This is a genomic window from Caulobacter sp. FG121 (assembly GCF_057809815.1).
Genome location: NZ_JBMDKR010000011.1, coordinates 55,292 through 106,860, shown reverse-complemented (window position 1 = coordinate 106,860; position 51,569 = coordinate 55,292). Strand labels below are relative to the sequence as shown.

The window sequence follows — 51,569 nt, the reverse complement described above, 5'->3', positions numbered from 1 at the left end:
CCCCCCCCCCCACGACATGGACGTCAGTCACATCATTCGCGGCGACGATCACCTGAACAACGCCGCCCGCCAGTGCCTGATCTACCAGGCCATGGGCTGGGACGTGCCGCACTTCGCCCACATCCCGCTGATCCACGGCGAAGACGGGGCCAAGCTCAGCAAGCGCCACGGCGCGACGGCGGTGACGGACTTCGCCAGCCTCGGCTACCTGCCCGAAGCCATGCGCAACTACCTCGCCCGGCTCGGCTGGAGCCACGGCGACGACGAACTGTTCAGCGATGAAGAGGCCATCGCCTGGTTCGACATCGCCGACGCCAACAAGGGCGCCTCGCGGCTTGACTGGGACAAGCTGAACTTCGTCAACGCCCACTACATCCGGCTGGCCGATGACGCGCGGCTCACAGCCCTGGTGGCCGAGGTGTTCGCCACGCGCGGTGATCCGCTGGACGAGGCCCGCAAGCAGCACGCCCTGCGCGCCATCCCGCTGGTCAAGGAGCGGGCCAAGACGATCGTCGAGCTGGCCGACCAGCTGACTTTCCTGTTCCGCGCCCGACCGATCGTGCTCGACGAGAAGGCGCGTGGCCAGCTGACAGACGAGACCCGCGCACGGCTCGCGAGGCTGGCGACGCAACTGTCCGCCGCCAATGACTGGAGCGCCGAGGCGCTCGAAGCGATGCTCAAGGCCTTCGCCGAGTCGGAAGGCGTCGGCTTCGGCAAGTTTGCCCCCGCGCTGAGAGCGATTCTGACCGGCGGAGCGGCATCGCCCGACCTCGGGCGCACGCTTTCCGCCCTTGGCCGCGATGAGAGTCTGGCGCGGCTTGAAGACGCGCTTTCGCCTGCCACGTGAACCGGTATAAGCAGGTCAAACGCCCGTTCGGGCCTATGTGTGTTTTCAAGGGGACTCAGGCATGACCGACAAGGCGATCCTGACGATCGGCGACAAGACTTTCGACCTGCCGATCCTGAAGGGATCAACAGGCCCGGACGTGGTCGACGTTCGCAAGTGGTACGCGGATTCCGACACCTTCACCTTCGACCCCGGCTTCACCTCGACGGCATCCTGCGAAAGCAAGATCACCTACATCGATGGCGACGCCGGCATCCTGCTGCATCGCGGCTATCCGATCGACCAGCTGGCCGAGAAGTCGAGCTTCCTGGAGGTCAGCTATCTGCTGCTCCATGGCGAACTGCCCAAGGCGGCGGAGCGTGAGAAGTTCGAGACCACGATCACGCGGCACACGATGCTGCACGCCCAGTTCGATCGCTTCTTCGAAGGCTTCCGCCGTGACGCCCACCCGATGGCCGTCATGACCGGCGCGGTCGGCGCCCTGTCGGCCTTCTATGCCGACAGCATCAACGTCGATGACCCGGTCGAGCGGGAAATCTCGGCGCACCGCCTCATCGCCAAGATGCCGACCATCGCGGCGCGGGCGTTCAAGTACACGATCGGCCAGCCGTTCATCAGCCCGCGCAACGATCTGACCTATGCGGAAAACTTCCTGCGCATGTGCTTCGCCGTGCCGGCGGAGGACTACAAACCCAATCCGGTCCTGACCCGGGCGATGGACAGGATCTTCATCCTGCACGCCGACCACGAGCAGAACGCCTCGACCTCGACGGTTCGCCTGGCGGGCTCGTCAGGCGCGCACCCGTTCGCCTGTATCGCCGCCGGCATCGCCTGCCTCTGGGGCCCGTCGCATGGCGGCGCCAACCAGGAAGCGCTCGAAATGCTCGAGCAGATCGGCACGGTCGACAAGATCCCGGAGTTCATCCAGGGCGTGAAGGACCGCAAGTACAAGCTGATGGGCTTTGGCCACCGCGTGTACAAGAACTTCGACCCCCGGGCGAAGGTCATGCAGAAGACCTGCCACGAGGTTCTGAAGGAGCTGGGCGTCAACGACCCGCTGCTGGAAGTGGCCATGGAGCTGGAGAAGATCGCCCTCAGCGATCCCTACTTCATCGACCGCAAGCTCTATCCGAACATCGACTTCTATTCCGGCATCACCCTTCGGGCGATGGGCTTCCCGACCAACATGTTCACCGTGCTGTTCGCGCTTGCCCGCACCGTCGGCTGGATCAGTCAGTGGAAGGAAATGTTCGAGGACCCCGGCCGCAAGATCGGTCGTCCGCGCCAGCTCTACACGGGCGCGACCCAACGCGACTACATGCCGATCGACAAGCGCGGCTGACAACTGGGGGACATGTACCGAAGGTAGGTGTCCCCTAAACCAACCGCCGCTGCACCTCGATTAGGGGACACGTACCTGCGGTACATGTCCCCGTTACGGCAGCACCTCGCCGGGTCCTGCTACGGTTAATCCTCTCGCGCGCAATTGCTGAAGCACACCGTCTTCGGCCAGCAGGCGGCGCAGGCCGATCACCGCCACCGACTTGCCCGGTGTCATCAGCGCCGTTGTGATGGCCGTTACGTCGTCACGCGCCTGCCGCCGCCACAGCTCCGCGCCGCCGGAGAGCAGCAGCAGGCAGCGGTCGAAGTTGCGTGGCGCGGTCAGGGCCAGGGAGACATCGCCCCGCGCCCAGCCGGCGGCCGAGGCGCGCACCCGCGACTCGGGCGTCTCGATATCGTCCAGAGCGCGCTCGAGACACTGCTGGTGGATGGCCGGGGTCAGATCGGCGACGGCTTTCCTCGCCAGGGGTACGGCCTTGTACTGCGCCGCATAGACCACCTTCACCCTGCGTTTCTTCGCCGCCTGTGCGACCGCGCCGCGGGTGTAGGTCCAGCCCGTCTTGCGCGCCCGACTGTCGCCATAGACCAGGGCGCCGGCGACCAGGGGGGTCCAGCCCGCGTATCGGCTGGCCGGCTGGCCGAGCTTCTCCCGGGCGGCCACGAACCGCGCCCGCAACGGCGCCGGCAGACCTGCCTCGAGTGGGGTCTTCGACTTCAGCTGGGCCCTGATCTTCAGCAGCGCGGGCAGATCGCGCAGGCCGGCGGTCACCGACGAATCCATCAGCAACGCGTTGGCCCCGGTCAGGCGTCGCTCAACGACACTCCTGTCCCAGGTCACGCCCGGCGGCATCGGACTCTCCGGCGCACCGAGGATGTAGACGATGGAGTCACCGTCCTTGACCCGCCACCAGGCCGGTCCGGGCGCGGCGGCGCGAACAACCAGTTCCTCGACAAGGGTCGCCTCGGGGTCGTCGACCGGCCCCGGGGCGGCTCCGCCGCAAGCCAGGATCGCGGCGGCGGCCAGCGCGATCGTTCTGAAGCGATTCATGTCCACCTGCCCCGTCTGTGTCGGGGGATACTGAACGCGATTTTGGGGCTAAAGGGAGGCTCCATCCGGCGTGATCGGGAGCGATCCCGGCTTCCATTCGTTTGCAGGACCATGGCCAATCCCCTTACCGTCAGCATCCCCCACCAACTCGGTGTCGCCGAGGCCCGCAAGAGGCTCGAGTCAGGCTTCGCCGAGCTGACCGCCAAGCTTCCAGGCGGGGCTGCGAAGATCGATCAGCGCTGGGAGGGCGACCGACTGGTTTTCTCCGCTCTCGTGGCCGGTCAGGACATCCGGGGTACGCTCGACGTGCTGGCCGACGCCGTGCGGATGGAGGTCATTCTGCCAGGCCTGCTCGGCATGCTGGCGGGCAAGATCGGCGGCCGGCTGAAGGATGAAGGCCAGAAGCTGCTGAAGTGATGTCCTTCTCCCGGAAGGAGAAGGTGTCGGGTGGAACCCGACGGATGAGGGCTTACGGAATCGACGGGCGAACGCCGTAAGCCCTCACCCTCCCGCCGCTTCGCGCCGGGCCCCGCCCTCTCCCTGCGGGAGAGGGAATCAAGCCACCTGCCCGGCCGCCCAGCCGCTCGACCAGGCCCACTGGAAATTGTAGCCGCCGAGCCAGCCGGTGACGTCAACGCACTCGCCGATGAAGAACAGGCCAGGGACGGCGTTCGACGCCATCGTGCTTGAGTTGAGATCGCGCGTGTCGACCCCGCCCAGCGTTACCTCGGCCGTGCGGTAGCCTTCGGAGCCCACCGGCTTGACCCGCCAGCCATTCACGGCCGTGTCCAGCGCCCGCAGGACGGCGTCCGGGGTGTCGGCGAGGTTGCCGCGGGCGCCGGCGTCCTCGGCCAGCTTCTGGGCCAGCCTGGCCGGCACGAAGGCGCCCAGCGCGGTGTGGACGGCCTGACGCGGATTGGAGCCCTTGGCGGCCTTCAGGGCGGCGAAGATGTCGGCGCCGGGAGCCATCGAAACGGCGATCTCCTGCCCCTCGCGCCAGTAGGACGAGATCTGCAGGATCGACGGCCCGCTGAGGCCGCGATGGGTGAACAGCATGGCTTCGGCGAACTTCGTCCGGTCGCAGCCGACCACCGCGTCGACGGCGACGCCGGACAGGTCCTTCCAGCGCTCCAGCAGGCCGACCTCGAAGGTCAGCGGCACAAGGGCGGGGCGGGTGTCGATGATGTTCAGGCCGAACTGCCGGGCGATGTCGTAGGCCCAACCCGTCGCGCCCATCTTCGGGATCGACTTGCCGCCCGTGGCGACGACCAGCGAGGCGCAGCCGATCCGCGCGCCGTCGGACAGGGTCAGGGCGAAACCCTCCCCGTCCCGGTCGACCCGCTCGACGCCCGTGTTGAGCCGTAGCTCGACCCCGGCCTGGGCCATGTCGTCGGTCAGCATGGTCACGATCTGCATCGCCGAGCCGTCGCAGAACAGTTGGCCTAGCGCCTTCTCGTGCCAGGCGATGCCGCGCGCATCGACGGCTGCGATGAAGTCGCGCGCCGTGTATCGGCGCAGGGCCGACAGCGCGAAGCGCGGATTCTGCGACAGAAAGCTCCTGGGGTCGCTGTTGAGGTTGGTGAAGTTGCAGCGACCGCCGCCGGAGATACGGATCTTCTCGCCCGGTGCCTTCGCATGATCCACGACGAGCACCGAGCGGCCGCGACGGCCTGCCTCGACCGCGCACATCATGCCGGCCGCGCCGGCTCCGACGATGACGACGTCAAAGGCCTGCATGGTCAGTCGATACAGAGGGTGGCTTCAGCCTTCCCCCCGATGACTTCAGTGGCACAGCCGCAGCGGTCGCTGTCGGCCTCGCAATGGGCGACGACGGGCCCCTTGGCCTTTGGGCTGTAGCCGTCGTCGGCGACGCAGCGACCGTCACACTGGTCGCTGTCGGTGCAGGCCTTGCCGGCGTCCTTGTAGGCGATCACGCAGGCCGGCTTCTGCATCCGGCAGACCGGCTGGATCGCACCGCCGGCGGCCTTGCAGGCCGCGGGATCGGCGGCCAGGGCCACCGGCGTCGGCGACATCGGCGCGGGCGCTGGCGCTGGCGCTGGCGCTGGCGCTGGCGCTGGCGCACAGGCGGTCAGTACGAAGAGAAGAATGGCGATGCGCATGGGTCAGTTCTACGACGTCGCGGCTCGTTTCGCGAGCGCCACATCAAATGGCCCTTGGCTCAGTCGATGCAGATCCTGCGGGGTACACCGGCCTCAAGGCGGGTCTCACAACCGAAAGCACCCCTGTCGGGCGCACAAGCCCCGGCCGCCTCTTTCGGGTTGGGCTGATCCGACTGGGCCAGGCATCGACCAGCCTGACATTGTTGTCCGTCCGTGCAGGACTTTCCGGCGTCCACGAGTGGCGTGTAGCAACCCATGCCAAGACCCTTGCCGCGCACCACCAGGCGGCCACCCTTCGCATCGCAATACGCTCTTGCATATTCGCCATGCAACCCAGGGGCCGGGAGCGGCGCCCGCCGGGGGCCCGCACCTGGCGCGCAGGCCGACAAACAAACCAGTAACAGACAAAATACCCGCATAGGCCGCATTATGCGACCATCATACCCTAGCGGTCAAGAAGCTTGAGTACAGCGTCGGCGGCGGCTTCGGAGGGGTCAGGCCCGCCCTTGCCCATCTGCTCCAGCGCCGCGTTCTGGGCGGCGATCTGACGGGCGCGTAGGGCCGGGTCGTCGAGACGTTCGGCGATGGCCTTCTCGAGATTGGCCGGCGTGCAATCGGCCTGCAGGAATTCCGGAGCCACGAAGGCCTTGGCGGCGATGTTGAACATCGTCACCCAGGGCGATTTGAAGATCAGCTTCAGGATCGCGTAGCTGGCCCCCCCGATCTTGTAAGCCACCACCATCGGCGTGCCGGCCAGCGCCAGCTCGGTGGTCACCGTGCCGCTGCAGGCCAGCGCCACGGCGCCGGCGACAAAGGCGTCGTCCTTGAGCTGCTCGTCCTCGATGACATGGGCCCGGAACGGCCAGCCGGCGACCCTGGCGCGAACGGAGTCGACGACGGTGCCCGCCGCGGGGATGACCACGTGCAGGCCGGGGCGCTGGGCCTTGAGCCGCTTCACCGCCTCCTCGAACACCGGCATGACCAGCTTGATCTCGGCGGGCCGGCTGCCGGGCAGGACCAGCAGGATATCCTCGCCCTCCCCGGCCCCGATCGCCGCGCGCAGACGGGCCGGATCAGCGTGCGAGAAGTCCTTGGCCAGGGCCGGGTTGCCGACGAAGGTGGTTGTCAGACCCTCCTTCTCGAACCAGGGGGCGTCAAAGCTGTGGATCGACAGCAGATGATCGACACTGGCCGCGAGGGTCTTTGCGCGGCCGGGCCGCGTGGCCCAGACCTGCGGCCCCACGTACTTGATAAGCGGCATCGACGGAAAGCGTTTGCGCAGCGCCTGGGCGACCCGGAGCGTGAAGCCCCAGCTGTCGATCAGGATGGCGACGTCCGGCGTCTCGCGCTGCGCCAGGGCGGCGGTGTCGGCCACGCGTTGAACCACGGTCCTGTAGGCCGCCACGGCTTCGAAGATGCCGAGGATCGACAGGCTGGCGATGTCGAAGGGACTGTCGATGCCCTCGGCCGCCATACGACGACCACCCACGCCGACAAGGCGCACCTGATCGCCCAGCCGGGCATTCAGCGCGTGAGCCAGGCCGGCTCCCAGAGCGTCACCCGAGGCCTCCGCGGCCACCAGCATGACGGTCAGGGGCCGGCTCATTCGTCCTTCGCCTCAACGCCGAGGATGAACAGGCCGAGGTCGTCGGCCATGGCCAGGGTTTCTTCGCGGTCGACCACGAGCAGGCGTCCGGCCTCTCCAACGATGCCCGCCAGCCCTGCCTGGGCCGCACCGCGCACGGTGGCCACGCCGATGGTCGGCATATCGACGTCGGCGTGCTGGATCGGCTTGGGCGCCTTGGCCAGCACGCCTCGTGCGGCGCCCGGAACCCCACGGATGGCTTCCGGCAGTTCGCGCACCCGGCGCAGCATGGCGTCCGTGCCCTCCTGGGCCTCCACGGCCAGAACCAGGCCGTCGCAGACGACGGCGCCCTGGCCGATATCAAGCCGGCCGATCGCGCGCGCCGCAACCAGAGCCCTTTGAATGTCTTCGGTATGCCGTTCGCCGGGCGACACCGCGCCCAGACGGCCGAGCGGCAGGGTCATCGACTCGGCGGCCTCGTGGGCGCCTTCGATCGTGAAGCCCTCCTTGCTGAACTCGTCCAGCACCGCGCGCAGCAGCGCGTCGTCACCCTTGCGGGCGGCGGCGATGATCGACGGCAGGGCCGCCGCGCCGCGCAGGTCAGGCTTGAGCTTGCTGAAGTTGGGCCGGGCAACCGTACCGGCGAAGCAGACGGCGTCGCAATGCTCGGCGCGCAAAGCCTTGAACACCTTGCCGAGCTCGGCCAGGCCGATATCGGCCGACGGATGCTCCAGCGTCCCTTCGTCGGCAAACCCCTGCAGGCGGACAACGAAGTAGGGCCGACCCGAGCGCCGGCAGCGCTCGGCGATTTCGGCCGGCAGCCCCCCGCCCCCGGCGATGATCCCGAGCTTCATCACGCTCAGACCTCGCGTTCCGGCAGGCACAGCGGGCGATTTGCATCGTCCCGGATAAAGGCCACGATTTCCATGATCTCGGGCACGTCCGGATAGGTTTCGGTGACGTCCTCGAGCCGCTCCTGGAAGGTGCCTTCGTCGGCGAACAGCAGGCGATAGGCTGCGCGCAGCGTGGCGATCTGCTCGCGGGTGAAGTTGCGTCGTTTCAGGCCGATCAGGTTGAGGCCTTCGAGGTGGGCATGGTTGCCCCAGACCGAGCCGTAGGGAATAACGTCCTTGGTCACAATCCCGCCGCCGCCAACAAAGGCGTAGCGGCCGATGCGGGTGAACTGGTGAATCGCCGCCAGGCCGCCAAGGAAAACGAAGTCATTGACCGTCACGTGACCGCCGACAGCGACGCTTGGCGCCATGATCACCTTGTCGCCGATGATGCAGTCGTGGCCGACATGGACGCTGACCATGAACAGGCCGTCCGCGCCGATGGTCGTCACGCCGCGGCCGCCGGCCGTACCGGCATGCACCGTGGCATGCTCGCGAAAGACGTTGCGCGGGCCAACCACCACGCGGGTCGGTTCGCCCTTGTGCGCCGAATGCTGCGGCGGTCCCCCAAGGCAGGCGAACGGGTGCAGGACACAGTCCTCACCGACATCGGTGACACCCTCGACGATGGCGTGGGACAGAAGTCGCACGCCCTTCGCCAGCGTCGCGCCGGGGCCGACGAGGCAGTAGGGACCGATCTCGACGCTGGAGTCGATCTGGGCGGCCTTGTCGACGATGGCCGTGGGATGGATTTTCGTCACTGGGGGTTATCCGCCTTCATGGCCGAGAACTCGCATTCCGCGGCCAGCTTGCCGTTGACCAGGGCCCGCCCCTTGAACTTGACCACCGGCGCGCGGATCTTGACCACATCGACATGCAGCTTCAGCACATCGCCAGGCCGGACCGGGAGCCGGAACCGGGCGCCGTCGACCGACATGAAGAAGATGGTCGTCTTGCTGATGTCGATGTCCCAGGTCTTGGACATCAGCAGCGCGCCGACCTGCGCCAGGGCTTCAACGACCAGAACGCCGGGCATCACCGGATTGCCCGGGAAGTGGCCCGGAAAGAAGGGTTCGTTGATCGTCACGCACTTGATGCCGACCAGCGATTCCCCCGGCCGGTATTCCTCCGCCCGATCGACCAGAAGAAACGGATAGCGGTGCGGCAGGCGCGCGAGCACCTCGCCGATCTCGATTGTCGGCAGGTCGGTTTCGCCATCGCTCATGGCCGGTCCTTCTTCTTTTCCTTGGCCATGCGGGACAGCATCGCGGTCTCGCGCAGCCAGTTTCTGATCGGCTGGGCCGGCACGCCGCCCCAGGTCTCGCCGGCCGGGATGTCGCGGAACACGCCGCCGCCGGCCGCGACCTGCGCGCCGTCGCCGATGGTCACATGGTCGGCGATCCCGGCCCGTCCGCCAAAGGCGCAGCCGTCGCCCACCGTCACGCTGCCGGAAATGCCCGTGAACCCGGCCAGGACGCAGTTACGTCCCAGCCGCACGTTGTGGGCAATGTGCACCATGTTGTCGAGTTTGGTGTTTTCGCCGATGACGGTGTCATCCCAGGCGCCGCGATCGACGCAGCTGTTGGCGCCGATCGTGACACCGTCCTGTAGGATGACCCGACCCAGCTGCGGCACGTCGATGACACCCGTCGCTGCGCCCGTGGCCCCGAAACCCGCCTCCCCGATCCGGACGCCCGCATAGATCCGCACCCGGTCGCCAAGAAGGGCAAAGGTGACCGTGGCGTTGGGTCCGATCTCGCAGTCCCGGCCAATCGCGACTCCCGGCCCGATCACGGCGCCCGGCGCGATGCGGGTACCCCGGCCGATCTTCGCCCCGGCGGAAATGGTGGCGTTCGGCGCGACGTGGACGCCGTCTTCCAGCTCCGCCTCCGGGTGGATGCTGGCGGCCGAGACGTCATGGAAGCGCGGCTCGTGCAGCGCGGCGGCCGCCGTGGCCCAGGCCGCCTGCGGCCGGGGGCTGACCAGGGCGATGCAGCCCGGCGGAACCTCGGAAGCCTGGGCTTCATGGACAAAACAGGCGCCGGCCCGTGTCGTGCGCAGGGCGGGCAGGTGCTTCTTGTCCCCCAGAAACGCGACATCGGCGGGCCCCGCCTTGTCGAGGGGGGCCACGCCGATGATCGGCAGGTCAGGCGAACCTGACCGAAGCTCTGCTCCGGTCAGTCGCGCCAGCTCCCCGGCGGACCGGGGGCCATGGCTGATATAGAATCGCGGGTCCGGCATGAATTCCTCGCACAGACCCGCGATAACGCGAGTCGGACTAGTTCGCGCGGGGCGGTGCGGCTGCAGCACCCGGCGCCGGCGGGGTGTCGAGGCGTTCACGGTTGAAGGTGAACGTCTTGATCTTGGCGTTCAGGCCCGTGACCACCTGCGGGGTGATGTCCATGGCCGGATTGCCGAGCAGCACGCCATCGCCGAGCAGGATCGAGCAGTTGCGCGCCTGGTAGACGCTGACAGCGATCGGATCCAGCTCCTGAAGCACGCGCATGACAGCCTTGCGCTCGGTCTGCTGGACCTCGGCCTGACGCAGCTGTTGCTTGCGCTTGAAGGCGTTGAAGCGGACCTGCAGGTTGGCCGCGCGGGCTTCCAGGGAGTCGGCGGGCGCCGTAGCGCGCGCCGCGTCAATGGCCTTGGCTTCGTTCTTGATCGCCGTGTCTTCGGCGGTCAGTTCAGCATTCACCTCGGCGATGATCTGCTGCATCCGGGTGGCGACGTACTTGCCGACTTCCGAAGCCTGGACGGCCTGGTCGCCGTTGTAGGTGCAGACTCCCGGCAGGGCCGGACCATGCTTGATCGCGGCGGCGGGCGCGGCCAAAGGCGCCGCGGCCGTGGCCGGACGCGGCGGAGGCGTCTGGGCCGCGACAGCCGAGGCGAAGGCGAGAGCTGCGGCCGCGCCGGCCGCGACCGCGAGGGTCTTGTTGAATTGCATGGAGTCTAGAACCTTGTGGAGGTTGAGAAGCGGAACGTTTCCGTCTTGTCGTAGTCTTCTTTGGCCAGAATTTGGCTAAAGTCGAAACGAATGGGCCCCATGGGTGAGCGCCAGAAGATCGAAAGACCCGCCGAGGCGCGCAATCCGAGGTCGTCCTTGACGCAGGGCGTGACCGTCGTCGGCGAGGTGTCGCAGTCGATGATCTGACCGAAACGGTCGCGCAGGTCAGAGGAGTCGAGCCCGCCGACGGTGCCGAAATCGCTGAAGACCGAGGCCTTGATGCCGTACTGCTCGGGCAGGAAGGTCGGCACCGACAGCTCAAGCGACCCGATCGCGTAGAGCTTGCCGCCCAGGGCGTCCTTGCGGCCGTAGGAGATGTCGCGAGGACCGATGCCGGCGACCTCGAAGCCCCGGAAGCTGTTGCCGCCCTTGTAGAAGCGGTCGTTGATCCGGACGTTGTCGCCGTGCCAGCCGTCGATGTAGCCGAACGTGCCGGTGGCGCTCAGGACGAAGTCCTTGTTGAAGCCGTAGTACCAGCCACCGCTGGACTCGGTCTTCAGGTAGTTCACGTCTCCGCCAACCCCGGCGAGATCCTGGTTGAGCTCCACGAAGTAGCCGCGCGTGGGCTTCAGAACGTCATTCCGGCGATCCAGTCGAACCGTGTAGCCGATCAGCGACGTGACGTTGGACCCGCGCTGGGCGCAGAGGGTCGGCGACACCAGTTCCTGGCCGGTGATGCAGTAGGAGTCGGCCACGACCACGTCGTCGGTCCGCAGCGTATAGCGCAGGCCCATCGAGGCGTTGGTCGTCAGCGGGAAGCCCAGGCGGAGGCCCATGCCGGTCGAGCGGGTGTCGAAGGCCGTCTGCTGGCTGAAGTCGTAGCGGTAGGAGTAGAGATCGACCCCGCCGCGCAGATCGCGGCCAAGGAAGCGCGGCTCGGTGAACGAGAAATCGATCTGCTGGCGCAGCGAACCGATCGAGACGCGAGCCCGGACGTTCTGGCCCCGACCGCGGAAGTTTCGCTCGCTGACCCCCAGGTCGATGATCAGCTGGTCGACCGAGCTGTAGCCCGCGCTGAACGAGAGCTCGCCCGTCGGCTGCTCTTCCACCTTCACGCGGAGCGAGGTGCGGTCAGGCGTACCGCTCGGGATTTCCTCGACGGTGACGTCCTTGAAGAAGCCCAGGGCCCGGATCTGCTGCTTCGAACGGTCCACGAGCACGCGATTGTAGGCGTCGCCCTCGGTGACGTTCATTTCGCGGCGGATCACAGCGTCCAGCGTGCGCGTGTTGCCGATGATGTCGATGCGGTCGATGTAGACGCGCGGGCCTTCCTTGACCTGGAAGACCACGTCGACGGTGTGGGTTTCGCGGTTGGGAATGTAGCGCGGACGCACGTCGACGAACGCGAAGCCGGCCGCGCCGGCGGCGAAGGTCAGCGAGTCCGTCGCCTGCTCGATCAGCTCGTCCTGGTAGATTTCCCCGGTGCGGATCGGCAGCAGCTGCTGAAGCACCGTCCCGTCGAGCTTCTTCAGTTCGGTCTCAACGGAGAGCTTGCCGAACTTGTACTTCTCGCCCTCTTCGATCGTGTAGGTGACGACGAAGCCGTTGCGCTCGGGCGACAGCTCGGCCACCGCCGAGATGATGCGGAAGTCGTAGTAGCCCTTGTTGCGGTAGAATTTCCGCAGCTGTTCCTTGTCGTACTCGATCCGGTCAGGGTCGTAGTTGTCGTTGCTCGACAGGAATTTATACCAGTGGGACTCCTCGGTGACGATCACGTCCTGGAGGTCGCTGTCCGAGAACGCGACGTTGCCGAGGATATTGATGTCGAGGACCCCGCTCTTGGGGCCTTCATTGATTTCGAAGATCAGATCGATGCGCTTCTGCGGCAGCTCGACGACCTTGGGAGTGACGGTCACGCCGATGCGGCCGGACTTGCGATAGAGTTCGATCAGTCGCTGGACGTCCGACTGGACGCGGGCCCGGGTGAAGATGCCGCGCGGGCGGATCGTCACTTCATCGCGCAGCTTCTCTTCCTTGAGGGCAGAATTCCCCTCGAAGATAACCCGGTTGATGATGGGGTTTTCAACCACGCGCACGACGAGGTCGCCGTTCTGCTGCAGGTCGATCTTCACGTCGGCGAAGAGGTCCGTGCGGAACAGGGTCTTCAGCGCAACGTCAATGCGCTGGGAATCGACCTGGTCGCCGACCTGGATCGGCAGATAGGAGACAACCGTCCCCGCTTCGATGCGCTCGTTGCCCTGGACAAGGATGCGCTGAACCACCCCCGTTTCGACCTGGGCATAGGCCGCGGTCGGGAAGGTTAGCGCTGTTGACCCCATGAGGAGCGCAGCAAGGGTAACAATCGCTGCGCCATGCGCACGAGCATTCTTCATAAGGTCTGCCATCGGCGGTCGGTGGGCATTCATGAGAACAGACCACCAAGGAAGTTGAACACGTTGTAGCGCTGCAGGTCGTTCCAGACCGCGAACAGCATGAATCCCAACAGCAAGGCAAGACCAAGGCGATAGCCTACGGCCTGGACATTTGCCGCCAGTGGCCTGCGCGCAACGGCTTCATAGCCGTAAAAGAGCAGATGTCCGCCATCCAGAACGGGGATCGGGAGAAGATTCAGGAAGCCCACGCTCACCGAGAGAATCGCTGACAGTTGCAGCAGGGCGAGCAGAGAGCCGACCACACCCATCGCCGCGTTGGGCGCGCCCTCCGCACCGGCCTTCGCCACCGCATCAGACGCCTTGGCGATGCCGATGAAACTTCCGAGCTGATCGGCGGGCACCTGGCCACGGATCAGGCGGCCCATGTAGTAGAGCGAGGTCGCAAGGACGTCCCAGGTCCGGGCCGCGCCCATTCCCACAGCCTGGACCGGGTTGTAGCGCACACGCACGGCATCCGCGCGCCGGTCGACATGTTCAAGCCCAAGGACGCCGATACGCTGCCGTGCGCCGGTGGGATCGGTAATCAGCTTCTGCGCCGGCGTCGCCACCAGGTCGATCGCCCGACCACCGCGATCGACCGTGAAGCTGATCGGCTGGTTGGCCCGGATCGCGACCACCGGCATGATTTCCTTGAAATCGTTGATCGCCTTGCCGTTCACCGTGCGCAGGATGTCGCCGGCCTGGAAGCCGGCGCGCTCGGCCGCACTGCCCGGCGTCACGCCAGTGATACGGGGGGTCACCTGAACGTCGCCGAACACGCCAAAGAAGAACGTGAACAGAAGGATGGCCAGAATGAAGTTCGCGACTGGCCCGGCGACCGTGATGATCGCCCGCTGCCAGACCGGCTTGAAATGGAAGAACTTCCGCAAGGCCGACGGCGGATTGTGCTCGAGGATCTTGGCCTTCATCTCGGCCAGATCGTCATGGTCCGGAATGCTGGCCGCGTTCTCGTCGCCGGCGAAGCGCACATAGCCGCCCAGCGGGATCCAGCCGATGCGCCATTCAACGCCCTGCTTGTCGCGCCACTTGAAGATCGCCCGGCCAAAACCGATCGAGAAGCTGTCGATGACCGTGCCGAAGGCGCGCGCCGCCCAATAGTGGCCAAGCTCATGAATCGTGACGACGAGCGTCAGCACGAACAGGAACGGCAGAATCCAGGACAACACGTCGGGCAACGGCCGGTTACTCCCCTACTGTCAGTGGTGAACTGGACGCTGCGAAACCGCTTCCGCCGCAACGCGACGAGCGCTCGCATCGACCATCATCGCGCTCTCGAGAGCGCCGTCCCCACCGCCGGCCTCCAGATCCCCCACACCGTTCATGCGGGCGAGTGTATCCGTAACCAGCGGGGCAATATCCAGAAACCCGATCTTGCGGTCAAGGAAAGCCGCCACGGCGACCTCGTTGGCCGCGTTCATGGCGGCCGGCGCGCCCCCTCCGGCGGTCAGCGCGGCGCGGGCCAGACTGATAGCGGGGAAGCGCTCGTTGTCCGGCGCCTCGAACGTTAGCTGTCCCATCGCGGCCAGATCCAGCTTCGGCGCGGGCCACGGCAGACGATCGGGCCAGGAGAAGGCGCAGGCAATGGGACTGCGCATATCCGGAGGGCCCAGCTGCGCAAGAGTCGACCCGTCTTCGTACTCGACCATGCTGTGGATCACGGACTGCGGATGGATCAGGACGTCGATGCGATCGGCGGGCGTGGAGAAGAGGTAAGAGGCCTCGATCATCTCCAGCCCCTTGTTCATCATGGTCGCGGAGTCGATCGAGATCTTGGCGCCCATGCTCCAGTTGGGGTGTGCGACGGCCTGCTCGGGGGTCGCCAGCGCCATCTGTTCACGGGTCCAGGTACGGAATGGCCCGCCGGAGGCGGTCAGGATCAGTCGCGCGACGCGATGGGCGCAGTCGGGCTGCAGCACCTGGAAGATGGCCGAATGCTCTGAATCGACCGGGATGACCTTGCCGCCGGCGAGCCGCGCCGTTTCGAGCAGCGCCGGCCCCGCGCAAACCAGACTTTCCTTGTTGGCCAGGGCGATGACCGAGCCCATGCGCGCCGCCGCGAGGGTCGGCGCCAGGCCCGCGGCCCCGACGATCGCCGACATGACCCAGTCCGCGCCCATGGCGGCGGCGTCCCGAACCGCCTCGGCGCCGCCGGCGCAGGTGATACCGCTACCGGTCAGGCGCTCGCGCAGCTCGCCCAGCAGCTGTTCCTGCTCGATGACCACAAGCCGGGGGCGCCAGCGCAGCGCCTGTTCAGCCAGCTTTTCGACGTTGCGGCCAGCCGTCAGGGCGAGGATCTCGACCTCGGCGCCGGACTTGTCGAACAGGTCGAGGGTGGAGACGCCGATCGAACCCGTGGATCCCAGGACAACGACGGTGCGGGCGGCGGTCAAACGGGCCAGCCCCAGTGGTCGATCAGCCGTGCGCCCGCGATGACCACGGACGCGAACATCAGCCCGTCAACACGGTCGAGCAGCCCGCCGTGGCCGGGGATCAGATCGCCCGAGTCCTTGACTCCAAACCTGCGCTTCAACGCCGACTCCCAAAGATCGCCGGCCATTGTGGCGAGGCCTCCGGCAAGGCCGATCAGCGCCGCCGCGTACCAGACCACCGTCGCATTGGAAAATGTCGCGACAAGGACCGCCGCGATCATGGCTCCGACAAGCCCGCCGAAGAACCCGGACCAGGTCTTGTTGGGCGAAAACCGGGGCCAGAGCTTGGGCCCCTTCAGCGCGCTGCCGACCAGAAAGGCGCAGATGTCCGCCGACCAGGTGACCGCGAACAACATCGTGGCCCAGCTGCGCCCGTGTTCCTCGCCGCGCAGCCACAGGAGCGCGATGGCGCAGGGGGCGATGTAGATGACGCCATAGGCGGCGTCGGCAGGCCGCTCCGCCGTGCCGCGCGCCACCAGCGCCGCCAGCGCCGCGCCGACGACGACCAGCGTCCAGGCGATGGCATGCTGGTGCAGATACATGGCGAAGACTGTGGCGAGGACACCGACGGTGACCGCCGTCGCGATGCGCACCGGGGCGACCGGCGCGCTCATCACGCCCCATTCGTTGGCCAGCAGGGCGACGCCGATTGAAACCAGCAGCAGCCAGGCCCAGCCGCCGAACCAGAGCGCCAGGATCACGGCCGGAATCAGCACGCTCGCCGAGGCGACACGGACGCGCAGATTATTCCAGTCGAAGCGTCTAGCCGGCGGCGAGGACGTCATCAGACGCGGCTCCGCCAAAACGCCGCTCACGGGCCCGGTACTCGTCGATCGCCGCCTTGAGGTGTTCGGTTCCGTAGTCGGGCCAGTAGACGTCCTGGAACACCAGTTCAGCGTAGGCGCATTCCCACAGCAGGAAATTCGAGATGCGACGCTCACCGCTGGTCCGGACGATCAGATCAGGGGCCGGCGTTTCGGCCGTCGACAGGTGGCTTTCGAAGATCGTCTCATCGAGATCGGCGGCGTGGGCCTTGCCCTGTTCCACGGCCTCGGCGAAGCGGCGGGCGGCATCGGTGATGTCCGCGCGCCCCCCGTAGTTGAAGGCGACCTGGAGCAGGAATTGGTCGTTGTGCGCGGTGCGGGCCTCCGCACGGTCGATAACATCGAGAACGTCGGGCCGAAGACCGGTGCGCCGGCCGATGATGCGAACCTTCACACCCTCGCGCACCAGGCGCTCGAGATCGCTCTCCACATAGGCCTTGAGCAGGCTCATCAGTTCTGAGACCTCGGCCATCGGCCGACGCCAGTTCTCGGTCGAAAAGCCGAAAACAGTCAGGGTTCGGACGCCGAGGCCAGATGCGGCCTCGACGGTGCGTTTGAGGGCCTTCACGCCCTCCCGGTGACCGAAAGTGCGTGGCAGACCGCGCTGTTTGGCCCAGCGCCCGTTGCCATCCATGATGATGGCGACATGCAGCGGCCTGTCCGTCGGCGTCATCGCCACTCCTTCGTGTCCGTCATGCGTCATTCCACGCCAACGTACCGATCAAACCTGCATGATCTCTTGCTCTTTGGTTTTCAAGGTCTCGTCGACACGCTTGACGGCCTCGTCGGTCATCTTCTGAACCTCGACGTCCATCCGGCGATGTTCGTCCTCGGTGATGACCGAAGCCTTTTCGGCCTTCTTCAGGTCGTCCATGGCGTCGCGGCGCACGTTGCGCACGGCGATCTTCTGCTGCTCGGCGTACTTGCCGGCGATCTTGACCAGATCCTTGCGGCGCTCCTCGGTCAGGGGTGGCACGGGGATGCGCAGGTTCTGCCCCTCGACGACCGGATTGAAGCCGAGGCCGGAATTGCGAATGGCCTTTTCCACCGACACCACCAGGGCGCGGTCCCAGACACTGACGCTGATCGAGCGCGGCTCGGGGACGCTGACGGAGCCCACCTGGTTCAGGGGGACGGTGTTGCCATAGGCTTCGACATGCACCTGATCCAGCAGTCCGGCGGACGCCCGACCGGTCCGCAGACTGGCGAACTCCTCCTTCAGGGCGGCGACGGCTTTTTCCATCCGCGCCTTGTAGTTGCTCAACACGGGCTTTTCGCCGGCGGCCATGTGCAGGCTCCCTCTTCTTCCTAGTCAGTTTCGGAGATGACGGTGTGCACGCCTTCGCCGCGCAGCACATTCATCAGATTGCCGCGTTCCCGGATCGAGAAAACGACGATCGGGATGCCGTTTTCGCGCATCAGACTGATCGCCGAGGCGTCCATGACCTTGAGGTCCTTCGACAGCACGTCGTGATAGGTCAGATGGTCGAAGCGCTCGGCGGTCTTGTCCTTTTTCGGATCGGCCGTGTAGACGCCGTCCACGCTGGTGCCCTTGAACAGGGCGTCGCACTTCATCTCCGCCGCGCGCAGGGCCGCGCCGCTGTCGGTTGTGAAGAACGGGTTGCCGGTGCCGGCGGCGAAGATAACCACCCTGCCCTTTTCCAGATGACGTTCGGCGCGGCGACGGATCAACGGTTCGCAGACGGTCGGCATCGGAATGGCCGACTGCACGCGGGTCGAGACGCCGATGCGCTCGAGCGCGTCCTGCATGGCCAGCGCGTTCATGACGGTGGCCAGCATGCCCATGTAGTCGGCGCTGGCCCGTTCCATGCCCTTGGCCGCGCCGGCGAGGCCGCGGAAGATGTTGCCGCCGCCGATCACGAGACAGAGCTCGATGCCGCTGTCGGCGACCTGCTTGAGGTCCCGGGCCACCGCCTCGACGGTGCCCATGTCGATGCCGAAGGCGGAGTCGCCCATCAGCACTTCGCCTGAAACCTTCACCAGAATTCGTTTGTAGGTCTTGGTCGGCATTGGCGTCCGGGGCTCAGCGAGTCAGTAGCGTGGAGAACATAGACCAAGGGCGCCCCCAGCGTCAGCCGGGAGCGCCCTCTTCAGGTCTTCGGAAGGCGGATCAGTTGCCGCCGGTCATCGAGGCCACTTCGGCCGCGAAATCGGTGACTTCCTTTTCGACGCCTTCGCCGAGGGCCAGGCGCACGAAGCCCTGGACCTTCAGCGTGGAGCCGAGCTCCTTGCCGGTCGCTTCAACCAGTTGTTCGACGGTCTGGTCCGGGTTCATGACGAAGGCCTGCTTCAGCAGCACGACTTCCTCGTAGAACTTGCGGATCCGGCCCTCGACCATCTTTTCGACCACCGACTCGGGCTTGCCCGAGGCCAGCGCCTGTTCGGTGAAGACGGCGCGTTCGCGGTCGACGTTGGCCTGGTCCAGGTCATCGGTCGACAGCGACATCGGGTTGGTCGCGGCCACGTGCATGGCGATCTTGCGGCCAAGCTCCATGATCGCCGCCTGGTCGCCGGCGCCCTCGATGGCCACCAGCACGCCGATCTTGCCGAGTTCCGGCGCGACGGCGTTGTGGATGTAGGCGCCGATGGCGCCCTCGGCCACGACGAAGCGCTTCGAACGGCGCACCATCATGTTTTCACCGATCGTGGCGATCAGCTGGGTGACCATCTCGCCGATGACTTCGCCGTCGGCCGTCTTCGCCGCGGTGATGGCTTCGACGCCGTCGACATCGAGACCGGCCTTGGCCGTCGCACGGGCGGCGTTCTGGAACAGCTCGTTGCGGGCGACGAAGTCGGTTTCGGCGTTCAGCTCGATGACCGACGCGGTCATGCCCGCGCCGTCATTGCGCGTGGCGATGGCCACGAGGCCTTCAGCGGCGGCGCGATCCGCCTTCTTGGCGGCCTTGGAGAGGCCCTTGGCGCGCAGCCAGTCGATGGACGCGTCCATGTCGCCGTCGTTTTCGACGAGCGCCTTCTTGCAGTCCATCATGCCGACGCCGGTCTTTTCGCGCAGGTCCTTGACCAGCGCCGCGGTGATTTCCGCCATGTCATGTCCTCCTGAGTTGGGACTTATAGGGGTGCGGCCCGGCCTTACGGCCGGGCTGCGAAAACGGTGTGACGCTGACGCGCTCCGGGCGGAGCGCGTTCAGTCGGCCCTGGATTACTCCGAGGCCGCGGGGGCTTCGGCCGGAGCCGACTCGGGGGCCGCGACGGCCTCCGGTTCAGCGGCGGCTTCAGCGGCGACAGGAGCGGGCTCCGGCGTCATCTCTCGGGCGAGCGCGGGCTCGACCGGCGCTTCGAAGGCGCCGATATCGACGCCGCTGGCCACCACGCCGGCGGCCATGCCGTCGAGCACGGAGTCGGCGATCAGGTCGCAGTACAGCTGGATGGCGCGGGCCGCGTCATCGTTGCCCGGGATCGGATAGGTGATGCCGTCGGGGTCGCAGTTGGTGTCCAGGATCGCGATGACCGGGATGTTCAGCTTGCGGGCCTCGAGAATGGCGATCGCTTCCTTGTTGGTGTCGATCACGAACATGATGTCGGGGATGCCGCCCATGTTCTTGATGCCGCCCAGGCTCAACTCGAGCTTGTCGCGCTCGCGCGTCAGCTGCAGCAGTTCCTTCTTGGTGCGGCCGGCGCCGTCGCCGTCCAGCACGCCTTCCAGCTCGCGCAGACGCGAGATCGAACCGGAGATGGTGCGCCAGTTGGTCAGCGTGCCGCCGAGCCAGCGGTGGTTGACGTAGTACTGGGCGCAGCGCTTCGCCGCGATGGCGACCGGGTCCGAGGCCTGACGCTTGGTGCCGACGAACAGCACGCGACCGCCGGCGGCCGCGACTTCGCGGACCTTCACGAGGGCCTGGTGCAGCAGCGGGATCGACTGCGACAGATCGATGATGTGGATGTTCGAGCGCGAGCCGAAGATGTAGCGGTCCATCTTCGGGTTCCAGCGGTGCGTCTGGTGGCCGAAGTGGGCGCCGGCTTCAAGCAGCTGGCGCATGGAGAACTCGGGGAGAGCCATGTGGTCTTGTCCTTTTTCCGGTTATCGCCTCCGCGGACAAACCCCTGGTGAACCAGGGACCGGAACGGACTGATCAGGATTTCTCCCCGACCGGCCCGAACGTCCACGTGCGTGATGGGCGGGCATGTAGGGGGGAACGGGCGAAAATGCAAGCGGGGGTGCGGTTTGGGGCGTCGGACCGGCGGGTACCGCCCTTGTCCGTCTCCCCGGTGAAGGACGGGCCCCGGACCAAAGAGCGCCGAGTGGACAAGGAGGCGGGCTGTGGTGGCTGCATCCAGGGCCCGTCCTTCGCCGGGGAATGGGGACCTGGCATCCCCGGATACTGATCCCCCTGAATGCCTTGATGGCATTGGAGCTCTGTCGACGACCTTGGTCAAGGACGGCCCTGCGGGCCGCCGCTCCGCGGCCGCCGAAGGCGGTCCTTGAGCAAGGCCGCCGGCAGAGCAACGCTGGCCGTCAAGACATCAGGGGCGGTGCGCCTTCGGGATTGGCTTCGCCCGCAGTCTGCATCTCCCCACCCCGCTCATCCCCGCGAAAGCGGGGACCCAGGCTTTTTCACATCCAGTCAGCATACAGGTCATGCCAGCCGGGATTGCTCCGCTCGATCAGTTCGATCTTCCACGCCCGGTTCCACTTCTTCATCTGACGTTCGCGACGAAACGCGCCCTCGCGGGTGTCGAAGGCCTGATGCCAGATCAGCAGATGCACTCCGTACTTCTTAGTGAAACCGGCCCTCAGGCCCTCGCGGTGTTCCCAGGTCCGCTTCGACAGGTCGTCCGTAGACCCGATGTACAGCGTGCCGTTGCGCTTGCTGGCGAGGATGTAGACGTAGAAGGCCACTCGCTAAAAAGCCTGGGTCCCCGCTTTCGCGGGGATGAGCGGATTTTGCGGGCTGTTGAGGCAAGCCCCATGCCCTCCCCTACACATCCTCCAGATACGCCACCCCCGGCGCGGTCTTCAGCGCGCCCCGCAGGCTGGCGTCGAGCGTGTAGAACCCTGGCAGCTTGACCTCGACCTCGCGGCCGCCGCCGAGGCCGGCGACGAGGACCACCTCCCCGCCCCGCTGGGCCGAGGCGACCTGAAGGCGCTTCTTCAGCGCCTCGATCTCCATCGAATGGGGGGAGACGTGCACGCGCAGACTGGCGGCCACGGACTCGAGGGCCTTGTCGATCGGCTCGGCGTCGTCGCCGAAGAAACGCACCTCGCCGTCGCGCGACTTGGCGCGCACCTTGATGGCCACGGCCTTGCCGGGCTCCAGGATGTCGCGGCAGCGCTTGAGCGCCTCGGGCGGGAACAGCACCTCGTACTCACCGGTCGGGTCCGACAGGGAAACAAAGGCGAACCGCTCGCCGCTCTGCTGGGTGCGTTCCTGGCGGCGACGGACCATGCCGGCCATGCGGAAGGCCTCCGTTCCGGCCTCGGCCTGAACAATGGCGTCGCTGAGCATCGTCGTGCGCCGGCGACGCAGCACGTCGATCATATCCTCCAGCGGGTGGCCGGTGAGGTAGAAGCCGACGGCCGCCAGTTCCTCGTCGAGACGGCGGATCTGGTCCCACGGCTCGGTGCGCGGCAGGCGCGGCCGCGAGGCGTCCGACTGTTCGCCGCCGAACAGGCTGACCTGGGCCGAGGCGCGGTCCGCGGCGAGGCTCTGGCCATGGGCCATCAGCATGTCGGCGGCGGCGGCGATCTGGGCCCGGTTGGGATGGATGTTGTCGAAGGCGCCGGCCCGGGCAAGACCTTCCAGGCCGCGCTTGTTGACCTGCCGGGGGTCGACCCGCTCGATGAAGTCGAACAGATCGACGAAGGGCCCGCCGTCCGTGCGGACGGCGACCACATGCTCCATCGCCGCGAAGCCGACGTTGCGCACCGCGCCGAGCGCATAGAGGACCTCGCCGTCCTCGACCTCGAAGTCGGCGCCCGACCGGTTGATGTCCGGCGGCCGGACGGTGATCTTGAACTTGCGGGCGTCCTGGTAAAACACCGCCAGCTTGTCGGTGTTGGAAAGGTCTAGGCTCATCGAGCCGGCGAAGAACTCGACCGGCGTGTTGGCCTTCAGCCAGGCCGTTTGATAGGCGATCAGGGCGTAGGCGGCGGCGTGTGACTTGTTGAATCCGTAGCCGGCAAACTTCTCGACGTGTTCGAAGATGGCCCCGGCCTTGTCGCCGTCGACGCCGCGGTCGATGGCCCCCGAGACGAACCGGGCCTTTTGCTGGTCCATCTCCTCCTTCTTCTTCTTGCCCATCGCCCGGCGCAGCATGTCGGCTTCGCCGAGGCTGTAGCCGGCCAGGACCTGGGCGATGCGCATCACCTGTTCCTGGTAGACGATGACGCCGTAGGTCTCCTTCAGCACCTCCTCAAGCGAGACGTGCATGGTGTCCATCGGGCGGCGGCCGAACTTGGTGTCGACGAACAGGTCGATGTTGTCCATTGGGCCGGGCCGGTAGAGCGAGATCAGGGCGGTGATTTCCTCGATGGAGCCGGGCCGCATCTTGCGCAGGGTGTCGCGCATGCCCTGGCTTTCCAGCTGGAACACGCCGACCGTCTGGCCCGAAGCCATCAGTTCGTAGGAGGCCGTGTCGTCGAGCGGCAGTTTCGACAGGTCGACCAGCTCCCCACGGCGCGCCAGATGCTTGACCGCGCGGTCCAGCACCGTGAGCGTCTTGAGGCCGAGGAAGTCGAACTTCACCAGTCCGGCGGATTCGACCCACTTCATGTTGAACTGGGTGGCCGGCAGCTCCGAGCGCGGGTCCTTGTACAGCGGCGTCAGCTCGATCAGCGGCCGGTCGCCGATAACCACCCCGGCGGCGTGGGTCGAGGCGTTGCGATAGAGCCCCTCCAGCCGCAGGGCGACCTCAAGCAGCTGGGCGACCGACGGATCCTCGTCGCGCGCCTGACGCAGACGAGGCTCGAGATTGATCGCCTGGGCCAGAGTCACCGGCTGGGCCGGATTGTTGGGCACCATCTTGGCCAGCCGGTCGACCATGCCGAGCGGAAGCTGCATCACCCGGCCGACGTCGCGCAGCACGGCGCGGGCCTGCAGGGTGCCGAAGGTGATGATCTGGGCCACACGGCCGCGGCCGTACTTGTCCTGGACGTATTCGATGACCTCCTCCCGCCGCTCCTGGCAGAAGTCGATATCGAAGTCGGGCATCGAGACCCGCTCGGGATTGAGGAAGCGCTCGAACAGCAGACCGAACCGCAGCGGGTCCAGGTCGGTGATGGTCAGGACCCAGGCGACCAGCGACCCTGCGCCGGAACCACGCCCCGGCCCCACGGGAATGCCCTGGGCCTTGGCCCATTTGATGAAGTCCGACACGATCAGGAAGTAGCCGGAGAAGCCCATCGTCTGGATGACGCCGATCTCGCGCTCCAGCCGGGCCCAGTAATCCGCTTCCGGCGCCGCCAGCTCCAGCCCCTGGAGCCGCAGCTTGAGACCCTCGGCCGCCTGCCACGCCAGCTCCGCCGGCTCGTCGCGCCCGGCCGTGGTCGGGAAGCTCGGCAGGATGGGGTAGCGCTTGGAGACCATGAAGGCGCAGCGCCGGGCGATGTCGATGGTGTTGTCGCAGGCCTCGGGCAGATCCGAGAACAGCGCCCGCATGTCCTTCGCCGGCTTGAACCAGTGCTCCGCCGTCACCCGCCGCCGTTCGTCCTGACCGACGAAGGACCCGTCCGAGATACACAGCAGCGCGTCATGCGCCGCATACATGTCAGGCTTGGCGAAATAGACATCGTTGCTGGCGACCAGCGGGATGTCGTGCTCGTATGCCCAGTGCACGAGGCCCGGCTCCGCCGCCGCCTGCGACGGCAGTCCGTGCCGTTGCAGTTCGACATAGAAGCGGTCGCCGAACACCCGGGCCATCTCGGCCAGCGCCGCCGAGCCTTCCGCGGTCTTGCCGGCGGCGAACAATGGGTCGACCGGGCCGTCCGTCCCGCCGCTCAGCAGGATCAGCCCTTCGGCGTGCTCGACAACGCGCGCCCACGTCACGCAAGGCTCGGCGATGCCGTCGCTGTCGAGATAGGCCGCCGACGACAGGGCCGAGAGGTTGAGATAGCCGGTTTCGGTCTGGGCGATCAGGACAATGGTCGGGGTCCGGGCCCAGCGGTCGGACTGGCCCTCGCCAATGCCGGTCACAGGCAACGCCAGGCCGATCAGGGGCTGGACCCCCGCATCCTTGGCCGTGACGGAAAATTCCAGAGCCCCGAAGAGATTGGCCCGATCGGTGACGCCGACCGCGGGCATGCCCGCCTCGGCGGCCATCTTGCCCACCGCCTCGGCCTTGATGGCGCCTTCGAGCAGCGAATAGGCCGACCGGGCCCGCAGATGAACGAACCCGCCATCGGCGCCGCTCCCTGCCCTGTCCCGCGCCATGGCGCTGTCCTTTCAGATCACCCCGCCCGGCCCTGACGGCCGAACGACAAACGAGTCACCGGACCGACCATCGCCCGACGGGCGATTACGATCCAGAGGCGATCAGGCTACGGCCATGGCCACCGAGCACATCATCCACACAAATCCGGCGACGGAAGCCAGAGCGAGCGATTCACGAGCGATGCGGGCCATTCGGGCCTCCCGGTTCAAGTTGCCTGTTTGTTCTTATTCCTGTTTTGTTCTCATTCGTCAACAGGGGATTCCGCCGACGCTCCACAGTTTCATACAGAGAATGGATCAGCCGCCGGGGCGACTGGTCTTGCGGCGGCCGGCCAGCGGTTCGCCGCCGATGTTCATCGGCGGCTGATGCTGCGCAACAAGGTCGTCGTGTTCACCGCGGCGGACGACGCCCGTGATGTTGAGGCGCGCGAAGATCTCGGTCGCGCCGAACCCGGCCTGGGCTTCATCCCAGGTCTCGAAGACACTGCGATGCAGGCTGTCGGTCTCGCCGGCGTAGACGATCTTCGGGGCGTCGCCGTCCCACTTCACATAGACGAAGTTGGCGCCGCCGGGCGGCACCGGGCGCATCTCTTCGAGCGCCTTGTAGCGATAGAGGGTTCCGGACTGGCCGGCGATATCGAGATGGCGGGTCATAGACGCAAGCTTCCCAGCCGCTGCACACAGGAAGGCCCGAATGACCCTTTTATCCGGGCGAAAGCAAGGCGCTGACGCGGCTGTGATCGTCCGTGCAACGACGGTGAGGGTCGCCGAGGCGCCCGGCCTCCGCCCGCCCGGGCGGATCGGCGCCCTAGAATCCCGGCGCCCGTTCTTCGAGATGACCGTCCTTGAGGGCGAAAACCCGGTCCATGTAGCGGGCCAGCTCCATGTTGTGGGTGGCGATCAGCGCCGCCACGCCGGTGTCCCGCGCAAGGTCGAACAGCGCCTGGAACACCGAGGCCGCCGTGTCGGGATCGAGGTTGCCGGTCGGCTCGTCGGCCAGGAGAAGCCGGGGCTCGTTGGTCAGGGCCCGGGCGATCGCCACGCGCTGCTGCTCGCCGCCGGACAGTTGCCCCGGCTGGTGGTGCAGCCGTTCGGCCAGGCCCAGCCGCGTCAGCAGCGCTTCGGCGCGCGCGCCGGCGACAGGGCGTGGCTGCCCCGCGATCATTGCCGGCATGGCCACGTTCTCGATGGCCGAGAACTCGGGCAGCAGGTGATGGAACTGGTAGACGAAGCCGATCGTACCGAGCCGCATCCGGGTGCGCGGCCGATCGCCCAGCTTCGTGCAATCCTGGCCGACAACCGTGACCGTGCCGCCATCTGGCCGCTCGAGCAGGCCGGCGGCGTGCAGCAGGGACGACTTGCCCGAACCGGACGGGCCGATCAGCCCGACGATCTCGCCCGGCATGACGTCCAGGTTCACGCCCTTGAGCACCGGCAACTGGCCGGCGTCGGTGACGTAGGTGCGGGTCACGCCGCGCAGGGACAGGACGGGCTCACTCATAACGCAGGGCCTCGACCGGATCGATGCGCGACGCCCGCCAGGCCGGCGGCAGGGTGGCGATGAAGCTCATGAACAGCGACCAGCCGGTAATGAGGGCGACCTCGGACCACTCCACCTTGGCCGGGACATGGGTCAGGAAATAGACGTCGGCGTTGAACACGTTCGCGCCGGTGACCCACTCCACGGCCTTCTGCACCGCTTCGATGTTGACGCAGACCAGCACCCCCAGCAGCAGCCCGGCCGCGGTGCCCGCCACGCCGATGGCGGCGCCGGACATGAAGAAGATCCGCAGGATCGCGCCCTGCCCTGCCCCCATGGTGCGCAGGATGCCGATGTCGCGCCCCTTGTTCTTCACCAGCATGATCAGGCCCGAGATGATGTTCATCGCGGCGATGGCCACGATCAGCATCAGGATCAGCCGCATCGCCGCCCGCTCGACTTGCAGCGCCTCGAAGAAGCTCTGGTTCTTCTGGGTCCAGTCGGTGACGATCGCGCCCGGCCCCGCCGCGCCGGCCAGCAGCGGCTTGATCGTGTTGATCGCGTCCGGGTCGTCCAGCATGACCTCGATGGCGTCGACCGTGTCGTCGCGCCCGAAGAACAGCTGGGCCTGCTGCAGCGGCATATAGATGAAGGCCTGGTCGTATTCGCTCATGCCCACCGAGAAGGTGCCGCCGACCGTGTAGTCCTTCTGCGTCACGCTGGTGCCGAAAGCGGTCGTCGAGCCGGTCGGGGAGATCAGCGCGACGGAGTCACCCGGCGCGACGCCGAGGCTGGCCGCCAGCCGGTCGCCCAGCAGGATCAGCTCCCCGCCGTATTCTCCCTGGCCGAAGCCGTCACGGGATCCGGCCTTGATGTTCTTCGCCACGATGGTGGTGGCGGCGAGGTCCGCCGGCGTCACGCCCCGGACGATCGCGCCGGCGATCTGGGCAGGGCCGAGCGCCATGGCCTGGCCCTCGACGACCGGGATGACCTGTTTGACACCGGGAACGGCGCGCAGGCGTGCGACGACCGCGTCGCGGTCCGCGCTGCCCAGCGGCGCGCCGGTGACATAGGCGTGACCGTTGAAGCCGAGGATCCGGTCGAGCAGTTCGGTCCGGAAGCCGTTCATCACGCTCATCACCGTGATCAGCGCGAATACCGCGAGGGTGATGCCGATGAAGGAGATGATCGAGATCAGGCCAACGCCGCCGTGCTTGCGCCGGGCGCGGAGGTAGCGGCCGGCGACGGCCCGCTCCCACACGCCGAACGGCGCCGACACGGTTCCGGCAGGCTTGGTCACGCGGCGGCCTTCGCCGTCAGACGGGCCAGCGCCTCGGCCAGCGGCGCTGTGGTGCGCTCGCCGGTGGCGCGGTTCTTCAGCTCGACATTGCCCTCGGCCAGGCCCTTGGGGCCGATGATCAGCTGCCAGGGCAGGCCGATCAGGTCGGCCTTGGCGAACTTGCCGCCCGGACGCTCGCCGGTGTCGTCATAGAGGGCCGTCTTGCCGGCCGCGTGGATCGCCGCATAGGCCTGCTCGCAGGCCGCGTCGCAGGCTTCGTCGCCGACCCGCAGGTTGATCACGGCCACGTCGAAGGGCGCGACGCTTTCCGGCCAGATGATGCCGCCCTCGTCGTGGCTGGCCTCGATGATCGCGCCGAGCAGGCGCGAGACGCCGACGCCGTAGCTGCCCATGTGCACGGTGTGCTCCTGGCTGTCCGGGCCGGTGACGCTGGCCTTCATTGGCAAGGAGTACTTCTGGCCGAAGTAGAAAATATGGCCGACTTCGATCCCGCGCGCCGACAGCTGGTCGTCGGCCGGAACGGCGGCGAAGGCCGCCTCGTCGTGCATCTCTTCGGTCGCCGCATAGAGAGCCGTGCGCTGATCGACCAGCGGCTGCAGGTCGCCGAACCAGTCAACGTCGGGACCGGGCGCCCCCATCTCGACGAGATCCTTGTGGCAGAAGACCTGGCTCTCGCCGGTGTCGGCCAGCACGATGAACTCGTGAGACAGATCGCCGCCGATCGGACCGGTGTCGGCCTTCATCGGCACGGCCTTGAGGCCCATACGGGCGAACAGGTTCAGATAGGCGATGAACATGCGGTTGTAGGCCGCGCGGGCGTCGGCTTCGTTCAGGTCGAAGCTGTAGGCGTCCTTCATCAGGAACTCGCGCCCACGCATCACGCCGAAGCGCGGACGGCGCTCGTCGCGGAACTTCCACTGGATGTTGTAGAGGTTCAGCGGCAGGTCCTTGTAGCTCTTCACATAGGCCCGGAAGATGTCGGTCACGACCTCCTCGGCGGTGGGCCCGTAGAGCAGGTCGCGCTTGTGGCGGTCGGTGATGCGCAGCATCTCGTCGCCGTAGGCGTCATAGCGGCCGCTCTCGCGCCACAGGTCGGCCAGCTGGATCGTCGGCATCAGCAGCTCGACGGCGCCGGCGCGGTCCATCTCCTCGCGGACGATCTGCTCGACCTTCTTCAGCACCCGCAGCCCGAGCGGCAGCCAGGCGTAGATGCCGGCCGCCTCCTGCCGGATCATGCCGGCGCGCAGCATGAGCTGGTGAGAGACGATCTGGGCGTCAGACGGCGCCTCTTTGAGCACAGGCAGGAAATAGCGCGACAGGCGCATGGGAACCCCTTGAATATCCGGGGCTGACTTAGCCTCTGCCCCCCCGCGTTGGCAACGCGCCGGACGAAAAGAAGGCCGCCGGGAGAGCCGGCGGCCTTGCAAGTCGTCGTCGGGGAAAAACGCCACGGAGCAAGACCGGCGAACCGGATTGCCATGAGCCGAACCTAGCGCTGGATCGCTTTGCGGGCAGTGTTCACCCGTGCGGAACGCCCCACAGACCGACAATCGCCCAACTTTTGGGCGCGTCGGCCCGTCACGTGCGCGCGGCGCCGAAACCGTGGGCGATTCTGCTCAGGCGGCCGGGAAGGACGGCAGCGTGACGAGGTGGAGCTTCAGGACCAGCCAGAGCACGCCCCACAGCACCGCCGAAATCCAGGTGGTGGTGATGAACTTGCGCTTCAGGTCGGGGTTGACCGGCGCGCCGGGATCCCCGCCGTCCTTCACCACGATGCCGGATTCCGCATAGGTCTTCGTGCCGAGCGGCAGGATGGCGAACAGCGCCGTCCACCAGATGGTCAGGTAGATGGCGACTCCGGTGAACAGGCTCATGCGTGGTGATCCTCTTTGGGGGTTTCCATCAGCTCGACGAGCATGCCCCCCATGTCCTTGGGATGCACGAAAATGATCAGGGTGCCGTGGGCGCCGATGCGCGGTTCGCCGAGCACGGTCGCGCCCTTGGCCACCAGGGCGTCGCGCGCTTCGTAGATGTTCTCGACCTCGAAGCAGATGTGGTGCTGGCCGCCCTTGGGGTTCTTGGCCAGGAACCCGTGGATCGGGCTCTTCTCGCCATAGGGCTCGATCAGCTCGATCTGACTGTTCGGCAGATTGACGAAACAGACCCACACGCCCTGCTCCGGCATGGCCCACTTGTCCGTGAACGACGTCGCGCCCAGCAGGTCGCGGTACATCTTCAGCGACTCGTCGATGGAGGGCGTGGCGACCCCGACGTGGTTGAGTTTGCCGATCATGAATCTGTCCTCGGTGCGTGGTTCGAGACGCGCTCTCCGAGCGCTCCTCACCATGACGATAGCTGTGCGAACCCCTGTATCGTCATCCTGAGGAGGCCGCGCAAGCGGCCGTCTCGAAGGACGCTGGGTGAATCTGCAGTCCTAGATCCGCAGCACCGTCGTCTCCACGACCGGCTTGCGGTCCCAGACGCGGAAGGCGGCCTTCTTGACGGCGCGGGAGATCGCCGTCTCGACGACCTCGTCGTGGTCGCGTTCCTCGGCCGGCAGGCGCTTGACCGCCTGTTCGGCTTCCTCGGCAAGGCTGTCGAGGGTGTCTTCCAGCGGGTTCTCGCGGTCGCCGGGCAGGCCCAGCGCCAGCACCTGCGGCCCCGAGACGATGCGACCCTTGCCGTCGAGCGCGATGGACACGATCAGCACGCCATTGTGCGCGGCGTGGCGACGTTCCCGCAGGGCGTCGCCGTTCTCGGGCGTCATGACCCCACCGTCGACGTACAGGCGCCCGGCGGTGACTTCATCGATGATCGCGGCGCGACCGGGCGCGAGGCGGACCATGTCGCCGTTGCGCGGCGCGACGGTCTGGCCGACCTGCAGATCGGTGGCGAAGGCGGCGTGTTCCAGCAGATGGCGGCGCTCGCCATGGGTCGGCACCGCGATCTGCGGCCGGGCCCAGGCGTACATCCGCGCCAGCTCTCCCCGGCAGGGGTGGCCGGAAACGTGGATGCCAGGATGGTCGCGTTCGGTGTAGAGCCGCACGCCCCGATCAGCGAGACCGTTCTGCAGGTTGCGGATCGGGATCTCGTTGCCCGGGATCACGCGCGAGGAAAAGATCGCATGGTCACCCTTGCCCAGCTTCACATGCGGGTGGTCACCGTGGGCGATGCGCGACAGGGCCGCCCGAACCTCGCCCTGGCTGCCGGTGCAGAGGTAGAGGATCTTGTCGTCCGGGAAGTGCTTGGCTTCCTTGTCGTTGATGAAGTCGGGCACGCCCTTGAGCAGCCCGACCGACTTGGCCGCCGCCGTCATGCGGTGCATCGAACGGCCGGCGAGGCAGACGCGGCGGTCGGCGGCCTGGGCCGCGCGGATCACGCTGTCCATGCGCGCGACGTTCGACGCGAAACAGGCCACCGCGACCTTGCCCTTGAGCGGCTTGATCAGCTCGGCCAGGGCCGTGCGGACATCGGCCTCGGACCCGGCCTCCCCTTCTACGAAGACGTTGGTGCTGTCGCAGACCATGGCCAACACGCCCTCGTCGCCGAGACGGCGAATGGCGTCCTCATCGGTCACACCGCCGAGCAACGGGTCGGGATCGATCTTCCAGTCGCCTGTGTGCAGCACGATGCCCAGCGGCGTGCGGATCGCCAGGCCATTGGGCTCGGGAATCGAGTGGGTCAGGGTGATCAGCTCGAGATCGAACGGGCCGAGCGAGAAGGATCCGCTCAGCGGCACCTCGGTAATGTCGACCTCGTCGAGGATCCCGGCGTCGCGAAGCTTTTCGCGCAGCAGGAAGGCCGTGAACGGCGTGGCGAACACCGGCGCCTTGAGCCTCGGCCACAGCCAGGCGACCGCGCCGATATGGTCCTCATGGGCATGGGTCAGCACGATGCCCAGGATGTCCTTGGCGATGCTCTCGGCAAACTCCGGATCGGGCAGGATGACCTCGACGCCGGGCGTCGTCTGGTCGCCGAAGGTGATCCCCAGGTCGACGACGATCCACTTGCGGGCATTCGGGGGACCGAAGCCGTAGAGGTTGAAATTCATGCCGATCTCGTTCGACCCGCCGAGCGGCAGGAAGACGAGCTCATCACTCTTCGAGGCGGGCATCAGGCGGACTTGGCGACGTTGCGGCGGTGGATTTCAAGCAGACCCCGGATCGTCAGATCCGGGTCGAAGTGGTCGATCATGTCGGTAGCGCCTTCAAACAGGGAGACGACGCCTCCGGTAGCGACAACGGTGAGGTGTCCACCCCGTTCCGCCTTGATACGGGCGATCAGCCCCTCGATTAGTCCGATGTAGCCCCAGAACACGCCGGACTGCATGGCGGTGACGGTGTCGGTTCCGACCACACGATTGCCCTCAGGCCGCTGGATGGCAATGCGCGGGAGTTTGGCCGCCGCCTCGTGCAGCGCCTGCATGGAGAGGTTGACCCCGGGCGCGATGACGCCGCCCTCGAAACCGCCGTCGGCGGCGACAATGTCGAACGTGGTGGCCGTGCCGCTGTCGATGACGATGAGCGGACCGGGATAGACGATGTGGGCGCCGATCGCGTTGACCAGACGGTCAGCCCCGGCCTCGGAGGGCTTGTCGATACGCACCTCGACGCCCAGTTCGGCGTTCTCACCGATGATCAGCGGTTCGACCTGCAGGTAGCGCCGCGACAGGTTGCGCAGGTTGAAGATCGACTGCGGCACCACGCTGGAGATGATGCAGCCGGTCAGGCCCCTCATGCTCAGTCCATTCATCTCGAACAGCTGCGACAGCCAGACGGCGTATTCGTCGGCTGTGCGGGTGCTCTCGGTCGCCGAGCGCCACTGCGCGATCCAGGTCTCGCCGTCATGGACGGCGAACAGGGTGTTTGTGTTGCCCTGCTCGATGGCGAGAAGCATTCAGGAAGCTCCGAAGAAGACGTCGCCGGCCGTGATGCGCCGCAGCATGCCGTCTGGCAAGCGCAACCGCAGCGCGCCGTCCGGGTCGAGCCCTTCAGCCGTCCCGGTGACCGTTTCGTGGCCGAGCCGGGCGGTGCAGACCTCGCCCAGGCCATGGGCGCGGCGGGTCCAGGCCTCGGCGATCAGCGGAAAGCCGGACGTCTGCCAGACCCGCCGCCAGCGTTCGAACGCCTCGGCAAGGACAGTCAACGCTTCCAGCGGCTTTGGCGGCGGACCGGTCATGTGTTCCGCGAAGGCCGTCGCAGGGCGCTCGGGTGCCTCGGGCGGAGTCGCGAGGTTCACGCCGACGCCGACCGCGACCCACAGGCCACCAGAGGCATGCTGGCCGGATTCAACGAGGATGCCGCTGGCCTTGCGGCCATCGATCATCGGGTCGTTGGGCCATTTCAGGCTGACCTTCGAGGCCGGTACATAGGCGTCGGCCAGATCGGCCACAGCCAGAGCGGCGATGAAGCTGATCTGCGCCGCCTCGGCGGGTGGACGGTCGGTGACCAGCAGCAGGGTGGCGGCGAGGTTGCCCTGCCCCGTCTCCCAGCTGCGTCCGCGCCGGCCGCGACCGGCGGTCTGGCGAGCGGCAGTGATCCATAGAGGGCCCGCCTCGCCCGCCTCGGCCCGACGACGCGCTTCGGCGTTGGTGGAATCGACTTCCTCCAGCGCCTCGATCCGCGGAGCGGTCACGTCAGCCGAAGGCTGCGGCGGCGGCCAGGGCCAGCGGCTCCAGCCAGTGCAGGGCCACGAGGCCGACCGGGAAGGAGAACAGCGCCGCGACGACAGCGATGGTCCTGGCGGTCAGCGGCGGCGCTTCCACAGGGCCGGCCGACGGATCGAACCACATGACCTTGATCAGGCGCAGATAGTAGAACGCCGCCACCACGCTGCCGACCAGGCCGGCCACGGCCGCCCATTCGAGATGCGCGCCGATCGCCGCCTTGAACACGAAGTACTTGGCAAAGAAGCCGGTGAACGGCGGCAGTCCGAGGGCCGACAGAGCGAAGGCGGTCATGGCCAGGGCGATACCCGGCTGTTCCCTGAACAGGCCCGCCATGTCGTCGATCGTCTCCATCGGCTTGCCGTCACGCCGCAGGGCGCTGAGGCAGGCGAAGAAGCCGGTCACATCGACCAAGTAGAGAACCGTGAACATCAGCATGGCCTGCACGCCGCTCTCGCCTCCGGCAGCAAGGCCCAGCAGGGCGTAACCGATGTTGGCGATCGAACTATAGGCCCACAGGCGCTTGAGGTTGCGCTGGGCGAGACCGGCGAAGGCGCCGACGAACACCGACAACAGGGCGACCACGACGATCACCTGCTGCCACTGGCCGATCGCCTGGCCGAAGCCTTCCGACAGCACGCGGGCCAGCAGCACCATGGCGGCCATCTTCGGCGCGCCGGCAAAGAAGCCGACGACCGGCGTCGGGGCGCCTTCGTAGACGTCCGGCGTCCACATGTGGAACGGCGCGGCGGAGACCTTGAAGGCCAGGCCGCAGATCAGGAACACCAGTCCAAACAGCACGCCGGTGTGGGCATGGCCCTGCACAGAGGCGGCGATGACGTCGAAGTGGGTCGAGCCGGCGAAGCCGTAGATGAGCGAGGCGCCGTAGAGCAGCAGGCCCGACGAGAGCGCGCCGAGCACGAAGTACTTGAGGCCGGCTTCAGAGGATTTGGCGTCGTCGCGGCGGAACGCGGCCAGCACGTAGAGCGCCAGCGAGTGCAATTCGATGCCGACATAGAGCGAGATCAGGTCGCCGGCCGAGGCCATCATGCCCATGCCGAGCGCGGCCAGCAGGATCAGGATCGGGAACTCGAACTTGTCGTCACCCCGCGCGCGCAGCCAGCCGCCGCCCAGCGGGATGGCCAGGGCGCTGGCGGCATAGATGGCCACCTTGGCGAAGGTCGACAGGTTGTCGACGATCACGCCGCCGGCGAAGGCGCGGCCATGGTCTCCGGTCACGGCCGCCGCGCCGGCGATGGCCAGCACCAGCATCGCCGCGCCGTCGAACAGGGCGCCGCCCTTGCCGCGGAAAGCGCCGACCAGCAGCAGCAGCAGGGCGCCGATCGCGAGGATCAGCTCCGGCCGGACGAGATTGAGATCGGTGAGGGTCATCGGCGGCTCACCCGGCGATCGCGGCGCGCCAGGCGCCGACCAGGGCGTCGACCGACGCTCCGGTGATGTGGAACACGACGTCCGGCTGGACACCGAGATAGAGGGTCGAGACGATCAGCGGCGCGAACACCACCATCTCGCGCCAGGTCAGATCGGTGATCTGGGCCAAGGCCGGATTGGTGATTTCGCCGAAGATGACCCGGCGATAGAGGCTCAGCGCATAGACCGCCGACAGGATCACACCGGTGGCCGCGAACAGCGCCGTCCAGGTCGAGGCGCCGTAGGCGCCGGCCATGGTCAGGATTTCGCCGATGAAGCCGCTGGTGCCCGGCAGGCCGACGTTGCCCATGGTGAACAGCATGAACACCGCCGCGTAGAACGGCATGCGGTTCACCAGGCCGCCGTAGAAGGCGATCTCGCGGGTGTGCATGCGGTCATAGACCACGCCGACGCAGAGGAAGAGCGCGCCGGAGATCACCCCGTGGCTCAGCATCTGGAAGATCGCGCCCTGCTCGCCCTGCACGTTGCCGCTGAAGATGCCCATGGTCACGAAGCCCATGTGGGCGACCGACGAATAGGCGATCAGCTTCTTGATGTCGGTCTGACGGAAGGCGACCAGCGAGGTGTAGATGATGGCGATGACCGACAGGCCGAAGACCAGCGGCGTGAACAGGTGGCTGGCCTGCGGGAACATCGGGATGCTGAAGCGCAGGAAGCCGTAACCGCCCATCTTGAGCAGGATGCCCGCCAGGATCACCGAGCCTGCCGTCGGCGCCTCGACGTGGGCGTCGGGCAGCCAGGTGTGTACCGGCCAAATCGGCATCTTGACCGCGAAGCTGGCGAAGAAGGCCAGCCACAGCCAGGTCTGGATCGCCGGATCGAAGTGGTAGTGCATCAGGTCCGGGATCGAGCTGGTGCCGGAGATGCCGATCATGGCGAGGATCGCCGCCAGCATCAGGACCGAACCCAGCAGGGTGTAGAGGAAGAACTTGAAGGCCGCGTAGACCCGGTTCTTGCCGCCCCAGATGCCGATGATCAGGAACATCGGCACGAGGCCGGCCTCGAAGAACAGGTAGAACAGCACCAGGTCCAGCGCGCAGAACACGCCGATGACCAGGGTCTCGAGGATCAGGAAGGCGATCATGTACTCGAGGACGCGCTTCTCGATCGTCTTCCAGCTGGCGATGATGCACAGCGGCAGCAGGAAGGCCGTCAGGAGCACGAACAGCACCGAGATGCCGTCGATGCCCATGCGGTAGCTGAGCCCCGCGAACCACGGGATCTCTTCGAGGAACTGGAAGCCCGGGTTGGCCGGATCAAAGTCGAGCGTCAGCTTCACCGACAGGGCGAAGGTCGCCAGCGTGGTCGCCAGCGCGATCCACTTGCTGGCCGTGTCACGCGCCTCGCCCGGCTGGCCGAAGAAGCGCAGCGCCAAGATGGCGGCGACACCGGCCAGCGGCAGGAACGTAACGAGTGAAAGAAGGCCGGTCATCGGTCAGCCTCCCCGCGAGAAGGCATAGAGCGCGAAGGACAACAGACCGGCGACCCCCAGCAGCATGACAAAGGCGTAGTGGTAGACGTAGCCGGTCTGCAGCCGGCCGGTGCGCTTGCCCACCGCCAGCGAGACGGCCGACACACCGTCCGGGCCCAGACCGTCGATCAGCTTCTGGTCGCCGCCCTTCCAGAACAGGTCGCCCAGGAACCGGGCGGCCCGAACGAAGGTGGCGTCATAGAGCTCGTCGAAGAACCACTTGTTGTAGAGGAAGGACCACAGCGGGCCGCGGCGGGCCGCGATCCGCGCGCCCATGCCCTCCCTGGCGATATAGACCCACCAGGCGATGGCCAGACCGGTCATCGAGACAACGAGCGGGGCCCAGATGACCCAGGTCGGCGCGCCGTGCATCTCGTGCAGAACGTGGTTGTGCGGGCCGTTGAAGATGGCCCCGCGCCAGAACTCGACCTGCTTCTCGCCGACGAAGTTCTCGACGAAGACGTAGCCCGCGCCGAGCGCGCCGACCGCCAGCACCAGCAGCGGAACCAGCATCACCAGCGGACTCTCGTGAGGCGTATGGGCGTGGCCATGAGCGTGATCGTCGTGGCCATGATCGTCATGGGCGGCATGAGCGTCGGCGTGGTGGTCGTCATGGCCGTGCGCCGCATGCTCGCCCCACTTGGGCGTGCCGTGGAAGGTCATGAAGGCCAGACGCCAGCTGTAGAAGGCCGTCAGGCCGGCGGCCAGCAGGCTGACGATGAAGGCAAAGTTGGCGATGCCGTTGTCGCGACCCGCTGCCCAGGCCGCCTCGATGATCGTGTCCTTGGAGTAGAAGCCGGCGAAGCCCAGATCGACGCCCGGGATGCCGAAGCCGGTGATGGCCAGGGTGCCGATAGTCATGACCGCCCAGGTCACCGGCAGATATTTCCACAGGCCGCCCATCTTCCGCATGTCCTGCTCGTGGTGCATCCCGTGGATCACCGAGCCGGCGCCAAGGAACAGCAGGGCCTTGAAGAAGGCGTGCGTGAACAGGTGGAACATGGCCGCCTGGTAGGCGCCCACGCCTGCGGCGAAGAACATGTAGCCGAGCTGCGAACAGGTCGAATAGGCGATGACCCGCTTGATGTCGTTCTGGGCCAGACCGACCGTCGCCGCGAACAGCGCCGTGATGGCGCCGATCAGGGTGACGACGTTGCGCGCCACGGGGGCGTACTCGAACATCGGCGACAGCAGGCAGACCATGTAGACGCCGGCGGTGACCATGGTCGCCGCGTGGATCAGGGCCGAGACCGGCGTCGGACCTTCCATGGCGTCCGGCAGCCAGGTGTGCAGGAAGAACTGCGCCGACTTGCCCATGGCGCCGATGAACAGCAGCACGCAGGCCAGGTCGACCAGCGGCAGGGTGTGGCCGGCGAAGGTCCAGGTCTTCGAGGCGCTGTCCGCGATCATCGGGAACAGCTCGGCGAACTGGATCGTGCCGTAGGCCCAGAACACCGTCATGATGCCCAGCGCAAAGCCGAAGTCGCCGACGCGGTTGACGACGAAGGCCTTGATCGAGGCGGCGTTGGCCGTGGGCTTCTTGAACCAGAAGCCGATCAGAAGATAGGACGCCAGCCCCACCCCTTCCCAGCCGAAGAACAGCTGCATGAAGTCGGCTGCGGTGACCAGCGCCAGCATGGCGAAGGTGAACAGCGACAGGTAGGCGAAGAACCGCGGACGGCTGTCGTCCTCGGCCATGTAGCCCCAGCTGTAGAGGTGCACGAGGGCCGAGACCGTGGTCACGACCACCAGCATCACGGCGCTCAGGCCGTCGAGGCGGAACGACCAGGCGGAGTGGAAGTCACCGACATTGATGAACGGCGCCAGCGCGACAGTGACCGGTTCGAGGCCACCCCAGGTCCACTGGCTGAAGACGTACCAGCTGAGGCCGCAGGTCAGCAGCAGCAGGCCGGTGGTGATGGTCTGCGAGACGAGGTCGCCCAGGCGACGGCCGAACAGCCCTGCGATCAGGGCGCCCAGCAGCGGGGCGAAGAGAAGGACGGTGAGGAGCTGTTGCAACGGGTCAGCCCTTCATCACGGAGGCGTCGTCCACGGCGATGTCGCCGCGGTTACGGAAGAAGGTCACCAGGATGGCCAGGCCGACGGCGGCCTCGGCCGCGGCGACGGTCAGCACGAACATCGCGAAGATCTGCCCGACCACGTCGTGCAGATAGACGCTGAAGGCGACCAGGTTGATGTTCACCGCCAGCAGGATCAGCTCGATCGACATCAGGATGATGATGACGTTCTTGCGGTTCACGAAGATGCCGAAGACGCCGATCGTGAACAGGATCGCGGCGACGGTCAGGTAGTTCGTCAGACCAATCATTCGCTGATCCCCTCGCCGGGTTTGATGTCGACGATCGTCATGCCGGTGGCAGGCGTGCGCGCGTTCTGGTCGGCGATGACCTGGCGCTTGACGCCCGGCTTGTGGCGCAGGGTCAGGACGATGGCCCCGATCATCGCCACCAGCAGGACGAGGCCGGCCGCCTGGAAGAAGTAGACGTAGTCGGTATAGAGCACCCGGCCGATGGCCTCGGCGTTGGTCACACTGGTTCCTGCGGAGGCGTCAGGCCCGGTGGACGCGGAGGCGGCGCCCTGGGTCGCGACCCTGGTCGCCACGATGACCATCTCGACCGCCAGCACCCCGGCGACCAGTCCGCCGACCGGCAGATAGCGCGAGAAGCCTTCACGAAGCTGGGTGAAGTCGACGTCGAGCATCATGACGACGAACAGGAACAGCACCGCGACCGCGCCGACGTAGACGACGACCAGCAGCATGGCCAGAAACTCGGCGCCCATCAGGACGAAGAGGCCGGCGGCGCTGAAGAAGGCGGTGATCAGGAACAGCACCGAGTGCACGGGGTTGCGCGCGAAGACCACGGCGAGACCCGCCGTGATCGTCGTCGCCGCCATGATGTAGAAGGCGATCGCCTGCAGGGTCATCGGAAGGCCGCGTCCATTTCGAGGTTCTTCGCGATCTCTCGCTCCCAGCGGTCGCCGTTATCCAGCAGCCGCGCCTTGTCGTAGTAGAGCTCCTCACGGGTCTCGGTGGCGTACTCGGTGTTCGGCCCCTCGACGATGGCGTCCACCGGGCAGGCCTCCTGGCAAAGACCGCAGTAGATGCACTTGACCATGTCGATGTCGTAGCGGGTCGTACGACGGCTGCCGTCGGCGCGCGGCTCGGCCTCGATGTAGATGGCCTGGGCCGGACAGACGGCCTCGCAGAGCTTGCAGGCGATGCAGCGCTCTTCCCCTGACGGATAACGGCGCAGGGCGTGCTCGCCCCGGAAGCGCGGCGACTGCGGACCGCGCTCGTTGGGATAGATGACCGTCTTCTTGGGGGCGACCAGGTACTTCATGGCCAGCCCGAAGGCGCCCACGAAGTCCAGCATGGCCGCGCCCTTGATGGCCTGTCCGATGCGCTGCATCATCATTGGGCGGCCTTCTTGGGCTGGATTTCGCACAGGTAGTTGGACAGCAGGGACATGTCGCCGCCGGCGTTGATCGGCCGGACGACGCCCCCCGCTTCCGCGCAGTGGGCCTTGGCGCGGCGCATCTCGTCGTAGGTCACCAGGCCGCGGCCGAGCGGGTAGCTCTGGGCCTTGGCTTCGAGGCTGGCGCAGGCGCCGAGCATCAGCAGCAGGGACAGGGCGGCGACAGTGCGCATCAGAGGCCTCCCCCGTAGACGCGCCAGCCGGCCACCAGAATGACCGCCACGAGGGTCATGGGCAGGAAGACCTTCCAGCCCAGCCGCATCAGCTGGTCGTAGCGGTAGCGAGGCACGATGGCCTTGGCCATGGCGAACATGAAGAACCAGCCGATGATCTTGGCGAAGAACACCAGGAAGAAGAAGGTGCTCTGGGCCGTGGCGGGCCAGCTGTCGAGGAAGGGCGTCGGGAAGCCGGGATTCCAGCCGCCGAAGAACAGCACGCTGAGCATCGCGCACATCAGCACGATGTTGGCGTACTCGCCGATCATGAACAGCAGATAGGGCGTGGAGCTGTATTCGACCTGGTAGCCGGCCACGAGCTCGGACTCGGCCTCGGGCAGGTCGAAGGGCGGGCGGTTCGTCTCGGCCAGGGCCGAGATGTAGAACACGACCATCATCGGGATCATCACAAGAGCGATCGGCAGGTTCTTCAGGCCGCCGCCGAAGACGTTCCAGTTCCAGAACCAGCCGGCCTGCTTCGTCACCAGTTCGCTGAGGTTCATCGTCCCGGCCAGCAGGATCACGGTGATGATCACGAAGCCGATCGAGACCTCATAGGAGACCATCTGGGCCGCCGACCGCAGGGCGCCGAGGAAGGGGTACTTCGAGTTGGAGGCCCAGCCGCCCATGATGATGCCGTAGACACCCAGGGAACTGATCGCCAGCAGGTACAGGATGCCGACGTTGACGTTGGCGATCACCCAGCCGGGCGCCAGCGGGATCACCGCCCAGGCGCCGAACGCCAGCACGAAGCTGAGCAGCGGGGCCAGCAGGAACACGATCTTGTCGGCCCCGGCCGGGATGACGATTTCCTTCAGCACGAACTTCAGGAAGTCGGCGAACGACTGGAACAGGCCAAATGGCCCGACCACGTTGGGGCCCTTGCGCATCTGCACGCCGGCCCAGACCTTGCGGTCGCCCCACAGCAGGAACGCCAGGCTGAGCAGCACCCAGATCAGGACGAGCGCGATCTGGCCGACGGCCAGTCCGAACCAGAGAAGGGGGGAGACGGCTTGCTCGGGCACTCGCCTACTCCGCGGCCATCTTGACGGCGCCGGAGGCCAGGGCCGCGCATTCGGCCATGGTCACGCTGGCGCGCGCGATCGGGTTGGTCAGGTGGAAGGCCGTCACGGCGGCCGCGAACGACTCGTCGGACAGTTTGCCGGCGTCGCCGACGGCGGAAAGGTCGAACACCGTCGGGGTCGATCCCGGGGCGTAGTCGATCTGGCCGAAGGTCGGATGGTCGGCGAACAGTTTCAGGCGCAGCTGGTCGAGGCTGTCGTAGGGCAGCCTGGCGCCGACATGTTCGGAGAGTGCGCGCAGGATCGACCAGTCTTCCTTGGCCTCGCCCTTGGGGAACACCGCGCGTTCGCCCATCTGCACCCGGCCCTCGGTGTTGGCGTACAGGCCGTTCTTCTCGGTATAGGCGGCGCCCGGCAGGATGACGTCGGCCTTGTGGGCTCCACGGTCGCCGTGGCTACCCAGATAGACCGTGAAGGCGCCGGAGGCCGAGGCCTCGCATTCGTCGGCGCCCAGCAGGAACAGCAGGTCCAGCGCGCCCGGCTTGAGCATCTCGCCCGTCGCCAGACCGCCCTCGCCCGGCAGGAAGCCGAGATCGAGACCGGCGACGCGGCCGGCGGCCGCGTGCAGCACGTTCCAGCCGTTCCAGCCTTCGCGGACAATGTTGAAGCTCTTCGCGGCGCCGGCCAGCGCTTTCAGCACCGCGCCGCCGTCTGCCCGAGCCAGCGCGCCCTGACCGATGATGATGGCCGGGTTCCTGGCGGTCTTCAGGGCGGTCACGAAGTCCGACTTCGACTTGGCAAGACCTGTGATCGAGGCCGGACCAGCGCCCAGATAGTCGTAGTCGTAGGTCAGGTCGGCCTGTTGGCCGATCACGCCGAAGCGGGTCTTGCCGGTCAGCCACAGCTTGCGAAGACGGGCGTTGAACACCGGCGCCTCGAGGCGCGGGTTGGTCCCGACCAGCAGCACCACGTCGGCCTGCTCGATGCCGGCCAGTGTCGTGTTGAACAGCCAGCTCTCGCGCGGCCCGGCGCCGAGCGCGGTTCCGTCCTGGCGGCTGTCGAGGTTCTTCACGCCCAGCGCGCCGAACAGGTCCAGCGCGGCCTTCATCGACTCTGCGTCCTGCAGGTCGCCGGCGATCACGCCGATCTTCTCAGGCGCCGTCGCCTTGATCTTGCCGGCGACGGCGGCGAAGGCCTCGCCCCAGGTCGCCGGCGCGAGCTTGCCGTTCACCCGAACGTACGGCCGGTCGAGGCGTTGACGGCCAAGGCCGTCGACGGCGTAGCGACTCTTGTCGCTCAGCCACTCCTCGTTGATGTCCTCGTTGACCCGCGGCAGGGCCCGCATCACCTGGGCGCCTCGGCTGTCGATGCGCACCGCGCTGCCGAGCGCGTCCATCACGTCGACGCTCTGGGTCTTCTTCAGCTCCCAGGGCCGGTAGTTGAAGGTCCAGGGCTTGTGGGTCAGGGCGCCGACCGGGCACAGGTCGTTGACGTTGCCCGACAGCTCGCTGGTCACCGCTGCGCCCAGATAGGTCGTGATTTCAACGTCTTCGCCGCGCGAGATCAGGCCGATCTCGGGAACGCCCGCGACCTCGGTGATGAACCGCACGCAGCGGGTGCACTGGATGCAGCGCGTCATCACGGTCTTGATGAGCGGGCCCATCTCTTTCTCTTCAACCGCACGCTTGTTCTCGGCGTAACGGCTTCCGTCGCGGCCATAGCCCATGGCCTGGTCCTGCAGGTCGCACTCACCGCCCTGGTCGCAGATCGGGCAATCCAGCGGGTGGTTGATCAGCAGGAATTCCATCACGCCTTCGCGGGCCTTCTTGACCATCGGCGTGTTGGTGAAGATCTCCTGGTTCTCGGCGGCGGGCAGCGCGCAGGAGGCCTGCGGCTTGGGCGGGCCTGGCTTCACTTCAACCAGACACATGCGGCAATTGCCGGCGATCGAGAGGCGCTCGTGATAGCAGAAGCGCGGAATCTCCTCGCCCGCCAGCTCGGCCACCTGCAGGACCGTCATCCCGGGCTCGAACTCGACCTCGACGCCGTTGACCTTGGCTATGGGCATATGGGCTGCACTACCTGAGCATGGGCGCGCCGGCCCCCGTTGGAACGGGAGCCGCGTTGGTGCGCTGTCTCTATCGCTTCACGCCTCGCGTCAACCATTCGGGAGCCTCGAAACGGGGGAAAACGCCGTGGTCACGGCGCTGGTCGCCGGGATCGCGTCCAGGAAGCCCAGATCGTGGCCCGGAACGATGAAATCCCCGTCGCGCGCCATGGTCCTCAGACGTGTCAGAGTCGCGAGATAGACCTCTCGATCCTCGGGGTGCGGTTGCACGCCGAGCGGCTCCAGGGTCTCGCAGAAATAGCAGGCGTCGCCGGCCAGAACGTCATGCCCCCCTGCCCGCTTCACCCGCAACGACTGGTGGCCGCAGGTGTGGCCGGGGGTATGGAAAAGCTCGCAGCTGCCGTCGCCGAACAGGTCATGCGAGGCGCCGGTCAGGACGCGGCGATGGCCCATTTCCAGCGCCCGTCGACCGTGCGCCTTCGGATGATCGGCAAGCGACCGGTCCAGCTCCGCAGCATGAATGTAGATGTCGGCGTTCGGCAGCAGATCGGCGGCGCCCAGGTGGTCGAAGTGAGCGTGCGAGGCGACCAGCCGTTCGACCTTGCCCGGATCGACGTCGATGGCTCGCAGGCGCGAAGCCAGATCATGTCCTTTCGGCAGGCTGCAGGCGTAGTCGCCGAACAGCAGCTTGCCGTCCATATCCGGGCGCAGGCCGGTGTCGAACACGGCGTATCCACGGGTCGGGTGCGCGATCAGATAAGCCATCACCGGCACGGTGCGCGGGCCAGTCAGGTCCTCCTGAAAGACCTCAGCCGGCGCGGTGATCTCGCCGCATTGCAGGGGGTGGATGCGGACGCTCACAGCGCGTCCTTGCGGCAGGTCGGAACCGCCTGGTCGAGCGCGCCGGCGATCACCTGCCGCAGTTGGCAGGAATAGCGCTGGGTATAGGCCGGCTGGGCCTGCAGGGCGCGGATGGCCGGCGCATGGCACTGGACCCGCTCGGCGATGATGAAGGCCCAGCGCGGATCGTCCGGCGCCATCTGCAGGATCTGCTCGAAGGTCGTGAACATCATGTCGCTGTAGGCGGCGTAACGTTCCCGATAGGCGCCGCCGACCTTCGACGCCGGGTCGGGACGCTCCAGCAGGGCCTGATAGGCCTTGTCGGTATTCGGGCAGGCCAGCTCCGGATTGGAGATGGTGACCTGGATGAAGGTGGCCCAGCTCGAATAGGTCGACTCGGTCATCTGCACCTGCCGGGCGACCCGCACCTGGTCGAGCCCGACATAGACCGCCAGCACGGCCGTGCTCGCGGTGATGATGGTGGCGACCCCGCCCAGCACCGACCACAGCGCCGTCGACTTGAGCCACGTCCGCTCTTCCGCGGGCGAGGACAGTTCGATGTCGAGCTCGTGGGGCTCGGCCAAGCGCCTACTCCGCCGAGGCGGTGGGCGATTTGACCGCCGGGCTGACGCCGAAGATCGCCAGCAGCACCAGAATGATGGTGACAGCGGACCAGACGGCCTGTTGCAGGCCCGGGACCATCGCCTTGAGAAATCCGGTCGCGGTCACGGGTGCGCCACCCAGCACGAACTTGATCAGGGCCAGGGACCAGAAGATCGCAAACAGCACGGTCAGCAGGCCGGGGATGGCCAGCCAGATGCCGCGATAGCCCAGCTGCCGACCAACGACGGTCAGGGCGACAACGGGAACGAAGGCGATCACCGCCCGAATGACATAGTCCATGGCCCTACTCCGCCGCGATCAGGCTTGCCCCTTGAACGTGAGGCTTGCCGGCGCGGTAGCTGGTGATGCGGTCTTCGACTTCGTGACGGAAATGGCGGAACAGACCCTGGATCGGCCAGGCCGCCGCGTCGCCGAGGGCGCAGATGGTGTGGCCTTCGACCTGGGTCGTGACGTCGAGGAGCATGTCGATCTCCTTCATGTCCGCCTCGCCGGTGGCCATGCGCTCCATCACCCGCCACATCCAGCCCGTGCCTTCACGGCACGGCGTGCACTGGCCGCAGCTCTCGTGCTTGTAGAAATAGCTCAGCCGGGCGATGGCGCGGATCAGGTCGGTGGACTTGTCCATGACGATGACCGCCGCGGTGCCCAGGCCGGACTTGAGAGCCGACAGGGAGTCGAAGTCCATCAGCACATCCTCGGCCTCGTGGGCCGGGATCATGCGGACCGAAGAGCCGCCCGGGATGACGGCCTTGAGATTGCCCCAGCCACCCTTGATGCCGCCGCAGTGGTCTTCGATCAGCTGCTTGAACGGGATGCTCATCGCCTCTTCGACGTTGCAGGGCAGATTCACATGCCCGGAAACGCAGAACAGCTTGGTGCCGGTGTTGTTGGGGCGGCCGAAGCCTGCGAACCAGCCGGCGCCGCGACGCAGGATGGTGCCGGCGACGGCGATGCTCTCGACGTTGTTGACGGTCGTCGGGCAGCCATAGAGGCCAGCGCCGGCCGGGAACGGCGGCTTCAGGCGGGGCTGGCCCTTCTTGCCCTCGAGGCTCTCGAGCAGCGCGGTTTCCTCGCCGCAGATATAGGCCCCGCCTCCGTGGTGGACGTAGAGGTCGAAGTCCCAGCCATGGACGTTGTTCTTGCCGATCAGCTTCGCTTCATAAGCCTGCTTGATCGCCGCCTCGAGCACCTCGCGCTCGCGCACATATTCGCCGCGGATGTAGATGTAGCAGGCGTGCGCCTGCATCGCGAACGAGGCGATCAGGCAGCCCTCGATCAGCAGGTGCGGATCGTGGCGCATGATCTCCCGGTCCTTGCAGGTGCCGGGCTCGGACTCGTCGGCGTTGACGACCAGGTAGTGGGGACGCCCGTCCTTCACTTCCTTGGGCATGAACGACCACTTCAGGCCGGTGCCGAAGCCGGCGCCGCCGCGACCGCGCAGGCCGCTCTGCTTGATGTTGTCGATGATCCACGCGCCGCCGGCGTCGATCATGTCCCTGGTGCCGTTCCAGCAGCCGCGTTTCTTCGCCCCTTCGAGACCCCAGTCCTGGAGCCCGTAGAGGTTGGTGAAGATGCGGTCCTTGTCTTCGAGGATGCCGACCATGGTGCTTCAGGCTTTCGGATCGAAGGGATTGGCGCGCCGCCAGGCGGTGCGGCGCCAGATCACGTAGATGAAAAGGACCCATCCGAGGGCGATCAGGCCGTATCCGATCGCGATCAGGGTGTGGGACCAGGTGTAGATGCCCCAGGAGGGCAGGATCAGCAGAAAACCGGCCAGGATCAGGAAGAAACCGACCAGCCGCTCACGGCGATACAGCGACCGGAGCTGGTCGATGTAGGCGATCCGCTTTGCGTTCAGGTCGGCGTCATCCATCAAGCCGCCGGCTCCTTCTTCGCCTTCTTCGGCTTTTCAGGAAGGTTGGGGATCTTGATCTTCTTCCCCGCCGAGCCGTCGTAAAGCTTCGGTTCGAGCAGGGTCTGGATCTTGCCGTGCGGCTCCGAAGCCCCCCGGCCGATGCGCGAGCCGGGCTTGGGCTTCTTGCCCGCCGCGAACTCGTCAAGGATCGTCGCCAGACTCTCCGGCGTCAGGTCCTCGTAATAGTAGTCGTTGATCGCGGCCATCGGGGCGTTTGAACAGGCGCCCAGGCACTCGACCTCTTCCCAGCTGAACTTGCCGTCGGCCGAGACATGGTTCTTGGGGCCGATCTTCTCGTAGAGGACCTTCTTCAGGTCATTGGCGCCGCACAGCATGCAGGGCGTGGTGCCGCACAGCTGGACAAAGGCAACGTTTCCAACCGGTTCCAGCTGGAACATGGTGTAAAAGGTCGCCACTTCCAGCACGCGGATGACCGGCATGCCGAGCAGCTCGGCAACGGTGCGGATGGCGGGCTCGGAGACCCAGCCTTCCTGCTTCTGGATCAGCCACAGGATCGGCAACACGGCCGACTGCTTGCGCTCGGGCGGGTACTTGGCGATCCACCACTGGGCGGTCTTCAGCGTGTCCTTGCTGAAGTCGAAGCTTGCGGGCTGCTCTTTGGCGAGACGACGGACGGACATGCGTCAGGCTTTCACGAAATCAACGCGGGCGATCTTGCCGTCCGCGATGGTGTAGATGGCGGCGACCTCGAAAGCGGGGCCTTCGGGGCCGCGCGAAACGCGTTCGTGGTCGATGACGGTGTTGCCGATGGCGATCCGCGCGACGAGCTCCGCCCGGTTCTGCGGAAACTGGGCGAACACGCCCTTGTAGCGGTCCCGGTAGGCCTCGATGCCCTGCAGGTTCTGCTCACCGTTCAGGTCGTAGACCGCGATGTCATCGGCAAAACAGGCGCAATGAGCGTTCAGATCCTGGACGTTGTAGGCGTCGAGCTGGGCCTGGGCGACTTCGGCAGGTGTCACCGGTCGATCTCCCCGAACACGATGTCGAGGCTGCCGAGGATGGCGCTGACGTCGGCCAGCATGTGGCCCCGGTTTAGGAAGTCCATCGCCGCCAGATGCGGGAAGCCCGGCGCGCGGATCTTGCAGCGGTAGGGCTTGTTGGTGCCGTCGCTGACGAGGAAAACGCCGAACTCGCCCTTGGGGGCCTCGACGCAGGCGTAAACCTCGCCTTCCGGCGTGCGGAAGCCTTCGGTGTAGAGCTTGAAGTGATGGATCAGCGCTTCCATCGACGCCTTCATCTCGGCGCGGCGCGGCGGCGAAACCTTGTTGTCGAGCGTCATCACCGGGCCCGGCGTCCCGCGCAGCATGGCGCAGGCCTGGCGGATGATCTTCGTCGACTCGCGCATCTCCTGCATGCGGCAGAGGTAGCGGTCGTAGCAGTCGCCGTTGACGCCCAGCGGGATGTCGAACTCGAACTCGCTGTAGCCCTCATAGGGCTGGTTGCGGCGCAGGTCCCAGGCGATGCCAGAACCGCGCACCATCACGCCGGAGAAGCCCCAAGCGATGGCGTCTTCCTTCTTCACCACGCCGATGTCGACGTTGCGCTGCTTGAAGATGCGGTTGCCAGTGATCAGCGTCTCGATGTCGTCGCAGACCTTCGGGAAGGCGACAGCCCAGCGGTCGATGTCCTCGATCAGCGCCTCGGGCAGGTCCTGGTGGACGCCGCCGGGACGGAAGTAGTTGCTGTGCAGGCGAGCGCCGCAGGCGCGCTCGTAGAAGATCATCAGCTTCTCGCGCTCCTCGAAGCCCCAGAGCGGCGGCGTCAAGGCGCCGACGTCCATGGCCTGGGTCGTCACGTTCAGCAGATGGTTCAGGATCCGGCCGATCTCGCTGTAGAGCACGCGAATGATCGAGCCGCGTTTCGGCACGTCCACGTCCAGCAGCTTCTCGATGGCCAGACAGAAGGCATGCTCCTGGTTCATCGGCGCGACGTAGTCGAGGCGGTCGAAGTACGGGATGTTCTGGAGGTAGGTGCGGGCCTCCATCAGCTTCTCGGTGCCGCGGTGCAGCAGTCCGACGTGCGGGTCGACCCGCTCCACAACCTCGCCGTCCAGCTCCAGCACCAGCCGCAGCACGCCGTGCGCGGCCGGGTGTTGCGGGCCGAAGTTGATGTTGAACTTGCGGACCGGTGTTTCCGGGATCGCCGGGACGGTCGAAACGTCAGTCATCGTTCTCACCAATCCCACGCGCGCCCATGCGCCAGGACACGAACAGGCCGGCCAGAAGCAGCAGCAGGCCCAGAAGGAAAATGAAGGTGAACACGCCGGTCAGGCTGTCGGTGTTGACCGCGCCGGACAGGCTTATCGCCAGCAGCACCGCCGCGCCGCCCAGCAAGGCGCTGCGGAATTCCATCAGCGTCATGCGTCGCAGGCTGAAGCCGAGCGCCAGGGTGACGACCGCGACCATGATCGACACGCCGGTCGTCTCGGTATTGGCCATCTTCGGCGCGTCGGTGAACCAGTTGGTCAGCCTGGCTCCGACGGTCATCAGGAAGGCCGTCGAGAAGGTCACCAGAAAGAAGGCGACCGCCCCCCGGATCGGTGCGGGCTTGTCGGCCATGGCTATTTGACCGCCTTTTCATCGCCCGGCAGGGCGTAGGTCGCGCCTTCCCAGGGAGACAGGAAATCGAACTGGCGGAACTCGGCGATCTTGACCGGCTCGTAGACCACCCGCTTCAGCTCGTCGTCGTAGCGGACCTCGACATAGCCGGTCATCGGGAAGTCTTTCCGCAGCGGGTGGCCGTGGAAACCGTAGTCGGTCAGCAGCCGGCGCAGGTCCGGGTGATCGCTGAAGAAAATGCCGTACATGTCGAACGCCTCGCGCTCGAACCAGTTGGCCGCCGGGAACTCGCCGGCGACGCTGGGGACGGGCGTGTCCTCGTCGGTCTGCACCTTCAACCGGATGCGGTGGTTCTTCACCAGACTGAGCAGGTGATAGACCACGTCGAACCGCAGCGGCCGTTCCGGGTAGTCGACGCCGCAAAGGTCCACCAGCTGGTGGAAGCGGTAGTCGGGGTGGTCGCGCAGGAAGGTCAGCGCCTCCAGCACGCGGCCGGCGGGACCGGTGACGGTCAGCTCGCCGAAGGCCACGTCGAAGGTGGTGATCGCGCCGGCGCTGTTGGCGACGATGCCCTGGCCGAGCGCCTCGAGGTCCGTGCTCATCGCTCGATGGTCCCCGTGCGGCGGATCTTCTTCTGCAGCTGCAGCACGCCGTAGACCAGCGCCTCGGCGGTCGGCGGGCAGCCCGGGACATAGATGTCCACCGGCACCACGCGATCGCAGCCGCGCACGACGCTGTAGCTGTAATAGTAATAGCCGCCGCCGTTCGCGCAGCTGCCCATGCTGATGACGTAGCGGGGCTCCGGCATCTGGTCGTAGACCTTGCGCAGGGCCGGAGCCATCTTGTTGGTCAGGGTGCCGGCGACGATCATCACGTCGCTCTGACGCGGGCTGGCGCGTGGCGCGAAACCGTAGCGCTCGAGGTCATAGCGCGGCATCGAGGCCTGCATCATCTCGACCGCGCAGCAGGCGAGCCCGAAGGTCATCCACATCAGCGAGCCGGTGCGCGCCCAGGTGATCAGGTCGTCGGCGGCGGCCGTGACAAAGCCCTTGTCGGCCAGCTGCTGCGAGACGCCGTCGAAGTACGGGTCGTGGACCTTGGGGTCATAGCCCTCGACGACCGAGCGGCCGGCGGAGAGCGCCGGGACGCCGGCGGGAACGATCACTCCCATTCCAGGGCTCCCTTTTTCCACTCGTAGACAAAGCCGACGGTCAGCACGCCGAGGAAACCCATCATCGACCAGAAGGCGAAGATGCTCTGGTCATGCGGCAGCTTCATCAGCGTCACGGCCCACGGAAACAGGAAGGCCACTTCGAGGTCGAAGATGATGAACAGGATCGAGACCAGGTAGAACCGGACGTCGAACTTCATCCGCGCGTCATCGAAGGCGTTGAATCCGCATTCGTAGGCGGAGAGCTTTTCAGTGTCCGGCGCGCTCGGCGCGAACACGGCGGCGGCGAGGATGAAGGCCACGCCGAGCGCCGCCGCGATCCCCAGCAGGATCACGATCGGCAGGTACTGGAGGAGAAAGGCGTCCATGGGCTTCCCGGTAAGGAGTCGCGGCCCTTCTAGCCCAAGGCCGTGAGGGGTTCAAACGGACTATTGCGTGGTTCGACGCCTGCCCGCCGCGCTGCTCACCAGGACGTCGACAATTGCACCTCATCCTGGGTAACCGCGACGCAACAAGGCCAAGGTCGCGCCATCGGGGCGAACCACCCTGCGTGGCCCTTGCGATACGTGAGGCCCCATGCTGACTTCCCTTCAGCCCGTTCGATTCAGGGTGCCGCCGGGGGGTGTCTGCCGTGTCCAAACGTCCACTCGGAATCCGGATTCTCGATGCCGTCGAACGGCTCGGCGACCGGTTGCCGGATCCGGTGTTCATCTTCCTCTGGCTGATCGGCGGCGTGATCGTCGCCAGCGTGATCTGCGCGGCGCTGGGCGTCAGCGCCACAAACCCTGTCACGCATGAGGTTCTGGTCGCCAAGAGTCTGCTCTCCGCGGAAAACATCCGGTCCCTGCTGACGGAAATGGCCAAGACCTTCACAGGCTTCGCGCCCCTGGGCCTGGTGCTGCTGGTCATGCTGGGCGCGGGGGTCGCCGAGCGGGTCGGTCTGCTGACGGCGGCCATCGAGGCGCTGGTCAGGGCCAGCCCGAAGGCCCTGCTGACGCCGATGGTGCTGCTGATCGGGCTCCTTTCAAACCACGCGGCTGATTCGGGGATCGTCGTCCTGCCGCCGCTGGCCGCGGTGGTGTTCGCCGCCGCTGGCCGCAACCCTATCGCGGGCCTGGCCTGCGCCTATGCCGCCGCCATAGCCTCGTTCGCCGGCAATCCCCTGCCCGGCCAGTTCGACGCCCTGATTCTCGGCTTCACCGAGCCGGCCGCCCGGCTGCTCGACCCGCACTGGACGGCAAATCTCGCCGGAGACTGGTACTTCACCGCCACCGGCGGGCTGGTGTTCATCCTCGTCGGCTGGTGGATCACGGACCGGATCGTCGAGCCGCGCCTGGGCGTCTGGAGCCCGGCGGCCGTCGCCACGCCGGACGAG

At 66.7% G+C, this 51,569-nt stretch carries 55 protein-coding genes (1 of these 55 cut by a window edge); 4 read left to right on the top strand and 51 right to left on the bottom strand.

The features are described from left to right. Positions 1-847: glutamate--tRNA ligase (locus ACODSL_RS19555; RefSeq protein ID WP_488902408.1), on the top strand; the 847-nt coding region annotated here is incomplete at its 5' end. A gap of 61 nt (positions 848-908) precedes the next feature. After that, positions 909-2,189, top strand: a complete 1,281-nt coding sequence (gltA, locus tag ACODSL_RS19550; RefSeq protein ID WP_488902407.1) for a citrate synthase — start codon at positions 909-911, stop codon at positions 2,187-2,189. 93 nt (positions 2,190-2,282) lie between these two features. On the opposite strand, the gene ACODSL_RS19545 is transcribed toward gltA, so the two are convergent. Then, the gene (locus ACODSL_RS19545; RefSeq protein ID WP_488902406.1) at positions 2,283-3,236 is read right to left on the bottom strand and encodes a TraB/GumN family protein; all 954 of its coding nucleotides are present in this window, start codon (positions 3,234-3,236) and stop codon (positions 2,283-2,285) included. A gap of 111 nt (positions 3,237-3,347) precedes the next feature. Between ACODSL_RS19545 and ACODSL_RS19540 the strand changes: the two genes are divergently transcribed. After that, positions 3,348-3,653, top strand: a complete 306-nt coding sequence (locus ACODSL_RS19540) for a polyhydroxyalkanoic acid system family protein (protein WP_488902405.1) — start codon at positions 3,348-3,350, stop codon at positions 3,651-3,653. Between the two features lie 138 nt (positions 3,654-3,791). Here ACODSL_RS19540 and ACODSL_RS19535 read toward each other — a convergent pair whose 3' ends face one another. From ACODSL_RS19535 to ACODSL_RS19290, 50 genes are all read right to left on the bottom strand, one after another. Further along, complete coding sequence (locus ACODSL_RS19535; protein WP_488902404.1) at positions 3,792-4,973, bottom strand: BaiN/RdsA family NAD(P)/FAD-dependent oxidoreductase; 1,182 nt, start codon at positions 4,971-4,973, stop codon at positions 3,792-3,794. A gap of 2 nt (positions 4,974-4,975) precedes the next feature. Further along, on the bottom strand, positions 4,976-5,356 hold the full coding sequence (locus ACODSL_RS19530) for a hypothetical protein (RefSeq protein WP_488902403.1): 381 nt from the start codon (positions 5,354-5,356) through the stop codon (positions 4,976-4,978). Positions 5,357-5,801: 445 nt separating this feature from the next. Then, positions 5,802-6,962 (bottom strand): lipid-A-disaccharide synthase, encoded by a 1,161-nt coding sequence (gene lpxB, locus ACODSL_RS19525; RefSeq protein ID WP_488902402.1) that lies wholly within the window; start codon positions 6,960-6,962, stop codon positions 5,802-5,804. Further along, entirely contained in the window at positions 6,959-7,798 is an 840-nt protein-coding gene (lpxI, locus tag ACODSL_RS19520; RefSeq protein ID WP_488902401.1) for a UDP-2,3-diacylglucosamine diphosphatase, read from the bottom strand. The genes lpxB and lpxI overlap by 4 nt, the downstream gene beginning before the upstream one ends. Before the next feature lie 2 nt (positions 7,799-7,800). Next, on the bottom strand, positions 7,801-8,595 hold the full coding sequence (lpxA, locus tag ACODSL_RS19515) for an acyl-ACP--UDP-N-acetylglucosamine O-acyltransferase (protein WP_488902400.1): 795 nt from the start codon (positions 8,593-8,595) through the stop codon (positions 7,801-7,803). Continuing rightward, positions 8,592-9,059 (bottom strand): 3-hydroxyacyl-ACP dehydratase FabZ, encoded by a 468-nt coding sequence (fabZ, locus tag ACODSL_RS19510; protein WP_488902399.1) that lies wholly within the window; start codon positions 9,057-9,059, stop codon positions 8,592-8,594. Before fabZ ends, lpxA begins: the two co-directional genes overlap by 4 nt. Continuing rightward, entirely contained in the window at positions 9,056-10,075 is a 1,020-nt protein-coding gene (lpxD, locus tag ACODSL_RS19505; protein ID WP_488902398.1) for a UDP-3-O-(3-hydroxymyristoyl)glucosamine N-acyltransferase, read from the bottom strand. Before lpxD ends, fabZ begins: the two co-directional genes overlap by 4 nt. Before the next feature lie 37 nt (positions 10,076-10,112). Further along, on the bottom strand, positions 10,113-10,781 hold the full coding sequence (locus tag ACODSL_RS19500; RefSeq protein WP_488902397.1) for an OmpH/Skp family outer membrane protein: 669 nt from the start codon (positions 10,779-10,781) through the stop codon (positions 10,113-10,115). 5 nt (positions 10,782-10,786) lie between these two features. After that, a complete protein-coding gene (bamA, locus tag ACODSL_RS19495; protein WP_488902396.1) occupies positions 10,787-13,174 on the bottom strand; it encodes an outer membrane protein assembly factor BamA in 2,388 nt (795 codons plus the stop codon). A 29-nt stretch (positions 13,175-13,203) separates the two neighbouring features. Next, positions 13,204-14,400, bottom strand: coding sequence for a M50 family metallopeptidase (locus ACODSL_RS19490; RefSeq protein ID WP_488902414.1), 1,197 nt, complete (start codon positions 14,398-14,400; stop codon positions 13,204-13,206). 30 nt (positions 14,401-14,430) lie between these two features. Next, the gene (locus ACODSL_RS19485; RefSeq protein WP_488902413.1) at positions 14,431-15,633 is read right to left on the bottom strand and encodes a 1-deoxy-D-xylulose-5-phosphate reductoisomerase; all 1,203 of its coding nucleotides are present in this window, start codon (positions 15,631-15,633) and stop codon (positions 14,431-14,433) included. Next, on the bottom strand, positions 15,621-16,448 hold the full coding sequence (locus ACODSL_RS19480) for a phosphatidate cytidylyltransferase (RefSeq protein ID WP_488902395.1): 828 nt from the start codon (positions 16,446-16,448) through the stop codon (positions 15,621-15,623). Before ACODSL_RS19480 ends, ACODSL_RS19485 begins: the two co-directional genes overlap by 13 nt. Then, a complete protein-coding gene (gene uppS, locus ACODSL_RS19475) occupies positions 16,426-17,190 on the bottom strand; it encodes an undecaprenyl pyrophosphate synthase (RefSeq protein ID WP_488902394.1) in 765 nt (254 codons plus the stop codon). The genes ACODSL_RS19480 and uppS overlap by 23 nt, the downstream gene beginning before the upstream one ends. Before the next feature lie 18 nt (positions 17,191-17,208). Next, complete coding sequence (frr, locus tag ACODSL_RS19470; RefSeq protein ID WP_488902393.1) at positions 17,209-17,775, bottom strand: ribosome recycling factor; 567 nt, start codon at positions 17,773-17,775, stop codon at positions 17,209-17,211. 20 nt (positions 17,776-17,795) lie between these two features. Continuing rightward, positions 17,796-18,518 (bottom strand): UMP kinase, encoded by a 723-nt coding sequence (gene pyrH, locus ACODSL_RS19465; RefSeq protein ID WP_488902392.1) that lies wholly within the window; start codon positions 18,516-18,518, stop codon positions 17,796-17,798. A gap of 100 nt (positions 18,519-18,618) precedes the next feature. Continuing rightward, entirely contained in the window at positions 18,619-19,554 is a 936-nt protein-coding gene (gene tsf / locus ACODSL_RS19460; protein ID WP_488902391.1) for a translation elongation factor Ts, read from the bottom strand. A 114-nt stretch (positions 19,555-19,668) separates the two neighbouring features. After that, positions 19,669-20,526: a 30S ribosomal protein S2 gene (rpsB, locus tag ACODSL_RS19455; protein WP_488902390.1), complete on the bottom strand. Its 858-nt coding sequence runs from the start codon at positions 20,524-20,526 to the stop codon at positions 19,669-19,671. Between the two features lie 555 nt (positions 20,527-21,081). Then, positions 21,082-21,366 (bottom strand): GIY-YIG nuclease family protein, encoded by a 285-nt coding sequence (locus ACODSL_RS19450; protein ID WP_488902389.1) that lies wholly within the window; start codon positions 21,364-21,366, stop codon positions 21,082-21,084. A gap of 79 nt (positions 21,367-21,445) precedes the next feature. Continuing rightward, complete coding sequence (dnaE, locus tag ACODSL_RS19445; protein WP_488902388.1) at positions 21,446-24,895, bottom strand: DNA polymerase III subunit alpha; 3,450 nt, start codon at positions 24,893-24,895, stop codon at positions 21,446-21,448. 102 nt (positions 24,896-24,997) lie between these two features. Further along, positions 24,998-25,087 (bottom strand): cell division inhibitor SidA, encoded by a 90-nt coding sequence (sidA, locus tag ACODSL_RS19440; protein ID WP_488902387.1) that lies wholly within the window; start codon positions 25,085-25,087, stop codon positions 24,998-25,000. Between the two features lie 105 nt (positions 25,088-25,192). Next, positions 25,193-25,549, bottom strand: a complete 357-nt coding sequence (locus ACODSL_RS19435) for a hypothetical protein (RefSeq protein WP_488902386.1) — start codon at positions 25,547-25,549, stop codon at positions 25,193-25,195. A gap of 154 nt (positions 25,550-25,703) precedes the next feature. Then, positions 25,704-26,396 (bottom strand): ABC transporter ATP-binding protein, encoded by a 693-nt coding sequence (locus tag ACODSL_RS19430; protein ID WP_488902385.1) that lies wholly within the window; start codon positions 26,394-26,396, stop codon positions 25,704-25,706. Next, positions 26,389-27,675: a lipoprotein-releasing ABC transporter permease subunit gene (locus ACODSL_RS19425; protein WP_488902384.1), complete on the bottom strand. Its 1,287-nt coding sequence runs from the start codon at positions 27,673-27,675 to the stop codon at positions 26,389-26,391. Before ACODSL_RS19425 ends, ACODSL_RS19430 begins: the two co-directional genes overlap by 8 nt. Further along, the gene (gene proS / locus ACODSL_RS19420) at positions 27,672-29,000 is read right to left on the bottom strand and encodes a proline--tRNA ligase (RefSeq protein WP_488902383.1); all 1,329 of its coding nucleotides are present in this window, start codon (positions 28,998-29,000) and stop codon (positions 27,672-27,674) included. Before proS ends, ACODSL_RS19425 begins: the two co-directional genes overlap by 4 nt. Positions 29,001-29,291: 291 nt before the next feature. Further along, a complete protein-coding gene (locus ACODSL_RS19415) occupies positions 29,292-29,549 on the bottom strand; it encodes a DUF1467 family protein (protein ID WP_488902382.1) in 258 nt (85 codons plus the stop codon). Next, positions 29,546-29,968 (bottom strand): methylmalonyl-CoA epimerase, encoded by a 423-nt coding sequence (gene mce, locus ACODSL_RS19410; RefSeq protein ID WP_488902381.1) that lies wholly within the window; start codon positions 29,966-29,968, stop codon positions 29,546-29,548. Before mce ends, ACODSL_RS19415 begins: the two co-directional genes overlap by 4 nt. Before the next feature lie 141 nt (positions 29,969-30,109). After that, positions 30,110-31,789: a ribonuclease J gene (locus tag ACODSL_RS19405; protein WP_488902380.1), complete on the bottom strand. Its 1,680-nt coding sequence runs from the start codon at positions 31,787-31,789 to the stop codon at positions 30,110-30,112. Then, positions 31,789-32,571 (bottom strand): type III pantothenate kinase, encoded by a 783-nt coding sequence (locus ACODSL_RS19400; RefSeq protein ID WP_488902379.1) that lies wholly within the window; start codon positions 32,569-32,571, stop codon positions 31,789-31,791. The genes ACODSL_RS19405 and ACODSL_RS19400 overlap by 1 nt, the downstream gene beginning before the upstream one ends. Next, positions 32,572-33,309, bottom strand: coding sequence for a biotin--[acetyl-CoA-carboxylase] ligase (locus tag ACODSL_RS19395; protein ID WP_488902378.1), 738 nt, complete (start codon positions 33,307-33,309; stop codon positions 32,572-32,574). A 1-nt stretch (position 33,310) separates the two neighbouring features. Beyond that, a complete protein-coding gene (gene nuoN / locus ACODSL_RS19390; protein ID WP_488902377.1) occupies positions 33,311-34,732 on the bottom strand; it encodes an NADH-quinone oxidoreductase subunit NuoN in 1,422 nt (473 codons plus the stop codon). 7 nt (positions 34,733-34,739) lie between these two features. Next, on the bottom strand, positions 34,740-36,224 hold the full coding sequence (locus ACODSL_RS19385) for an NADH-quinone oxidoreductase subunit M (protein WP_488902376.1): 1,485 nt from the start codon (positions 36,222-36,224) through the stop codon (positions 34,740-34,742). A gap of 3 nt (positions 36,225-36,227) precedes the next feature. After that, a complete protein-coding gene (gene nuoL, locus ACODSL_RS19380; RefSeq protein ID WP_488902375.1) occupies positions 36,228-38,282 on the bottom strand; it encodes an NADH-quinone oxidoreductase subunit L in 2,055 nt (684 codons plus the stop codon). A gap of 4 nt (positions 38,283-38,286) precedes the next feature. Next, the gene (gene nuoK / locus ACODSL_RS19375; RefSeq protein WP_488902374.1) at positions 38,287-38,592 is read right to left on the bottom strand and encodes an NADH-quinone oxidoreductase subunit NuoK; all 306 of its coding nucleotides are present in this window, start codon (positions 38,590-38,592) and stop codon (positions 38,287-38,289) included. Continuing rightward, positions 38,589-39,209 (bottom strand): NADH-quinone oxidoreductase subunit J, encoded by a 621-nt coding sequence (locus tag ACODSL_RS19370; RefSeq protein ID WP_488902373.1) that lies wholly within the window; start codon positions 39,207-39,209, stop codon positions 38,589-38,591. The genes nuoK and ACODSL_RS19370 overlap by 4 nt, the downstream gene beginning before the upstream one ends. Continuing rightward, positions 39,206-39,697: an NADH-quinone oxidoreductase subunit NuoI gene (gene nuoI / locus ACODSL_RS19365; protein WP_488902412.1), complete on the bottom strand. Its 492-nt coding sequence runs from the start codon at positions 39,695-39,697 to the stop codon at positions 39,206-39,208. Before nuoI ends, ACODSL_RS19370 begins: the two co-directional genes overlap by 4 nt. Next, positions 39,697-39,933: a hypothetical protein gene (locus tag ACODSL_RS19360; RefSeq protein ID WP_488902372.1), complete on the bottom strand. Its 237-nt coding sequence runs from the start codon at positions 39,931-39,933 to the stop codon at positions 39,697-39,699. The genes nuoI and ACODSL_RS19360 overlap by 1 nt, the downstream gene beginning before the upstream one ends. After that, positions 39,933-41,000: an NADH-quinone oxidoreductase subunit NuoH gene (nuoH, locus tag ACODSL_RS19355; protein WP_488902371.1), complete on the bottom strand. Its 1,068-nt coding sequence runs from the start codon at positions 40,998-41,000 to the stop codon at positions 39,933-39,935. The genes ACODSL_RS19360 and nuoH overlap by 1 nt, the downstream gene beginning before the upstream one ends. 4 nt (positions 41,001-41,004) lie before the next feature. Further along, positions 41,005-43,065, bottom strand: coding sequence for an NADH-quinone oxidoreductase subunit NuoG (gene nuoG / locus ACODSL_RS19350; protein ID WP_488902370.1), 2,061 nt, complete (start codon positions 43,063-43,065; stop codon positions 41,005-41,007). Between the two features lie 90 nt (positions 43,066-43,155). Next, on the bottom strand, positions 43,156-43,926 hold the full coding sequence (locus ACODSL_RS19345) for an N-acyl homoserine lactonase family protein (protein ID WP_488902369.1): 771 nt from the start codon (positions 43,924-43,926) through the stop codon (positions 43,156-43,158). After that, positions 43,923-44,489: a hypothetical protein gene (locus ACODSL_RS19340; RefSeq protein WP_488902368.1), complete on the bottom strand. Its 567-nt coding sequence runs from the start codon at positions 44,487-44,489 to the stop codon at positions 43,923-43,925. Before ACODSL_RS19340 ends, ACODSL_RS19345 begins: the two co-directional genes overlap by 4 nt. Before the next feature lie 4 nt (positions 44,490-44,493). Continuing rightward, positions 44,494-44,808: a hypothetical protein gene (locus tag ACODSL_RS19335; protein ID WP_488902367.1), complete on the bottom strand. Its 315-nt coding sequence runs from the start codon at positions 44,806-44,808 to the stop codon at positions 44,494-44,496. Between the two features lie 4 nt (positions 44,809-44,812). Continuing rightward, the gene (gene nuoF, locus ACODSL_RS19330) at positions 44,813-46,132 is read right to left on the bottom strand and encodes an NADH-quinone oxidoreductase subunit NuoF (protein ID WP_488902366.1); all 1,320 of its coding nucleotides are present in this window, start codon (positions 46,130-46,132) and stop codon (positions 44,813-44,815) included. A 6-nt stretch (positions 46,133-46,138) separates the two neighbouring features. Continuing rightward, complete coding sequence (locus tag ACODSL_RS19325) at positions 46,139-46,402, bottom strand: hypothetical protein (protein ID WP_488902365.1); 264 nt, start codon at positions 46,400-46,402, stop codon at positions 46,139-46,141. Next, positions 46,402-47,085 carry an NADH-quinone oxidoreductase subunit NuoE gene (gene nuoE / locus ACODSL_RS19320; protein ID WP_488902364.1) on the bottom strand — a complete coding sequence of 228 codons (684 nt, stop codon included), beginning with the start codon at positions 47,083-47,085 and terminating at the stop codon, positions 46,402-46,404. Before nuoE ends, ACODSL_RS19325 begins: the two co-directional genes overlap by 1 nt. Positions 47,086-47,088: 3 nt before the next feature. Beyond that, on the bottom strand, positions 47,089-47,424 hold the full coding sequence (locus tag ACODSL_RS19315; RefSeq protein ID WP_488902363.1) for a nuclear transport factor 2 family protein: 336 nt from the start codon (positions 47,422-47,424) through the stop codon (positions 47,089-47,091). Next, entirely contained in the window at positions 47,421-48,632 is a 1,212-nt protein-coding gene (locus ACODSL_RS19310; protein WP_488902362.1) for an NADH-quinone oxidoreductase subunit D, read from the bottom strand. Before ACODSL_RS19310 ends, ACODSL_RS19315 begins: the two co-directional genes overlap by 4 nt. After that, on the bottom strand, positions 48,625-49,023 hold the full coding sequence (locus tag ACODSL_RS19305) for a hypothetical protein (RefSeq protein WP_488902361.1): 399 nt from the start codon (positions 49,021-49,023) through the stop codon (positions 48,625-48,627). Before ACODSL_RS19305 ends, ACODSL_RS19310 begins: the two co-directional genes overlap by 8 nt. 2 nt (positions 49,024-49,025) lie before the next feature. Continuing rightward, positions 49,026-49,625: an NADH-quinone oxidoreductase subunit C gene (locus ACODSL_RS19300; RefSeq protein ID WP_488902360.1), complete on the bottom strand. Its 600-nt coding sequence runs from the start codon at positions 49,623-49,625 to the stop codon at positions 49,026-49,028. Continuing rightward, complete coding sequence (locus ACODSL_RS19295) at positions 49,622-50,215, bottom strand: NuoB/complex I 20 kDa subunit family protein (RefSeq protein ID WP_488902359.1); 594 nt, start codon at positions 50,213-50,215, stop codon at positions 49,622-49,624. The genes ACODSL_RS19300 and ACODSL_RS19295 overlap by 4 nt, the downstream gene beginning before the upstream one ends. Then, positions 50,185-50,562 (bottom strand): NADH-quinone oxidoreductase subunit A, encoded by a 378-nt coding sequence (locus ACODSL_RS19290; protein WP_488902358.1) that lies wholly within the window; start codon positions 50,560-50,562, stop codon positions 50,185-50,187. Before ACODSL_RS19290 ends, ACODSL_RS19295 begins: the two co-directional genes overlap by 31 nt. Positions 50,563-50,825: 263 nt before the next feature. Here ACODSL_RS19290 and ACODSL_RS19285 point away from each other — a divergent pair, with 263 nt between their 5' ends. Then, positions 50,826-51,569 carry the start of an AbgT family transporter gene (locus ACODSL_RS19285; RefSeq protein WP_488902357.1) on the top strand. It continues 789 nt past the right edge of the window, so only the first 744 of its 1,533 coding nucleotides appear in the window; it begins with the start codon at positions 50,826-50,828; its stop codon lies off the right edge, out of view.

Coding starts and splice junctions, on each gene's coding strand:
- gltA (WP_488902407.1), top strand. CDS start 909: ATGACCGACAAGGCGATCCTGACGATCGGCGACAAGACTTTCGACCTG.
- ACODSL_RS19545 (WP_488902406.1), bottom strand. CDS start 3,236: ATGAATCGCTTCAGAACGATCGCGCTGGCCGCCGCCGCGATCCTGGCT.
- ACODSL_RS19540 (WP_488902405.1), top strand. CDS start 3,348: ATGGCCAATCCCCTTACCGTCAGCATCCCCCACCAACTCGGTGTCGCC.
- ACODSL_RS19535 (WP_488902404.1), bottom strand. CDS start 4,973: ATGCAGGCCTTTGACGTCGTCATCGTCGGAGCCGGCGCGGCCGGCATG.
- ACODSL_RS19530 (WP_488902403.1), bottom strand. CDS start 5,356: ATGCGCATCGCCATTCTTCTCTTCGTACTGACCGCCTGTGCGCCAGCG.
- lpxB (WP_488902402.1), bottom strand. CDS start 6,962: ATGAGCCGGCCCCTGACCGTCATGCTGGTGGCCGCGGAGGCCTCGGGT.
- fabZ (WP_488902399.1), bottom strand. CDS start 9,059: ATGAGCGATGGCGAAACCGACCTGCCGACAATCGAGATCGGCGAGGTG.
- lpxD (WP_488902398.1), bottom strand. CDS start 10,075: ATGCCGGACCCGCGATTCTATATCAGCCATGGCCCCCGGTCCGCCGGG.
- ACODSL_RS19500 (WP_488902397.1), bottom strand. CDS start 10,781: ATGCAATTCAACAAGACCCTCGCGGTCGCGGCCGGCGCGGCCGCAGCT.
- bamA (WP_488902396.1), bottom strand. CDS start 13,174: ATGAAGAATGCTCGTGCGCATGGCGCAGCGATTGTTACCCTTGCTGCG.
- ACODSL_RS19480 (WP_488902395.1), bottom strand. CDS start 16,448: ATGACGTCCTCGCCGCCGGCTAGACGCTTCGACTGGAATAATCTGCGC.
- uppS (WP_488902394.1), bottom strand. CDS start 17,190: ATGACGCATGACGGACACGAAGGAGTGGCGATGACGCCGACGGACAGG.
- frr (WP_488902393.1), bottom strand. CDS start 17,775: ATGGCCGCCGGCGAAAAGCCCGTGTTGAGCAACTACAAGGCGCGGATG.
- pyrH (WP_488902392.1), bottom strand. CDS start 18,518: ATGCCGACCAAGACCTACAAACGAATTCTGGTGAAGGTTTCAGGCGAA.
- tsf (WP_488902391.1), bottom strand. CDS start 19,554: ATGGCGGAAATCACCGCGGCGCTGGTCAAGGACCTGCGCGAAAAGACC.
- rpsB (WP_488902390.1), bottom strand. CDS start 20,526: ATGGCTCTCCCCGAGTTCTCCATGCGCCAGCTGCTTGAAGCCGGCGCC.
- dnaE (WP_488902388.1), bottom strand. CDS start 24,895: ATGGCGCGGGACAGGGCAGGGAGCGGCGCCGATGGCGGGTTCGTTCAT.
- sidA (WP_488902387.1), bottom strand. CDS start 25,087: ATGGCCCGCATCGCTCGTGAATCGCTCGCTCTGGCTTCCGTCGCCGGA.
- ACODSL_RS19435 (WP_488902386.1), bottom strand. CDS start 25,549: ATGACCCGCCATCTCGATATCGCCGGCCAGTCCGGAACCCTCTATCGC.
- ACODSL_RS19430 (WP_488902385.1), bottom strand. CDS start 26,396: ATGAGTGAGCCCGTCCTGTCCCTGCGCGGCGTGACCCGCACCTACGTC.
- proS (WP_488902383.1), bottom strand. CDS start 29,000: ATGCGCCTGTCGCGCTATTTCCTGCCTGTGCTCAAAGAGGCGCCGTCT.
- ACODSL_RS19415 (WP_488902382.1), bottom strand. CDS start 29,549: ATGAGCCTGTTCACCGGAGTCGCCATCTACCTGACCATCTGGTGGACG.
- mce (WP_488902381.1), bottom strand. CDS start 29,968: ATGATCGGCAAACTCAACCACGTCGGGGTCGCCACGCCCTCCATCGAC.
- ACODSL_RS19405 (WP_488902380.1), bottom strand. CDS start 31,789: ATGCCCGCCTCGAAGAGTGATGAGCTCGTCTTCCTGCCGCTCGGCGGG.
- ACODSL_RS19400 (WP_488902379.1), bottom strand. CDS start 32,571: ATGCTTCTCGCCATCGAGCAGGGCAACACAAACACCCTGTTCGCCGTC.
- nuoN (WP_488902377.1), bottom strand. CDS start 34,732: ATGACCCTCACCGATCTCAATCTCGTCCGGCCGGAGCTGATCCTCGCG.
- ACODSL_RS19385 (WP_488902376.1), bottom strand. CDS start 36,224: ATGACCGGCCTTCTTTCACTCGTTACGTTCCTGCCGCTGGCCGGTGTC.
- nuoK (WP_488902374.1), bottom strand. CDS start 38,592: ATGATTGGTCTGACGAACTACCTGACCGTCGCCGCGATCCTGTTCACG.
- ACODSL_RS19370 (WP_488902373.1), bottom strand. CDS start 39,209: ATGACCCTGCAGGCGATCGCCTTCTACATCATGGCGGCGACGACGATC.
- nuoI (WP_488902412.1), bottom strand. CDS start 39,697: ATGATGCAGCGCATCGGACAGGCCATCAAGGGCGCGGCCATGCTGGAC.
- ACODSL_RS19360 (WP_488902372.1), bottom strand. CDS start 39,933: ATGCGCACTGTCGCCGCCCTGTCCCTGCTGCTGATGCTCGGCGCCTGC.
- nuoG (WP_488902370.1), bottom strand. CDS start 43,065: ATGCCCATAGCCAAGGTCAACGGCGTCGAGGTCGAGTTCGAGCCCGGG.
- ACODSL_RS19335 (WP_488902367.1), bottom strand. CDS start 44,808: ATGGACTATGTCATTCGGGCGGTGATCGCCTTCGTTCCCGTTGTCGCC.
- nuoF (WP_488902366.1), bottom strand. CDS start 46,132: ATGGTCGGCATCCTCGAAGACAAGGACCGCATCTTCACCAACCTCTAC.
- ACODSL_RS19325 (WP_488902365.1), bottom strand. CDS start 46,402: ATGGATGACGCCGACCTGAACGCAAAGCGGATCGCCTACATCGACCAG.
- nuoE (WP_488902364.1), bottom strand. CDS start 47,085: ATGTCCGTCCGTCGTCTCGCCAAAGAGCAGCCCGCAAGCTTCGACTTC.
- ACODSL_RS19310 (WP_488902362.1), bottom strand. CDS start 48,632: ATGACTGACGTTTCGACCGTCCCGGCGATCCCGGAAACACCGGTCCGC.
- ACODSL_RS19305 (WP_488902361.1), bottom strand. CDS start 49,023: ATGGCCGACAAGCCCGCACCGATCCGGGGGGCGGTCGCCTTCTTTCTG.
- ACODSL_RS19300 (WP_488902360.1), bottom strand. CDS start 49,625: ATGAGCACGGACCTCGAGGCGCTCGGCCAGGGCATCGTCGCCAACAGC.
- ACODSL_RS19290 (WP_488902358.1), bottom strand. CDS start 50,562: ATGGACGCCTTTCTCCTCCAGTACCTGCCGATCGTGATCCTGCTGGGG.